Origin of the sequence: Pseudoalteromonas sp. KG3 (assembly GCF_030436385.1) — a bacterium.
GTDB lineage: Bacteria > Pseudomonadota > Gammaproteobacteria > Enterobacterales > Alteromonadaceae > Pseudoalteromonas > Pseudoalteromonas prydzensis.
On the sequence record NZ_CP098523.1, the window covers coordinates 57,672 to 112,694 of the forward strand.

Genomic DNA, 55,023 nt, shown 5'->3' on the forward strand with positions numbered 1-55,023 from the left:
CAGCCGACCTATCTTGGACTAGTGGTAATAACTGTACGCCTATAGCCGCAGGGTCTAGCGCCGAGTTAATACTCGATATGATCGGGTGTGATGAAAAACAGATCAAAGAGGTAAAAAAGGATCTAAATAGTGGTAAGAGGATCGCGAGAAACGGCCAAATTTACCAAATTAAAAACGGCCAACTTCACGTTTTAGACGAAACCGCGCAAATAAAACACAACAAACACCTTGCTATTGAATACCGAGCAAAATCACTCGCCCAAAAATCGGCAAGCTGGCACGTAACAGATGAACACTGGCAACAAGCGCGTGAACTTGTGGACCTTGCTTATCAATACGCCCAGCTTGACGGGCGCGAAACCCTTAATGCAACGCGCAATGAACTCGGCGAGTTCCATTACGGCGAGAATAAAAAAGGCCTGATCACCATTGGCGATTGGGACTTAGCAATTTTAGTAAACAACGGCAGCGCATCAGCAATCAGCGATAACGATTGGTGGGCACTGGATTTAATGGCGTAGGAGATAACTATGGAAGACCTAGAAATTAGATTGGCAATGCTAAACCCAGCACTTAGAGCGCGAATGAAGAGTTTAGAGATCAGTAGTGGCGATGAGGATATTTTGTTTTGTATTGATATGGGTGAAAACACTAGTAGCAAAATAGCCAATAGCTTAGCAACAAGCGTTCAATCAATAAGCTTAAGGCTCAAAAAACTAAGAGATAAAGGTTATTTAACGCGAACAGAAGTAAAAGCCGAAAGTGGTGGTTATGAGTTCGAATATAAATGCATTTATAAAATATAAGGACTAAGAAAATGGCTATTCAAATATCAAAAGTACTCATGCCAAAGGCATGTATTAGTTGCCAAGCGTTTTGCCCAAAGGGTTATGCCGAGGATCAGCACAGCCCGTTTACTAGTACATTTGGTTTGCCAAAGCCAAGAACCCAATACGGCCAATGCGGTAAAACCAATAACAGCGTATTTGCTACCGAAATTTGTAACGGCTACCAGCAAGAACCTAACGCCGATGTATTTGCAGTAACAAACAGACCACAACCAAAACAACAGGAGACCAGCCATGGCCACAGGTAAAGTAAAAGCGGGTGACGTTTTCAACAACTGGACAGTATTAAACGAAGACCGCCGCAACCGAGGTGTGCAGCATTTTATGTGTAAATGCATTTGCGGAACCACTCGCGTAGTACGTAAAGATAACTTAGGACTTGTTCAGGGCTGTGGTTGCGAGCGAAAAGAATATAAATTTCGCACCGGGCAAATAAAAACAACAGCAAAGCCAAGTACTAAAAAAGCGCGAATTGTTTCACCAAAAACAGTAAGTGCACCGGCTAAAATGCCGCACCACGAAAACCAAGAGCCGCGCCCGCAATACCAGCAGCGCAGCAAGTCAACCCGCGAACTGCTAGAAGAGCGCTTAGCGCAAAAGCAGTTAGAAAAAGAATTAAGCGAATTATGGTGAACCATGAAATCAACAGTTAAACGTCGCAACTGGGTGTACCACTCAGTTGTAAAGCACAAATCATTAAATAAAACATTAACCAAAAAGGAAACGCACCATGCACCAACAAAATAAACCACTCGACAAAGGGCGTGTAGCCTGTATTGCTGAAAAATACCAGCAAGGCAACACTACCAAAAACCGCTACGCCACATTAGGCCGTGCCACTAAATGGCCGAGCAACAATCAAGGCGGCAGCGAAAGCGTAGAGATAGAGCTCGACACCATGCCAATAAACCACCAAGGCCCGTTAAAGCTGTATATTTTTTGGGATAGCGAAAACCAACAAAATCAAGACCAAAGCCAAGGCTATGCACCGCAGCAATACCAGCAAGCGCAAGCGCCGCAGTATGATCAGCAGCAGCAACAACATGCGCCACAACAACAGCAATACGGGAGACAACGCCAGTAACACCCTATTGACAGTGCGCCTTGTGCGGGGCTATAGTAAAAAGGCACTGGCAAAATCCAGTTGCCGAGATTGGTCTCTCGAAATTACACAAGGTGCATTGTCACCAGCTTTTTAGCTGGTTTTTTAATGCGCACGCTTTAGCACATCCTTATTATGGTGGGCTGGGCGAGGGCTCTTCGGAGCGCCGTTTTCCTTGTGTACGGTAGACCAACCTTGTTCAGCTCACCACCCTTTGATTGGTCTCAATGTGTGGTGACTTATTTAAAATACACAAGAGGTCATTACCATGACAAACCAACTTATTATTTCAAATACCCTAATCCCTGTTGATCATTACAACCGTGTAAACTTAAACGCACTGCATAAAGCCAGTGGTTTAGATGATCATAAAAAGCCTAGCCAATGGGTAAGAAGACGAGAGTCGAAAGAGCTTATTAATGAGCTAAGGGTAAATTTACCCTTAGACCTAGAACCAATGCATTCGGTTCGTGGTGGAAAGTCACCGGGCACATTCGCCCACGAACTATTAGCCATATCTTACGCAGGGTGGATCAGCCCAAAATTTCAATTAGAAGTAAACCGCGTATTTTTACACAGCAAACGCAACGAACCCGAGCTTGCCACTTTGCCAACCCTAAGCGAATTACCCATATTAGACTTTCCTGAAATGCGCTTAAGTATGTTCATCCCGTTTAGAGACATGTTTGATTGCGGCTGGCGCTTACGTATGAACCAGCTATTTACCATATTGCGCCAGTGCCAACGCAGCAACACACCCATTAGTGTTAAAGACGTAACAGGCCTAGAGCAAGAGTTGCGATCACTGCTTCACATAGTCGAAACCCAAGGGCAAAAACTAAGCAGCATTCAACAATTTGTGAACCATTAATAAGTGGGCAGTAAAAAGGGCGCTTACTGCGCCCTTAGTTTAACGTGCTGAAATACCTTGTATTTCATGCTGTGCCGCTAACTGTAAAAAGTTTGAACGGCTTTTATAGTGAGGATGGGCTTTTACTAAATCATCAATTTGTTTAGTAAGCAGGTTAGGCAAGGTAACGTTAATTTTACCTGCTTTGCCTAAGTAGGGTTCAAGGTCAATATCAATCAACGCCCATACCCAGCCTGAAAACTCAGGGTTATTTACGTGATCGTTTATATTACTTGATTGCGGCGGTAAAATACCGTCTTCGGCTAATAACTCTAAATGGGTTTCTAGTGCGTCTTTAGCGTTTAATAGTGCTTGCTCGAATGAGTCACCTGCACTATAACAGCCTTGCACATCAGGAAACACCACGCCAAATGCTTCAGTTTCTGTGCCTTTTTCAATTGCGATTGGATATAACATCGCTATTCTCCTAATGAGTGTTTACAACAGTGATAGTGTTAAGGAAATAGGGGCTTAAAGCCCCGCATCTTTCAGTATTTTTGCTACCAATCCTTTGCCTAAATCTTTCTTAGGGTGGGGAACGGTAATGAGGTTGGTATGGTTTGGATGCCTAAAGTGATGATGACTGCCTTTCACTCTAACTTCTTGCCAACCCGCCTCTTCTAGCTGTTTGATTAAATCCTTGCTATTCACTGTACCTCGCTTTATTTCTCAACGTGGGGTTACTATAACCCCGCAGATAAAAAGAGTCAACTATTTATAACCCCGATAACCCTACATTATTTAAAAATGTGAATGTTAAACGCCCAGCAATGACAGCTGTTGTTCTTTGGAAAGGTTTTTTAAAAGAGATGCGGCAAGCTGTTGCGTGTTTTGAATGGGCGGATTTAAGAAGTGATCAAACGATTGGGTAATACGGAACGTAGCCCCGCACTCTTTAGTATTTGTACACGAACAATATAAATTAACCACATGGGCGCTTTGTTTTTCGCGTGATGTGATCGTCGCTTTAGCTTCACAATTTGGACAAGTAACCCGCGCCATAATTTCACCAACCGTTAAAAATACACACTGTCATTATATACAGTGGTTGTGTGTATGCCAAACAACCATTTAACAATTAGCTGAGAACCAAAGAGCTCCAAAATTCACTCCTCCTCGCCTTCCGCTTTCGTGCAAAAAATGCGTTAAATTGACACCCCCAGTGACAGGCCATTTTTAGCTAGCCCTTATAACCAAAGGATCTGAATGACAGTTGAAAAGGATCGTAATGACAAAAATGTGACAATGTTTGACACAAAGTGACAGCATAAAGATCAAATAGGTGGGCATTTGTTGAATATTGAAATATAATAAATTAATTATCACTTAAGCGATAAATAAATTATGAAGTATTTATATAAAGGCTCACAAAGCCAAGAGCGGTTAGATGTGCTTTTATCGTTTGGTAAAAGCACCAGTGAAGATATAAAATCGGCGCTTAGCGATCACCTAGTTCGTGGAATTGGCAAAGCAAATGCAGCAACACTTAATGGCGTGCCTGGGCCCAATTTGACAAGGGCACTTAAGCGGCTTGAAGTTACAGCGGGGAAGGTTGAAAAAATAAAAGAGTATGATTGGCAAGTGCGCTAGTTAATTACTAGCGCTTGTTTTTTCTAGCTTGCTGTCAGCCGCGTTTTTGGCCGCTTGCAGTTGTGAATTGCACTGCGTTAACGCGCTGCTATATTCAATTGCTAATCTGCTCAGGCTTTTCCATTTTGCGCCCTGCAAAGTTGGGTGCGCTACTGGGGCAACAATCCAATCATCAAGCAGTAAATACTTATACCTCGTTTGAATAACAACCCGCTCTTTAGGCTCAGGGGTTAGCGTGCAACCCAATAACCCCAGCAGGCATATCAGCATTAATGCAATCTGTTTCATTTTTATTACTCGCTATATCGTTAAGTTGTTTGGTTTTGCTTTTGCTTATTTGCTCAAGCATCGATGTTTTTTGCATAAAACTGTTTAGCCTGGCCTGAGAATTTGCAATCTCAGCTTCAAGCCGCTCGCGTTGCAACTGCTCATTGTTTAACGTCGCTAACAGCTGGTCGCTGTTTTGCTCTAGCAAATCAACCTCGCTTAGTAGCGATGCATTTGCTAACGCGGCATCGTTAACGCTAACTTTTAAATGCAACGTTTGAATATAAAAAACACCCGCCACAAACAAAGCCGCCGCAATTAAAACAAAGCTAAAATTATTTTTAAGCAATTTAAACAAAGTAAGCCATCCCATTATTTGCCGCCCCTAATTAATTTAATAAAGCCCTTTGGGTCTTTGCTAAACGTTTCAATAAATTTATTGATCCCCTCCAAAATGTGCGGGGCCGCATAAGCCGTTACACCAATAACGCCCGTTTTTAAACTTTCATCAAATTGCCGCCACTCGCAAAACATAGCTGCCAAGTACGCCGCAAAAACAGCAATTAACACACTCATAAAATAATGAAAAAACGTAAACACCTTACGGCTTAAATACATTTGTATAGCCGCCGCTAAAAAGCTCAACATAAGTAATTGCCCCCACTGTTTAATAAATTCAATTATATCTATCCAGCTCATGCGTCATCCTTGGGTGTTGGGTTAAGGTCTGAATATTCAGGCTCTTTAAATTCAATATGCTGCGCGGCAGGTAAATAATTATTTATACCTAATACATCTTGCTGCAGTGGCACCACTTCATTGTTGTAATACGCGCGGGTGATTTTGTCTAAATCACCAAAACCCGCGCTGTCGCCAGACGATTGACCGCTTAGCGCTTCTTGCGCGCGGTGCATACTGAGCATGTCGTTAAGGGTAATTTTTTTAATACGCTCAAATTCGTCTTTGGTTGATATGTCACCAACGGGCGTTATCTTTATCGACTTTTCAGCATCAGCCTTATTACTGCGGAAATTAAAAAACAAACTTCTAAAATTACCCACGCCTTTGCTATCGCGTATTGCATCTTTTAATGCCGTTTCATCTTCAACGCTTAAATTAGGATCAGCCATTGAAAATATAAAACCCATGTGCGCACCGTTTTTGTAATACCGGCGGCGGAACAAAGTCGCATCTTCATTTAATAATGCCGACTGAATGCCGCCATAATATTGCGGTATACCGTAAATACCTTGCCCCGGGTCGTACTCTTTTACATGTATAATTTCGCCCGCATTAAAATAAATAGGCTCATGGCTGCGGTTACTTAATTGCGCATACACACCGCGCGTACTCGTATAGCGCATAGTCAATGCAGGCAGGTGCCGCAGTTTAATAATTTGCCCAAACGAATTTTTAATAATTTGCAAATAAGCGTTGCCGCTCCACAACAAATCAAAGCCAAATTTACTTAATGCTTGATGGCTTAAAAGCGCGTTCGGCTTATACCATTTTAAAATCATGTTGCGCTTAAAATACAAAATGGGCCCGTGCTGGGCATTAACGCGCAGCAGTTTAATTAAGCCCTGCAAACTAATGGGCGGCGCATAAATGCCGTTGCTGTCACTAAATACACCAACATAATCAGTTAGCCGGTTGTCTAAACATGGCTCAGGGTCGCCAAAGCTAAACGCATCAGTTACCGCAGTTCGTTGGTTGTAATTAGGCGCTTGGCCGTTGCTTACTTGTAATCGTGGTTTAAGTTTCATTAAGCTGCAATTCCTACAGATGTTTGGCGGCTGTGGGCATTACCGTCCAGTGGTTCAAATAACAAGGCGTGCATAATTGCCCACGCAATATCGGCATGGCCCGTAGTAGCTGTGCGGTTTGTGGCATAGGTTATTTGATCGCCAACAACTTTGCGGCGAATATTAATAAACGAGCTAGCAATGTTTACCGCGTCCTGGTCAAACTCAAGGCGTCGGTTTTGAATAACGTTAATTGCTTTAATAACCATGCGGTTTTTAATAATAGGGTTGTAATGTATCGGCTCAGCGTTAGAGTAAAACTTAGTAATAAGCTCCCACACGCCGTAACCAATACCGGTGGTATCAACGCCAATGTGCACAACGTTGTATTTTTCGGTAAGTAGTTTTATTTCGCTGGCCATAGCTTCAAAATCATTACCGCTTAAATCAATTGCTTCAAGCAGCAAAAACTTTTCACCAGGCTTCATCGGCGCACTTAAAATAGCAACGCTGGCTTTGTCGCCAAAACGCGCAGGGTCAAAACCAATAACCACCGGCCGTAAGCCAAATGGGCGTTCATAACTTAAATCAAAACCTTCCCACTTGGTAGAGTCGCCAACGCAGTTCATAAGCTGCTTGAGGTTAAACGCACTGTGCGCATCATCAATAAACTTGCACATAAACAAGTTATTAAACTCATCTACACTGTACTCGTTTTCAAGCACGCCAATGTCAATGCGGTCAAACCCACTGGTAACCACATCGTACACAGTAAGCATTTGTCGCCAAATGCCATCCTCGCAAAGCCTGCCATTTTTTAAGCTTTTATGGCTAACATCAATCGCAAATTCAGGGTCGTTACACGCCTTAGTTTTGCGATACCACTTACCGTTCCAGTGGTCATACGCTTCATGGCTCGTAACGCTCGGCGTACTAAAATAGGTTATTCGTAAATGCTTATGCGTTGCCATAGCCTGCGCCAAGCCGCGCAAGCTTTTATATTTAGGAATCCAAAAAACTTCATCTATATATAAGTCGCCGCTTTCCGATTGTGCAGTACGCGCATTAGTGCTTTTAAAAATAAGCTTAACTGTTTTGCCGCCAGCCAAATTAAGCACCATTGGCGAGCCGGTCAGCTCAACATTAAAATGCTCACGCACCAGCGCTACAATGTTGGCTTTAAATACCTCAGCCTGATCACGACTCGCCGATATAAATATTTTATTGCGGCCATTAATAACCGCATCGTAAAAGGCTTCAAACGCAAAGTAAAAAGTAGCCCCAATTTGGCGGGGCTTTAAAATAAAGCGGGTGCGGTGATCTTGGTTTTCAAACCAATGTTTTTGGTGCGGGTAAAGTAGCTTGTCTTTAAGCTCGCCAAGCATTTCAAGCGTAATACCAGCGCAATCATTTTTCTTTTTCTTCTTCGACTTTTTGCCACTGCCGCCACTATTGCCAGCACCAGCATCGTCATTGTTAGCGCGTTGCTTAGGGGCAGGCGCAAGCTTGCTTTTATTTAGTGCACACAATTGGCGCGTGCAAAAATCTAGCTCTTTATATTCAGCATCGGTTTTATTGTCTTTATCGGCTAACAAATTAATGCGGCGACTAAACGCCATTTCGGCATTATACGTTGGGCACATGTCAGCCCAGTTCTCAGACTCAGACCAACGCCTAACACTTCGCGCACTTGGCATGCCTGCTAAATCAGCTATTTCCTCGTAGGTATAGCCCTCAACAACATACAAATCCTGTGCTTTTTTGCGTACGTCTGGTCCGTAGTTAGCCTTCATATTGCGCCACATTAATTAATCCATGGCGGCAGTGTATTAGTAATAAAGCGCGTAATCTGTCTGTTAAAAACCTGTCCATTCCTAAAAGTTAAATATAGGAATTTCAAAAAGTTAAACAGTTGGAAAGGTGCAAAAGGAGGGTGCAAACTGCAGTTACTTTAAAGCATAACGCTTAATTAAAAAACATTTAAAAGGTTTGTTTATATGCCAGGTCAACTACGCACAAAACCACTTTCTATTGCCGCTGTTGGCATGACCGTCGACGGCCGCGAAATCACCGAGCAAGACGTAGCCGACATAGTAGAAACCTACAACCCCCGCAAGTATGGCGCACGCATAAACCTCGATCACGAATTTAACTGGTCAGGCTGGGCCGCTAAAAACCTACACAACGTTGATATACCCGGCATGCTCGGCGACGTAGTAAGCGTAGAAGCATACGAAAACGAAGAAGGCGTAGTGTGCCTATACGCCGTGCTCGCACCCAACCAAGGGTTTGTAGCATTAAACAAAGCCGACCAAGCTGTATATTTTAGCATCGAAATTAGCCGCGACTTCATGGGCACTGGCAAAACCTACCTAACCGGCCTAGCAGTTACCGACTACCCAGCAAGCTGCTACACCGACCGCATTCATTTCAGTAGTAAGAGCAAAGCAGACGACACGGAAGTCTCTTTATTAACCGTTGACTTAGGGTCATGTGAGCCTATCGACACACCTAAAAAACCCTTTTTCAAACGACTATTCACTAAGGAAGATCCCGACATGAACGAAACACAATTAACCAATGCATTAAAAGATGCACTCGGCGCACCGCTTGAAGAGTTTGGCAAAAAGCTCGACGGCCTAACCACAAAGCTTGATGCGTTTTCAACAACAAAAGTTGACGACGAAGAAGAAACCGCCCCGCCAGCCGAAGAGTCAGCCGAGCTAACAAAACTTAAAGAAGAGCTATCAAGCACAAAAACAGCACTAGAAGAGCTTAACGAAAAGTTTGCCAAAGCATTAAAAACACCTGCGGGTGACACAACCAACGCCGACGAAGAACACGAAGGCGACGAAGGCAAATACAGCAACTGCTTGTAATTGCCGCACCCTAACTTAACTTAGCAAAACGCAGGAACGAAAATGAAAACCAGAACAAAACAATTATTTATCGCAGTACTTGCAGGCATGGCCAGCAACTACGGCGTAGCATCAATGAACGAGCAGTTCAACGTAGAGCCAACAACTGAGCAGCGCTTATACGACGCAACGTACGACTCAGTAGAGTTTCTACAATTAATCAACACCGCACTAGTAGACGACATCGTAGGCCAATCAGTAATGATGAGCGTAGACGGTGGCGTAACAGGCCGTGCCGGTGTAGAAAGCGACGACACCAAAGAGCGTCAAACGCGCGACGTTGCAGGCTTAGCAAAACGTGAATACCGTTGCTACCCGGTAGAATGCGACATTCATTTATCATGGGCAAAAATGGATCAGTGGTCAAAGTTCCCCGACTTCCATCAGCGCTATCGCAATCACGTGCGCCAAGCAATCGCGCTCGACATTATTAAAATCGGCTTTCATGGCACATCAGCTGCCGACACCACAAACCTAGCAACCAACACAATGCTGCAAGACGTAAACATTGGCTGGCTGCAACTCATTCGCCGCGACGCACCAGAGCGCGCAGTAAGCGAAGGCGCAACCGTTGACGAAATTCGCATTGGTGCCGGTGGTGATTACGAAAACCTAGACCAAGCCGTGTTCGATGCACTGCAAGCAATCCCAGAGCACAAGCGCGTAAACATGGTTGCCATAATTGGCGACGAACTACTAGCAAACGACCAAAACAAGTTGTATGCAAAGCAGTCGCACACGCCAAGCGAAAAAACCAAAATCGAACTTGAGCAAATCATTAAAACATATGGCGGCCTAGCCAGTTATAAAATTCCGTTCTTCCCATCGCGCGGCATTTTAGTAACAAGTTTCGACAACCTAAGCCACTACGTGCAAGCAGGCTCAACCCGCACCCACGTAGAAGACAACCCTAAAAAGAAACGTGTAGAAGACTACCTATCGCGTAACGACTGTTACTACATCGAAGACCTCGAAAAAGTAGCCTACTTCGAATCAGCCAGCGTAAAACTGCCAAACAAAGCAGGCACCGGCTGGGAATAGTTTTTTAGCAGCAGCAAGCCGCCTCTTTCTCCCTAGTTTCGGGGCGGCTTTTTTTAACAATTAGCGAGTATTTTTAAATGAGCCTTTTCAAAAAATCATTAGCCAAAGCTAAAGCAGTACCAACAAGCACTGAAAATAAAGCGCCAACGGCAGCGGCTAACGCCACTCAAGCCAACGCGCCAGCAACCGTAAACAAGCAAACCGAGTACCAGCTTTATGCAGCAGCTATAGAATCCGACTTGGCTCAATTAAAAACATTTGCCGACATTAGCGACAAAGCAACATACAAATCAGAAGTGCTAGAGCGCCAAGACTACCTAGGCTACATAAACCAATACCGCCTAAACGGCCAAAACCACCACAACAAAGTGTTGGCGTGGGTGTTTATTTGGCTAGTTGATTTAAAGCGCTGGGATGCAGTAATGGACTTATTGCCATTAATGATCGAGCAAAAGCAACCACTGCCAACCGTGTTTAATACCAAGCACTGGGCAGCGTTCGTTATCGACCAGCTCTACGACGACGCAAATTACTACCTTGCCGAATCACACCAACAAGGTCTGTACGACATTGGCTTTACACTGCGCCGCTTAATTTTTGTGGTTAAAAACCAAGACTGGGCAGGGTTAGAAGTAGTGGGCGGCAAGCTTTACGCAATAGCTGCAAAAGTAAATAAAGCACAGCTCAACTTAGGTAGCGCACTTTACTTTGCAAAAATAGCCCAATCAATTAACGACAAAGCAGGCGTTAAAACCCTGCTAAAAGAATTGCAAAAAATGATTAAACCAGCGGAGCCAGAACAGCAAACCGCTAACTAGCTCCAACGCCAGCGGGCAACTTAGCACAACGTTAGCATTACTTGCTTAACGCGCGTGACTAAGTGGCGCCCGCACCCAATTTAATGTGTGTATTTTTACAGGTGCAATATGAATTTAAGTGGTATGCCACAAGCAGATTTACAAAGCGTCAATGTGATCATTGAAGCCAGCGGCTATTACCCAGCGCTAAGCACCGCCCATTTTATTGAGCACTACGCAATAGCCCAAGAGTACGCCAGTAAAAGCGACGTACTGCTAGAAAAGATACTTTACGCGCAGGCCGAAATTAACCAAGAGCTAGCAAATACACAGCTTACCAATGGCCAAGCGTTAAGCGCCGCGCAAGCCCTGTTTTATAAGCGCGCAGTTTACAGCAAAGCAAAAGCCAGTTTGTTGGTATCAAAGCTAGGCAGCACGCACCGCGACAACGCAACAGCACAAAGCCAAGCGGCAATAGACAACCACGAACATTGGTTAAGAGAAAGCATAAACGCCATGCGCCAGCTGCAAGGCCTAAGCCCAAATTTAACGGTAGAGCTACTATGAGCCAAAGCAAAATAGCAAAGCTTAAGCAGCATTTAGCAACCGCAGAATACCAAGGCCGCAACCTAGCGCTAAGCACCCAGTTCGACAGCTGGATAGAAGGCGGCCGCATAGAGCCAAGCAGCAAAACCATTAACGGCAACGGCCTATTGGCAGCAAGGTTTTATTACTCAGGAGCGATCAGCATAAACCCATGCGCAGCACCCGCAGCACTTATTTGTGCCTTTGCATCGTTTTGGTTGCAAAACAGCGGCGGGCGATACGACAGCACCGACATTGAATTTAGCGCCGACGTTAACGACGACAACAGCAACGAAGTAGAGCTAACAATAAATCAGCTTTGCGAAGACATAGAGCTAATACAAGCGCCCAACGGCCCGTTTGAATTTAACGGCAACCGTTACGACTTTGGCGAGCAAAGCCTATGGATAGCCGAAGCGTTCATACTTGAAGACCAAGTGAGCCGTGCTTAATCTCAAGTTTGATGAAGGCCGCAGCAAAGAGCAGCTAGCGTTTTTACAGCTCAAGCCACAAAAGCGCCGCAACATATTGCGCAGTGCAATACGTGCGGCAAACAAAAGCAGTAAAGAGCGGATCACCAGGCAAAGTGATTTAGCGGGTAAAAGGTGGCAAGGCCGCGCCAACGGCAAAAAAAAGAAAATGCTAACAAAGCTAAAGCGCAACATGAAAGTGCGCTACGGCGCAAATAGCGCAAGCGTATATTTTAAAGGTGGCAACAGCGGAAAAATAGCCCGCGCACACCAAGAAGGTATAAGCCTAGATGCAGGCAAGCCAAAAAGCAGTGCCGCACAAAATAAAGAAGGCCCAGCCACGCGCAACTTGGCCCGCGCATTAATAAGCGAGGGTTACAAAATACCGCGTGGCAAAGGCAAGGGCAGCAAGCGCCCCAGCATTAAATGGATAACAAACAATTTAAGTAAAAACCAAGCAGGGTTTTTACTGCGCGAATTAAAGGGCAGCTCAGGTAAGAGCGCATGGAAAATTGATTTACCGGCCCGCTCCTTTTTAGGGCAAACAATGGCCGAACAAAAAGAGCAAATGAATTTTATTTTAAACAAAGCTATGCAAGTGGCGTAGCGCAAGCAAAAAAGGAACGACCATGGCACAAGGTAAAGTATCCGTTGCCGCCATTCAAACAGGCAGTGGCGCTACAAAACAGGTAGAACGCAGCGTATTGTTTTTAGGCCAAGCGCCCGAAAACAATGGCAGCATTTTACCAATCAATGCACAAAGTGATTTTGATGATCTGTTTGGCGCCGCCGACTCACCATTAAAAACTCAAGTAAAAGCATGGCAACGCAACGGCGATGACTTAGTCAGTGGCTACGCTATCCCGCATGGCGTGGGTGACGACGTAATGGCGCTTATTGATCAGGCAATGGACCAAGACGTTAGCCCAGAAATCATCGTTATTTGTACACCAGTAACAGGCAAGGCCGAAATTGAAAGCTATCAAGCCAAAGCGCTTGAGATTTTATCAAGCCTTGCTCGCCGAGTGCGCTTTTTAATAGCAGCGCCAGGGCTAACCGAACTACAAAATTGGTCTGATTTAGTAACGGCATTACAGCCTATAACCGACGGCGTAGTAGCACCGCAAACAGCTGTTGTTCCTTTGTGTACGCCCGACATGGGCATTGACTTATGAGGTGAAAGTCCTCTGTAGGAAGATCACCGTTTAAATAACATACTGTTATTAAACGATAACTACTAGCGAATGGCAAGGGCTAAATCGCGAGAGATAGTCTGAAGGAAGCCGCTAGCAAATCTGTGAGCTGATGAACAAAAACATCATATGAGGCGTAGGCTGGAGACGAGCTAGCACAAGATAGCGAAGTCATGTGATCTAACGGCCACCGTAAATGATGCAGTTGTGCAGAGAAAGTCGATGCATCTTATTCGGGGAGATCTGATAAACACGCATCCGCGCTAACGCTTGGAGATTACCAGTTAGGGACTGGTTGTTCAACCCTTGGCGCTTTGGTTGCTGCGACCTACAGCGAGCGAAATAGCAGTAAACAAGCGTTAGTTTTAGACGCGCTTTATCGAGTAATCGCTAGAGTGATTTATCAGAAGTCAGCAGACGGCATAGTAGCCAAACGCCCATCGTAATGGAGGGGACACGGTGAAGGCCTGAACATCTTAACCAGAGGAGACACTACAAATGAACTTGAATTCACATAGATCACCGTGTTGTGATAGTGATGAACAGCGTTCGACTGTGAATAATACCTCGAATGAATATAACCAAATAGATCATGACCTTATGGCAAAGGTACTAAGCAACCACAATATTAGCGCAGCATGGCAACATGTTAAGCGCAATAAAGGGGCTGCGGGTATTGATAATATGAGTATTGAGGAATTTAATGACTTCGCTAAGTTACATTGGCTGGGTATTAAACAACAATTACTTAACGGCACTTATCAACCCTTGCCAGTCAAACGCGTGATGATACCCAAACCTGATGGCGGTGAGCGAATGCTTGGGATCCCTGCTGTTATCGACAGAGTGATCCAACAAGCCATTGCTCAAGTGATCAGCCCTTACTTTGAGCCTCAATTTTCACCACATAGTTATGGTTATCGCCCTCATAAAAGAGCCAGTCAAGCAGTGAACCATGTTCAGTCTTGTGTTAAACAAGGTTATAAAACAGCGGTTGATATCGACTTGTCTAAGTTCTTTGATGAAGTAGATCATGACATGCTGATGAATCGTGTTAGCCGTAAAATCAAAGACAAAGCACTCATGCGCCTACTCGGTAAATACTTACGAGCGGGGATCGCAGAGCGCGAAACAGGTCTGTGGTTTGAGTCAACCAAAGGAGTCCCTCAAGGTGGGCCATTATCCCCTTTGCTTTCCAACATCTTACTCGATGAATTAGATAAGAAGCTAACCTACAAACACCTTAAGTTTGCACGTTACGCTGATGACATAATCATTTTAGTAAAAACGAAAAGCGAAGGATTAATAATCCAGCGGGAAATTACTGCGTTCATCACTAAGCGATTAAAGCTCAAAGTGAACGAATCGAAAAGTCGAGTGGGTCCAGTATCAGGCTCAAAATTTCTCGGGTTCACATTCCGTTACGGTCAAGTGCAGATCCACGAACAGGCGCTAAAGAAATTCAAAGCAAATGTCAGGGAACTCACTAACCGCAACTGGGGGATCTCAATGACCCTACAAATTCATAAACTCACGCAGTATTTGCGCGGCTGGGGACACTACTACCTGATAGCCAACGCTTATCAGCTAACGGTGGATTTAGATCATTGGATCCGACGTAGGATAAGAATGTGCTACTGGCGGCAATGGCGTAAACCTCGCACCAAAGTACGCAGTTTAATGAAATTGGGTGTTAGCGAACGACTCGCCATAGCCTGTGGTATCACCAGTAAAGGCCCTTGTAGAAGCTCAAAAACAAAAGGTATTAACATTGCGCTAGGCAATAACTACTTAGCTTCACAAGGTTTAGTGTCATTGAGGGATATTTGGATCAACATTCATTACGGGAGATGAACCGCCCATTGCGGACCCGCATGATGGGTGGTGTGGGGGCTGGAGGTTAGAGACCTCCGGCTACCCGATTATTTGGCGACGAGCTAGGCGCAGTAACTGGGCGTTTATGTAAAAGCGCAGTCACTATTGCAGATAGCCCAATGCGCGTGCTAACGGGGGCAATGTCACTAATGCCGCATCCAGAAGATGCCGAAGGCAAACCGCTAACCAACTCAACCACCGCCGCACTAGACGCACTGCGCTTTAGTTGTACACAGTTTTACCCAGACTTCGACGGCACATATTTTGGCGACGTAAACATGCTAGATGCTGAAGGCGGCGACTTTCAGCAAATCGAAACAGGCCGCATTGTCGACAAGGCCGCACGCGACGTGCGCATTATTGCCATTCAAAACATTAAAAACCGCCTAAACAACAGTGCCAGTGGCATTGAATTTGGCAAGCGCATCATGGGCAAACTGCTACGCGAAATGGCGCGCTCAATTAACATTGGTGCCGATAAGTTCCCGGGCTTAATCGACACGCCAAAAGATGACAGCATCAGCCTAACGTTTATGAACGCAACTACATTGCAAGTCGTTCTCAAAGTTAAGCCAATCGATTCACCCAACACCATCATAGTTGGCATCATGTTAGATAACGCAGAGTAGGAGCGAACATGCAAAAAGTACTAGGCGGTAAAGACTTCGATATTTTCATTGGTAACTCAATGGTGCACGTAATCGAAGCAACCGTAAAAATCACCGACGGCCGCACAGTTAAAAAAGTGCGTGGCGTACCAAAAGGCTTTATCGACGGCGACGTGGAGGGCGAAGTAACCCTAAAGCTCGACCACGAAAACTGGCTAATTGTGCAAGCGCAAGCGGCAAAGGCAGGTAGCTGGAAAGGCATTGAGCCGTTCGACGTAGCATTTAACGCCGAAGTAGCAGCAGGCAAAAAGAACATTGAAGCGTTTGGCTGTCTACCGCAACTAGACGAAATTTTAAACATCAAAGCCGACGGCGGCGAAGAAGACACAACATCAATTAAGTGTCCGATCACCAGTCCCGACTTTGTAAAAATCAACGGCGTGCCGTACCTAACATCAGATGAAGTGAGAGACTTGTAATGACCAAAGCCATTCGCAAACTAACTGCCGCAACATTGCTTAGCACTTTAAAGGCCTGCGGCTACCGTGTGTTCGAGGGAGAATTAAACCTAAATATCATAGGTATTCGCCACAACAACACGCGCGCCAATACCTTTAACGATGTTATTTGCGTGCTGTATCAGCAAGGCAGCGAATGGCAATTAAAGCAGTACAAAGCAACCACCGACGCCGGTATTTACTGGCGTCAAAATCCAATGAACGTAAGCGGCACAGCGGTCCTAATTGCAGGGCAGCATAAAAGCCTATGGAAGTTGGGTTATCACCAGGGAAAATACCGCGCCCTAGTGCAGCACAAACCTGTTGTTGTTCTACGCGACAACGACAAAAACACCGAGTTAGACACGGAAGTCACACCACAAGCCGAGCTACAGCAAGGTTACTTTGGGATTAATTGCCACCGCGCAAGCGCGACCACCACATCAACCCAAGTTGATAAATGGTCTGCCGGTTGTCAGGTGTTTGCAAACCCAAATGACTTTGATGAATTTATTGCTTTGTGTGAGCAATCAGCAGCCAAGTATGGCCCGTATTTTACATACACATTACTAAATCAATCCGACATTAAAGCGAGTAAATAATCATGGCGTTCGAGAAAAAAATCACATTAGAAACACCGGTAGGCGAAATTACATTTAACGTAAACGCAGCAGACTACAACAAATACATCAACTCTACGCAGCCAAACAACAAAGTGCAGCCGGCAACTAACTTTGTATTAAACACCGTAGTGCAAGAAGACGCTAAAAAATTAAAAGAGCTAGTGCAACAGCCAGGCGCCGCATTATTTTTAGTGGGTGCAATTGTTGAAGAATACCAACCGGAGTTTAATTTCACCGTAAAAAAATCGAAGACCGAGCCAAGCAAATAGGCAAGTCTCGGTTAGATCAGCTACAGGCATACCACGCCAAGTATTTTGGCGCGGTTACCGCAACCCAAGAGAGCCTAGCGCAAGCGCTATACCTCGAAACGCAGCAGCAAGAAAACTTTGTAGTTGCTGTAAATAACGGCATATGCCAAGCACTAAGCGAGTAATGTAATGGCCACGCTCAGCAAGTTAGACAAGCTTAATTATTCAATCGGCATCATCGACAAGGTGACGGGTCCGGTTAATAAAGTCATGGCTAAAATTAATCAGCTGAGCCAGCAAACAGCCGCCGCGCAAGATCAAATGATGCGCGGCGCAGCCACAGCCGTTGGCGGCGCTTATGCACTGGCTAAATCACTAGCCCCCGCAATTGATCAGGTAGCGGCTTTGGGCGAAGTGCAATCAGTAGGTGCTCTTGGTGGTGCGCTGGATGAGTTAAATAATAAAGGGCTGCAATTCATTTCTGAGTTTGGAGGTAAAGCACCAGACTTTGTGAGAAGTGCATATAAAATTCAGCAAGCAGTAAAGCCAATAGGCGGAGAGTTAGCAGAGATAACGCGCCTATCAAATTTAACCGCAGTTGCATTAAGAACCGACGCAAACACAGTGTCAGATACCTTTGGGAAAATATATAACAGTAACAAGCAGTATGCCGACAAAATAGGTAAGGTTAATTTTTTCGACGAACTGGCTGGTAAAATGGCCCACATGCAAGGCGCCTTTAGTATGGAGGGTGGTGATTTAAACTCAGCATTAGGTAAGCTGGGCAGCAAAGCAACGGCCAAAGGTGTTGATCTAAATGAGCAACTAGCTGTTATTGGTGTTTTGAAAGACTATGCAAAATCAGGTAGTGCGGCCGCCGGAATTTATGGGGGCTTCATTGATAAGATAGGTAATGCGGGTAAAGCTTTAAATATAGATTTTTATGAAAACGGAAAGCTGATTGAAACAGACAAAATAATAGAAAAAATAAACGCTAAATTAGAGGGCGCGACTAAAAGCCAGAGAGAAAATATTTTAGATAAAGTTTTAGGAGCAAGTGGGCGCGGCTTGGTTGATCACTTAACAACGCAGATTGGCAGAGTGACGAATGAAACTGAAAAATTAAAGCAGATAAAAGATCATGGTGAGGCTGAAAAGTTGGCAAACATCATTGCAAGCCCGTGGGATAGGTTAGGCGGTTCATTTAATGCCGCAGCCACAGCAATGGGTAACCGCTTGCTACCCGTAGTAGAGCCATTTGTAGAAGTGCTTGCATCAATGTTTGCGGGCATTGTTTCGCTAACCGAAGAGTTCCCATTTTTATCAAGCGTGATCGCAACCGCAGTAGTGGGCTTAGTTGCGCTAATGACCGCCTTCGGTATAGCCACCTTTGCCATGGGGCTATATAACTTTGCAACAGGTTTAGGTATCACGCTTGCTAACGCCCAAATTATTGCAAACAAGCTTTGGCTTGCATCACTTTGGGCATTGCGTGTACTAGGCTTTTTATCGCTCATTGCCACAGTAAGTGCAGCCGCTATTGCCTTTGGTGTATTCAAAACAGCCATGCTAGTAGGTCAGGCAGCGGTATGGCTATTTAACGCAGCGCTTTGGGCAAATCCATTAACGTGGATTGTTATAGCAGCTGTTGCATTAATCGCCGCTGTCGCCGCACTTATCTATTATTTTGACGACATAACCGCCGCATTTAATGAGTGGGCGGAAAGTTCAACCGTGTTTAAATACCTTAAAGTTGCGTTCGACCTGCTAACGCTGCCACTGCAATTGGTGTGGCGGCTAATAAAAACAATAGCCGTAGGAGTGTACGATTTTTTTGCACCCGCATTTTCGGCAATTAGCAGCGTAGTTATGGGCATGGTTAACGCCATAGGCTCAGCATTTTCGTATGTGGGTAATTTACTGTCTAGCTTTGGCGGCGCCATCACCGGGTTTTTCTCAGGCATGGGGAGTTCTGTATCGGGTTTTTTCACCGGAATTTGGCAAAGCGCAGTCGACATAATTGAATCGCTAATAAATTATTTAACCGAAACGTTCGGCTTTTTGGGCGACTTTTTCGGCGGCATAGCCAGCGGCATCAGTGGAATATTTGACGGCGTAAGTAGCTTTATTTCAGCCATCGCCGACAACGGCGTATTAAACTCGGTTATCTCGTTTTTCTCAGACGACGAGCCAGCAAAAGTATCAAACAAAGTTGAGCAGGTAACCCAAGCAGTTCAGCCGCAAACAATGGTTATGCAAAGTGCCGACCAAGCATACAGCCGCGACTACGGGCAAAGCATTATCAGTAAAGCAAGCGCGCCAGCTCAGCAAGCAAGCTCGCAGTATGTAGCACCAAGCAGCCCTGTAAATTATGCAGCTCCTAAAGCAACAACAATTATTGAAACTGAAGGAATGCGCAAGCAGGCATTGGCAGAGCAAGCAGCAAACGACCCTGCTTATTCAGCCCAACCAAAAGTAATGACCGAGCGTGAAGCAGCGCAAGCCGCCTTTAAATTTACTAGCCAGCGCTTACCAGCAGTGCCAACCGACACCACAGCACCGTTAAATTTACAGTCACAAGCCCGCAGCCAAGCATTAATAAATAACGCGTTCTCAAGCGAGCAAAACAACGCAGTAACTAACAGCGCAGTGAGCGCCGCTCAAAACAACGCAGTAACTAACAGCGCAGTGAGCGCCACGCAAAACAATGCGGCAACGGTAACTAACAGCGCAACTAGCACGAAGGCCATAGCTGCACAACCCAAAATAATGACCGAGCGAGAAGCCGCAAACGATGCATTTAAATTTACTAGCCAGCGCTTGCCAGCAGTACCAACCGACAACACAGCACCGTTAAATTTACAGTCGCAAGCGCGCAGCCAAGCATTAATAAACAGCGCGTTCCCTACAGCAAACAACGTAGAGCAGTTAAAAGCAGAGCAAAGCGAGGCAGCGTACAAACCAAAAGTACAAAAGTCGGCTTACCTGCAAAGCCTAACTAACAACAGCAACAGCACAAATAACAACAGTAAAAGCGATCATAGCAAGCGCGTGTATATCGACAACTTAACAGTTAAATCAGACGACCCAATAAACAGCGTAGAACAAATGATGGAGCTTGCAGGCTAATGGCAACTATAAATATCGACCTAAACATAATCGAGCAAGATATAGCGCTCGACAACTTTGCAGTACCCAGCCAATTAACCAACAGCGACGTAATAGCGCAAGACATAAAGCACCGCATTATCGAAAGCGGCAAACTAACTGAGCTAATTGGCCTGCGTAATAAAAATATAGTTGCCAAAATATTAACCGAAATAGAGCTAATCGTAGAGCAAGACGACCGCCTAACGCCAGGCACCATAAAAGTGATTAAACAGCTAACCGGCGAAATAAACGTAACAGCACAAACCAGCGAGGATGCCGCGTGACCGACTACACAAATATATTTAAGCAAGAGCTACAAAGCGCAGGCATACCCGTTACTAACGAAGAACTACAAGCACTTTGGCAAAAGCACCTAGATCAAGGCGAGTTTACAGTAAGTAACACCAGCACGTTTAGCCCGTTTTTTCGTTTGCAAAAATCAATTATGGTTGAGCCAGCCGAGCAACTAATACAAAGCTTAATAACCCAAGTTATGCCTAACTCATTTGTAATGCTTGCAGGTGGCGAATGGCTAAAGCAACACGGTGAATCACGTAAAACGCCAAAACTGCCAGCCGTTAAAGCACAAGGGATTATTCAATTTACCAGAGCCGACACCGACACCCAACTAGCACTAAGCGCAGGCACAATAGTAGAAAGCCTGCCAATTAACGGCCAAGTGTATCGCGTGTTCACCCTGTACGACCAAACCTTTGCAGTGGGCCAATCAACCCACAACGTACATGTACAAGCAGAGCAAACAGGCCAAAATTACAACCTAGCCGCAGGCTATTACGTGCGTGTAATTTCAGACATTGAAAACCTAACAGCAACTAACAATGCCGACTGGCTAACAACGGCAGGGCAAAATATCGAAACCGACGATAACTACCGCCTGCGTATACGCGATGCGTTTTCATCATTAGGCAGCTATCACGTTGATGCCGTGTACCGCTCTATTATTTCAGCGTTCACGGGTATATCGGTAGATAACATTGTATTTGAAAAAAACGCGCCACGGGGTCCAGGCAGTGCCAACGCCTATGTATTTTTAAACGTAGGTGAAATAAGCCCCGCGTTACTCAATCAAATAAACAATCACATAGCTGCGGGAAATCATGGCAGTGGTGACGATTTGCAAGTATTTGCAATTAACACACAGCCACAAAATATTGTGGCTAACTATCAACAGCACCCCAACACCCAAAACCGCAGCGCCGATATAGAACAATTTATACGCGCCGCTTTTCGCCAAAATGCAGCATACAACAACGTAACTAAATGCAAACCAAACGAACTATTTAGCTTTAGCCAACTAGCCACAGAGTTACACACACAATTTAGCGAGCTTAAAACCATTCGCTTTGATAACGCCGACATTAACTGCGAACTATGGCTACCCACAGTCAACAGCGTGGCGCTCACTAATGAATAACGAGTTAGAACCCCAATTACCAATTTGGCTAAAAGGCCAAAACGCCAACGCCTTAGCAAAAGTCGCCCAAAGCTACTGGCAAGAGGTTGAAAGTTATTTGTTTTGGTGGTTAGAGCAACAGCACAGCGAAAACGCCCAAACCGCTATTTTAGATCTACTAGCATGGGAGCGTGGCATAAATCGACTGCCTAATGAAAGCTTAGAACTTTATGGGCTACGCGTAAAACATGCGTTTGCCAATGCTCAGGATGCAGGGTCAACAATAGGAATGAAGCGGATTTTTAACCGCCTTGGCCTTGGCTCACTTGAAATAAATGAACGCATAGAGGGGTTTGATTGGGACGAAGTAGAGGTAATTGTTTTTGCTGAAATATATCGTAATAACAGAGCGTTAATAAGCGAAATAATAAAGCAGTACGGACTTACATGCAGGCGATATCGCTTAAAATTATTTTTAAAATCGACAATCAACATAAAAACAGCAACGGCACAGGTAAGTCGTTTAGAGACAACGGTTTTACCGTTTTATGCGGGTCAAATCGATTCAGCAATGAGCATGTTAGTACGTAGTACAACAACCAGTTTTCATGAAACTAAAGTTTTCCCAAGAGGTATATAAATATGACACAACCATTGTACTGGACAATGTTAACAGCAGCGGGGCGGGCAAAAGTTGCTAACGCCATTGGCACAGGATTAAAAATTAACATTATTAAATTTGCTGTCGGTGATGGAGATATTTTGCCTGACGCTAATGATTTAGTAAATCCACGCTTTACAGGGCTAATTAATAGCTCTCAAGCGGTGACTGACAATGCGAGTCGCGTTGAAATGATAGGCATTGTGCCGTCAACTGAGGGCGGCTTTTATGTCAAAGAAGCTGCTTTCTACACAGAAGACAACGTAGCATTTGCCATTGTTAAATATCCGGCCACATACAAGCCCAATATTGACGACAACGCAGCAGCAGAGCTGGGCATAAAAGCAATTATAGATGTAACCCAGGCTGATGTTGTCAATTTAAAAATAGATCCAAGCATGGTTTACGCTACGCAAAATTGGGTAACAAACGAACTAACTAAAATAACTGGTATGTTAACACTAGACGGCGGTAATTTTACCGACTCATACCCTAACGCAACCCCAATTGACGGTGGAGGAATTTAATAATGTCTAATCAAATACAGTTTAGGCGCGGTGTTGAATCAAATCGCGGCAGCATCACGCCCAGCGCCGGTGAACCTGTTTGGATCACTGACGATAAAAAGCTTTATATCGGTGACGGGTTAACGCCTGGCGGCGTTGATATCTTTAAAACACTTGGCTCAGCAATCACAAAAAACGCGGGTGTAAATGCCAACGAAGTATTGGTACTTGATGCAAAAGGTAAAGTACCAGAGTCAGTATTGCCAAGTTTAGCAATAAGTGAAATATCAGAAGTTGCGAGCCAATCAGCCATGTTAGCACTGGCGGCACAAACCGGTGATATTGCTGTTCGATCTGACTTAAACAAAACGTATATTTTAAAAGCATCACCGGCGACCGTTCCTGCAAACTGGGTATTATTGCGAACACCAACCGATTCAGTTTTATCAGTAAACGGTAAAACAGGCGCATTAAGGCTAACTAAAGCCGATGTTGGGCTAAGTAACGTAACCAACGAGTCTAAATCAAGCATGTTTAGTTCGCCAGAGTTTACCGGTAACCCAACAGTGCCTACTCAACCTGTTAGCACGAACAACACACGGGCAGCTAATACGTCATGGGTACGTACTTACGTTAGTTCATTAGGTCTTGCCGTAGAGGGTGGAGCAATTGATGGGGGAACATTTTAATGACTAGAAAAATACAATTTAGACGCGGCACCGAAAACGACAGAAAACAAACTGTTTTAGCAAATGGTGAACCAGGTTGGTCGCCTTCAGAAAGTCAATTTTTTATCGGTAATGGTACAGCACCAGGTGGAATACCAGCGCAAATGGCGCATTACAAATTTATTGCAACGCCAACAATGGCAACTTTAGGTGGTCGTCATGTGTTTACAGCAGTAACAACGTTACAACTAATTGACGATGTACCCGAAGGCACAAGTTTAACTGTAATGCTTGATGTTGCTGCAGGTGCAACCAAAGCAATGCCTGCGAAGGTTTTAGCCCCTGCAACAAAGACAATACAAAAACATACAGAGGCAGGCACTGAATATCAAATGTCAACGCCTGGCATAGAACGAACATTTATTTTTAAAAATGGAGGGTGGACAGTATGAGTGTAATAACAGACCAAGACAGTAAAACCACATTTGATACGTTACTGCCGTTTGCTACTCAGTCAATAATCAATGTATTTAAACGCCACAATATTATTAATAGTAACGAGTACACAGCGCCATTAGTTGGCCTTGATAATACCGAGCTGCAAAATGGCGATTGGTTTTCAGTACGAGCAAGTAACGGTGAGCCAGTTATAAAACAGGCTAACGCTAATGAAACAACAGCTAAATTTAAGCGCTTAGCAGATGGCGCAATTGATATCCAAGTAACCATTGTTGCTGATGATAAAAACGAGCGTGTATTTGTGTATAACAAAGAATTAAACGTGTGGGAGTTTTAAATGGATAGTGTTATTAAAAAAAGTGGATTGCTTGGCTGGCCCAACTCAACTTACCCACTCGGTAATGAGTTTATATTTGAGACGAGCATGGCTAGCTATGCTAAAGCGCCAAACGAATACAATGCTGGCGAGTCTATAAAAATAAATGGTTATACAGCAACTTATTATAACACTGATGGTTCAATTAAATGGACTACAAGCACAGTTGATTTTGGCCGCTACACACTTGCATTTAAAAGCGGCATGCCAATAGTGTTTTTTACAGAAACACATGTTTACGCATTAATACGCCACGCATCGAATGATCCTAGTGTTTGGTTTGTTAGATTTGCAGTATCTGACGGTATAGCTGAGCTATCAACAACGCGAACATTGGTAAGTAATAACTTGGTTTTTACTGAGCATAATAATGACATTATTTTGATTGGTGAAGCTGAAGGGGGCACACAGCACGCGGCAAAAGCTTACAGGCTTAACACAGGTACATTTAGCTTTGTTGAAGAGCCATTAAACACATTCTCAATCAAAGAATTTTCACAAACATATAGCTATAGAGGTGGCGCAGCAGCACTATTTAATGGTGCGGTTGTAATAAAGCGCTCTGGATTAGATAGTGGAACTTACAACAGCCATGATGCGTTATCAGTAGTGTTTGGTTTAAATGATAATTTATTGTTATCTGATATATCAGCTAAAGAGCGCGTAGAAACATCGCATGATCTTTCCATCGATGCATTTAACGGAGATGTACAGCAAATTAGTAAAAACTTATTTTATTGTGGGGCATTTACAATAGCTGGTAGATACCAAATTGCTCCAGTATTTCGGCCTAAGTTTTACACGCGAGCAGAGCTAGAAAGGTGGGCTTCGGACTGCATTTATAAAACAACGGGCTTTAAAATTCCACTGAGTGAGGGCGTGTAAAATGAAGTTATTACTAAAAATTAATTCGGGGTTAATTGAACCGCAATTACCTGATAGTTCATCTTTGTTTGAGCAGCAAGATGTTGTAGAAATTAACGAGGAAATGTATTTATTTGCTGACTATACAGGCTCTAAATCGCTTGTTAGCGATTACAGCGTTGATGATTATTTAGCGAGTATTGCGCCCGTTGAAACGCCATTGATCCCCGTTATTATCGACAATGTAGCAGGCCAGCTTGAGGGCTATGTAAACGTTGAAAACGAGTACACAGTACCGCAAGCAAGCGACGCGGTTATTGCTACGGGGCAATTAGCAATTCCTGATCGTAAATTTAAAGTGCCGTTCAAACGCATAGATACTGGCCGTGTGCAGCTAATGCCTGCTGAAGTGGTAAGCGGTGCGTTCACGCTGCCTTTAAAATTTGAAACTAACGGCGTATGGATTGTTAACCAAGAGCTTATTAACTCTGATTACGAGCAAGACGTTTTTGCACTAACAGAGCGCCGGTTCTCTGTAATTTAGGTGCAGCCATGCAAATTAAACTAAACTTTATAAGCGCGGGTAAAGCCCAGTTGCTAGAGCCACTAAAAACCCAGTTTGGTGAAGTGCACCGCTTTTTTGTAACCGATGGATTTACACTGCCGTGGTACGTTCGTTGGTTTCATAACCCATTTGGCAAGGGGTTACTTGCTGCAATATGGCATGACTACGCGTTAAAAACAGGGCGTAAAAAAGCACATTATGAGTTTTTTACGTTACTTAAAACCAACGGCGTACCGATTTGGAAAGCCTACATTATGTGGTTTTGTGTGTGGGCCTACAGTCAGCTTAATAAATTGCTATCGTTTTTAAGGTAATGCTATGCAAATACCATTGTCATTTAATACCCAAAGTAGAGCGGATTTAAACGCCGCCTCTACGCAGATAAATATTATTGCGCTTAATAGCTACCAAACGCCAAGCCTAATAACAGCCGCGGCGGGTAGCGAATTACTGGCAACAGCTATAAAAGACGCCACTCGCCAACAACGGCCAAGCGCATTTAATGCAGTCATACTCAGTTGCAGCGCCAGCAATCCCGCACAGCTTGCAAGCTTATTAAGTGAGTTTAACCAGCATTGTCCATTAGCGGTGTTTACCCATGCAGCTGATCATGCATTAAGTTTATCAACGCTCGATACTGACAAAATGCGCCTGCCCACAACTGAGCAATCAATAGAGTGGCAGCACGTTAACAATTGCTGTGCAGTGCCAGCACTCGCAAACGCGTTTAACGATAAAAGCCTAGCACTGGTAAGTGACGAAGGCATAAACCTGATCACAGATATTAATACGGCCCTAAACGAAACAGCGCAATTAAAAACACAACGGGATCAGCGTTTAACCAACTCGTTATTTGTCACCGCTGGCGGTTTAACAATTACCAATAGCAGTGCCCAAAGTGCCCGCGCATTAGCGCAGCAAATACAAACCCTTGGTAATAACAATAAGCACTGGGCGTACTGCGCATTCGTAGGCAGCACCGAAAACATAAACACAATTAAAGAGCTATTCGCATGATCACACTTAACGGCTGGCAAGTACCCGGCTACGAAACCCGTATAAATTGTGGTATTAAATTGCCCAGCGAAGACCTAAGCGGCATTGGCTCGTTCGCACTATCAAACGACAACGGCATAAAGCCAGGCGTGGTATCAGTAACCACAAAAATACCCTTTGTTGATGCCGCCGATTTAGCCGAGCTAATCACTCGTGCAAAACAGCTCGACGCCAACGGCGCACGCGCGGTACTTACAATAAACAGCCAAATAACCGAAGCCTATAAAATCCGCAAAGTAAAATTCGATGGCGACATAAACGCCAGCGAAGAAGAGGGCAAAAAAGGCTGGCAAGTTACATTTAAATTACTCGAAGTACTTTCAACAGCAGAGCGAACGCAACAAAAAATAGACGGCAAAGCCGCTGAAAACAGCCAAACCCAAACAATAGACGGGCACGCAACAGTGCAAACCGCCTTTGATAAAAGCGAAGGGCCATGAGCAGCAGCCGGTTAATTAAAACCCTTACAATTGGTGGCGAACCCGTCACCAATTTAGTAAGCGATAATACACAACTAGACCTATTCAGCACAGGCCGCGCCAGCTTTGTTGTGGTAACAGAGCAAGAACCACAAGGCCTTGTTGAACTACACTTAGGCTATGCCATCGACAGCATGCAGCCATACTTTTTAGGCGTAATCGAATCAAAACACCAAAGCAATGGCCGCTGGTTTTTAACCTGCCGCGAGCTTATAGGTGCATTATCGTTTGCACATAACCTGGCAATACGCCATGCAACACTCGCCAACGTATGCGATCAGCTAAGCACCATTGGCATTGAGTTTATTTACCCCGATGCCGACTACACAAGCACACCAGCGCCCGCGTTTTATCACCAAGGCACTGGCATTGAAGCACTGCGCCAATGTGCGCATGTGTTTAGCATTCCCGACTTTATATTTCAACAACGCCCCGACGGCAAAGTATACGTAGGCAGCTGGCACGACTCGCGCTGGCCACAAGCCGAAATAACCAACTTTGAAGAACACCCAATAAAAGCAACCGGTGCAAATGCTGGCTCAATAATGGCAACGCCAAAGCTGCGGCCAGGCATTAAAATAAACGGCCGTTACATAACCGAGGTAACACTCAGCGGCAACAAACAGGTGATCCGATGGTCAAAAACGCTATAAAGCGCTTAGTGCTTCGCTACTTTCCAGAGCTTGGGCAACGCAAACACTTACCCCAGCTCGCGCGTATCGAACGTATTTACGACATACCCGCAACCGCAACAATCAGCACCGCATTTAGGCCGCTAAAAGCAGCCGACGTGCAGCTATTAAACCCGCTAACAGGCGAGCCATTGGCCGTGCCCGTATTTCAACAGGTAACACTCGGTACAGGCCAAGCATCCGACCACGGATTATTAAACGAACCAACGCCAGGCATGCATTGTTTAATACAGTATATTGATGGCCTAAACAGCCATGCCGTGATCACCAATTTACTGCCATGGCAAAGCCTAGTGCCCGAGCACAAACGTACCGACGTAACACTACAGCAAAACAGCCGCAGCAAACTACAAGGCCGCGACGGTAACTGGCACACCACAACCGACGGCGACATAACCCAATCAAGCGATAGCAGTAAAATAAAAACGCGCAACCGCGAAGAAATTTACCATCAACGCACCTGCAGCATAGATGCACACGACACGCTAAAAATTGACGGCAACCAAATAACCGAAGTCATGGGCGCCCTAAAAACAGTAGTCGGTGAAAAAGCCTTAATAGTCGCACTTGAAGGGTTAATGCTAGGAAGTAAAAAACAGGTAGACATTGAAGCCACCGAAAACATGAACCTAACCACACTAAAAACCCTGCACGCCAAAGCCACCGAACTGGCAAAGGTAGAAGGCAAAACCGTGTGGCTCGGCAATAACTCAGTAAACGTGGCTCAAGTGCTGCTAGATTTAATCGCACTGGTAAAAGACATAAACCAAAGCCTAGAAACCCACGGCCACAAAGACCAGGGCGCGGGACCGCCAATTACCAAAGGCGAATTTACCAGCCATAAATCAACAGCCAGCAGCTTAAAAAGCACACTAGAGCCAATAGTAGAGTAGTTAGCCCTTGCCTATAGCCCAATCGTGCTTAACAATAGCGCCATTAAAGCCGTAAAATAAATGAAATTGCAGCAAGAAAAAACCAAAGTGAAACAAAAACTGTGACCATTAAATCAGATTTAAACGCATGCTTTGGTTAACTTGTTGAATTAAAAGAGGTGTTTTTGTTATGTGTGAACTTCTTGGCATGTCGGCGAATGTGCCTACGGATATTTGTTTTAGTTTTTCAGGGCTGTTAGAGCGCGGTGGTAACACAGGTCCGCATAAAGATGGCTGGGGCATTACTTTTTATGAAGGTAAAGGGTGCCGTACTTTTAAAGATCCTGAGCCGAGCTGCCAATCTGAGATAGCCAAGTTAGTAAAGGCATATCCGATTAAAAGTGTATCGGTGATAAGCCATATCCGCCAAGGCAATCGAGGCCGAGTGTGCCTTGAAAATACTCATCCATTTACCCGTGAGTTGTGGGGGCGCGAAATCACGTATGCGCATAATGGCCAATTATCTAATTACCATGATTTAAAACCTGAATACTATCGTCCTGTGGGTAACACTGACAGTGAGTTGGCGTTTTGTTGGTTACTCGATAAAATTCGTGAAAAATACCCAAAGCGCCCAGCTAATATGGCGTCGGTATTTCGCTATGCAGCCAAACTTTCCCATACGCTGCGAGAAAAAGGCGTGTTTAATATGCTACTGACTGATGGCGTGTATGTATTGGCGTATTGTACAAATAACTTACATTGGATCACCCGTCGAGCGCCGTTTGGTAAAGCTACCTTGATTGATGCGGATATGGTGGTGGATTTTCAACAAGAAACCACGCCAAATGATGTGGTCACTGTGATAGCAACTCGGCCGCTGACCAATGATGAGCGCTGGCAAAAAATGGAGCCTGGTGAATTTGCGCTGTTTAAAATGGGTGAGTTAATTTAGCCGTCAGATGTCAGTTTGAATTAGTTATAAGTCATAAGGTGAAAAGCTCAAGTTATGATTGCCATGCTTGAGCCTTTCGTCTTGAATCTTGCAACTAATTTACTCTGGGGCTATTTCGCTTTTTACAGCTTCTGGAACAGCAACAGGGCTGGTTACTGTGAATGATTTAAGTTGCACTTCAAACTGCTCCATGCCTTTTTCGCCTTTCCACATTCTCACTAACATGTAGTCCATTTCAGGGGCGAACCACGCAAGCGCTTGACGCTTGTCGTTATCGTAAAGACGTTTTACTTTGATTGCCTCAATATTGCCGATAGGCAGTGAAATTACCTCTGTACCTACCACTTCAAAATTGTAGTCACGGCAGTTACCTTTCTTATCAACCAGTGGATAGGAAAAGCTGGTTTTACCCATCTTTAGCTCTTCACGTACTTGTACTTGGTATGAAATTGAATCTTGAAATTGATCACTCCACTGACATTCAATTGGGTATTTACTCTCGCTACTACTAATTTGCCTTTTAGTGCCATCAAATTGCAGTGTATATTCTTTATCAGGGCCAGTGCCTGTGCGGATCATACTGTAGCTGACAGGCGTTACTTTTTCGTCAGTGTAGGTAAAGTTTGATGTTTCTTTGCGTGAGTCTGAGAAGATCATCCACTCAATATCACTGTGATAGCTAACTTGATAGCTGTTATCAGCTAGTTTTTTTAATGTGCGTACACCTTGACCATGATTTTCGCCTTTGCGCAAAATATCATAGTTGGCTTCAAATTGAGTGAGTTCACCAGCCATTAAACCAGTAGGAAGTAATAAAGTGCCTGCACAAAATAGCAAGGCACTTTGTTTTTTATTCTGGGTAGTGCGCACCGTGTGCAGGAAGTTGTTTTTTGTCAAGAACTGCATAATCTGCTTCCATAGTAAGTCGTTGTTCACTGAACCACTTGACCACCAAAGGATAGATTATATGCTCTTGCGCGTGCACGCGTTGTGCAAGTGTATCGGCAGTATCATCTGCCAGCACAGGAACTTTGGCTTGAAGAATTACCGGACCACCGTCTAATTCTTCAGTAACAAAGTGCACACTTACGCCATGAACGTCGTCTTTTGCATCAATTGCTCTTTGGTGGGTATTCAGCCCCTGGTACTTAGGCAACAAAGAAGGATGAATGTTCAACATTTTTCCTTTAAATTTTTGCACTAAGCTAGGAGTAAGAATACGCATAAACCCAGCTAATACAACTAGATTTGGTGCAAAAGAATCAATAACGTTCATTAACTCTGCATCGTAGGCTTCGCGCGAGTCAAAATCTTTATGGCTAAGCACTGCTGTTGTAATGCCCGCTTGTTTTGCTCGCTCAAGGCCATAAGCGTCTGCTTTATTACTAATAACAGCCGCTATGTTTGCGTTGATCTCGCCATTATTACAGGCATCAATGATGGCTTGTAAATTTGAGCCACTACCTGAAATTAAGACTACTAGACGAGCAGGGGCCATTAATCACGGCCGCCTAGGATTTCTACTTGCTCTTCGCCTGCTTTAGCATCATGAATTTCACCAAGGTGCCATGCGTTTTCGCCAAGCTCTTTTAAGATGCTTAAGCTTTGCTCAAGTTTGTCAGCAGGGACTACTAATACCATACCCACACCACAGTTAAATGTGCGGTACATTTCGTGGGTGGTGATGTTACCGTTTTCTTGTAACCAGTTGAAAATACCAGGCCACTGCCAGCTATCACCTTTTACAACTGCTTTTGCAGATTCAGGTAATACGCGTGGGATATTTTCCCAGAAACCACCGCCGGTGATATGCGAAAGGGCATGTACGTCCACTTGCTTGAATAACTCAAGTAATGGCTTAACGTAAATACGTGTTGGCTCAAGTAGGGTATCGCCTAATGTTTTGCCTTCAAATTCAGCGCTTGTATCAGCATTTGATACTTCAAGTACTTTACGAATTAAAGAGAAACCATTTGAATGAGGGCCACTAGATGCAAGCGCAATTAATTGGTCGCCAGCAGCTACTTTAGTGCCGTCGATGATATTTGCTTTTTCAACTACGCCGGTACAAAAACCAGCCATGTCGTAATCTTCGCCTTCATACATACCCGGCATTTCAGCAGTTTCACCACCGATTAACGCACAGCCTGATATCTCACAACCTTTACCAATGCCTGTTACTACGTCCGCCGCAGTATCAACATCAAGTTTGCCCGTTGCATAGTAATCTAAGAAAAATAATGGCTCAGCACCTTGAACGATAAGGTCATTCACACACATTGCAACTAAATCGATACCCACTGTATCGTGCTTTTTAAGGTCGATAGCTAAACGTAATTTAGTACCAACACCGTCAGTGCCTGCAACTAATACTGGTTGCTTGTAACCAGCAGGGATTTCGCAAAGTGCGCCAAAGCCACCAATTCCGCCCATAACTTCAGGACGACGGGTTTTTTTAACTACGCCTTTAATACGCTCAACTAGTGCGTTACCGGCATCGATATCTACGCCCGCGTCTTTATAACTTAGAGACTGTTTTTGTTCGCTCACAGGATTTCCTCAAAAAAGTTGCATGGTTTTGCATGTGTATGCTTAGAAACGCGCGTATTTTACAACAATTGCAAGGTCGCGGCTAGTTCAAATATAACTTTAACGGTATTGACAAGGACACTTGTCCGCATCAGGAGTAATAGGCTTAGGTAATAAGTGCTAGGTAGTTCCTAGTACCTAAAACCTAGCGCCTTTTTATTAGGCCTTTGCTGTTAATATAGCACGCAACGGCGCTGGGTATCCTTCAATCGTTTTACTGGTATCGTCTGGATCTAAAAAGTCGATCAGGGACTCGTTTTCCATCCAGTCTGATTTTCGCTGCTCTTCAAGTGTGGTGATTGCACAGTCCTTTACTTGTACATCTTTAAAGCCCACGCGTTCCATCCAAAGCTTAAGTGCGGCTGTGCTTGGAATAAACCATACGTTACGCATTTTGGCATAACGATCCGTGGGCACGAGTACGGTGTTTTCGTCGCCTTCAATGACTAAGGTTTCAAGCACTAACTCACCCCCTGGGCGAAGTTGCGCTTTTAATTGCGCCAAAAAGTCGATAGGGGAGCGACGGTGATAAAGTACCCCCATAGAAAACACTGTATCAAATGCTTTTAGCTCTGGCAGGGCTTCAACGCCTAGCGGTAACAAGTGTACGTTTTCGTCTGGGTTAAAATGTTTAATGGCCTGAAATTGACATAAAAATAAATCAGACGGATCAATACCAACCACAAACTCAGCGCCTTCACCGCGCATCCGCCATAAGTGATAACCAGAGCCACAACCAATATCTAACACTGTGCGGCCTTTTAACGGTTCAATATGTGGTAACAGGCGATCCCATTTCCAATCGCTGCGCCACTCGGTATCAATTTCAATACCGTGCACACTAAATGGGCCTTTACGCCATGGCATCATGCGCTTTAATAGATGGATGGTTTGCTTTTGCTCCCCTTTAGTCATTTCGCCAGGGGCGCCAATTTCAACTTTGTCGATAATATTGACGTGTTTGGTCGCCACTTCAGGCAAGTTTTTTAGCACTTTCTGCCATTTCGGTAAATCGCCGTGGCTGGCCTCATTTTGCCAGTGTTTTAATTGGCTAGGCAGTGTTTCCAGCCAGTGGCTCAGTGGGCTTTGTGCGATAGCGGCGTAAAATTGGTTAAACCATAAAGACATTGCATATTTCCTAAATTACTTAATTGCTACCAACGAGCAAAAGTTAAAACACTGATACCACACTTGGGTTTGACTAAAGCCAATATCAGTAAGGCGAGTAAGGTGAGTGTTTAACGTATCTGGGCGCATAACGTTTTCAATGGCGGTGCGTTTTTGGCTAATTTCTAATTCTGAATAGCCATTGTGGCGTTTAAAATCATGGTGTAAATCAATCAGCAAATTGTCGCATTGCTCGTTTTCACCTTTGATTTTTTCACTTAATAGCAGTACACCGCCAGGTTTTAAATTGGCGTATATTTTTTCAAGTACCGCGAGACGCTGTGCAGGAGGTATAAACTGTAACGTAAAGTTCATCGCTACCACTGAGGCATTTTCAATATTAAGCTCGTTAATATCCCCAAGGGTCACAGTAACAGGTACTTCTGAGCGAAAACCTTGTAAATGTAATTTACAGCGCTCAACCATGGCTTCGGAGTTATCAACCGCGATAATATGACAATTATCAGTGCGAATATTACGACGCATACTTAATGTTACTGCGCCAAGCGAGCAGCCTAAATCATAGAGGTTAGAGTTACTTTGCGCGTATTCACCCGCTAATTTACCCATGGTACTTACGATGGTGGCGTAACCCGGCACTGAGCGCTGGATCATATCGGGGAAAACTTCTACTACATGTTGGTCAAAGCTAAAGTCTTTAACCGTTTGCTCTGTGGCATATATGCTGTCTTTTACCGTCACACAAACAGTCTCTTTAAAAAATAATAGGGCTATTTTAGCATTTTATGCTGGATAGTCAGTGATAATTTCAGTAGCTTGGCTAGAATAATGAATAACAAGTATAAAAAGAGACGTTTAATGACTAAAAGTAAAGTAATTAGTACTGATGATATATTGGCAACCCTGTGTCATTCTGTAACGGGGGTTTTGTCGTCGGCTAGTGGTAATGATATTAGCTATTCAGCCATGGTACAAAAGATCACCCGTACCTGCATGCGACCAGATATTGGCTGCTTTGTTTTGTTTGATGGTGGTTTTACTGGATTAGTAATTACTAACTTTACTTCGCAAGCTGCCATGGAAATTTATCACGATTATATGCGCAGCATGGGTATGCCTGAAGAAGAGCTTGCGCATAGTCACCTGTCGGACGACGTGTCAAATGTACTGGGTGAATTGATGAATCAAATCGTCGGTGATTTCACCTCAAAAGTGCGCGAGCAGCTACACACCTCAATTACTCAAAATCAGCCAAAAATGATGGCGATTAATAAGCAAGTGCAAATATCGGTTGATACCACGATGGATAGACCACAAGCACGCCGCGTGACTTTTACCACCAGTAAACAAAACATCTTTTATTTAGAATTAGCGATGGATAAAACTGAGTTCATCAAGCTGCACGACTTTGATATTGTTGAAGCGGTAGACCCTGATGACATTATCGAAAACGAAGCGAAGCATAAAGCTGAAAAACAAAAAGCTGCGGACGATGCAAAAGCCAGTGATGCAGATGATGATTTTATGGCCGAGCTAGGTTTGTAAATAACTCTCAGCGACAACAGTTGGAAAAAATGAAAATGGCGATGGGTTTCGCGATGAAACCCAACTAACCATGTTAAATGTAAGCTGCATATTCAGTGCAGCTTACAATCTAGCGAATAATCATTTGCTCGCGCTCAGGGCCTACAGATACCATACTCACAGGTATGCCCATCAGTGCTTCGATGCGTTCAACATAGTGCTGAGCAGCCGCAGGTAGACTGTCAAAGGTACGACAACCGGTAATATCTTCATCCCACGCTGGCATACTTTCATATATTGGCGTTAAAGCGGCTGTTTGTGGCCAAATAGGGTTTTCGCTGTGATCGCCTGCATAGCCAACACAGATTTTTAAATCTTTCATGCCAGATAAGCAATCAATTTTGGTTAATGCAATTTCAGTGGCTGCTTGTAATTCAACGCCATTACGGGTGGCAACCGCATCAAAATACCCCATATCACGAGGGCGACCTGTCACAGCACCGTACTCGTTGGCGCTTTCGCGAAAATTATCTTGCTCTGCCATTGCGGTAACCAGTGTGCCAGTGCCAACAGATGAACTAAACGATTTTGCCACAGCGATAACACGCTCAGGGCGCAGCGCAGGTAAACCGCTGCCAATTCCTGCATAGGCGGCAGTCACGTTTGATGATGTAGTATACGGGTATTCGCCATACACTAAATCGCGGCCAGCGCCTAGTTGCGCTTCAAATAATAAGTTGGCATCTTGCTTTTGCAGCGCTTTTAAAGGCTCTGTAACATTACAGATAAATGCACGCCACGGAGCAGTGACGTCTAATAGCCACTGAGTTATTTGTTCTGCTGTTTGTGAATAATCACAGCTTGGGTAAAGGGCTTTTAGCTGTGGCATTTTCCAATCAAGCATAAATTGAATGCGCTCTAATAAAACCTCAGGTTGATTTAACCAACCAACTAAAATGCCTTTTTTCATTACGCGATCGCCGTATGCTGGGGCAATACCTTGGCGGGTTGAGCCGTAAGCGGCGTCACCTAAACGTACTTCTTCAAGTGTGTCTTCAAGTGCGTGTAACGGCAAGCACAGGGTTGCACGATCAGAAATACATAATTTTACCTCAACGCCAGCTGCTTTAACTTCAGCGATTTCTTCGCTTAATGCGCCAGGACTTATCACCATACCTGGGCCTAATACGGCAATACAATCTGGATTAAAAATGCCGCTTGGTAATTGGTGTAGTTTGAACGTACCAAACTCATTCACAACGGTATGACCGGCGTTGTTACCACCTTGAAAACGAATGCTTGCAGATGCGTTCTCTGCTAAAAAATCGACGATGCGGCCTTTGCCTTCATCACCCCAGTTTGCACCTACAACAACAATTGACGGCATAATTTACTCTCCAAATTGATTGAATGAATATGGTATGCCCTCTATCTAAATAAGAGAAATTAATTATAATTATTATCCTGATAAGAATTTCATATCGATTTTAGATAATTAAGGTCATCAAGGTGTTAGATATTCATTGGCTAAAAACCTTTGTCACATTAGCGGAACTAAAACATTTTGGTAAAACTGCCAATGCGCTACATATGACACAGCCCAATGTTAGTTTGCATATTAAGCAACTAGAAAAAATGACACGGGTAAAACTGATCGAGCGTAATCCGTTTAGTTTGACGCAAGCAGGTTTACGGCTATTGCAGTCTGGGCAAAAAACCTTATGGGAATTAAAGGTTTGCCAATCTGATTTAAATGCGATTAATGATCTACGTCAAGGCACTCTAACGATTGCCGCCAGTGATATTATTTCTCGGTTGTTGTTGATTGAACCGTTTCAGCTATTTAAACGCCAGTTTCCTGGCATTGATTTTACCTTGCTCAATACCACCTCCTCACAAGCATCGGCGTTGGTGAAAAGTGCGGAGGCTGATCTTGGTTTTGTTATTGCGCAAAAAGAAAGTGAACCACTGCATTTTACGCAATTGCAGCAAATAAAGTGGTGTGCGCTGGGTAATCATTTACAGCTATGGCAGCAAGCTAAAAATAATAGCACTGTAACGCTTACTGAGCCGCCAACATTAATTTTACTCGGCCATGATACGCGAACGCGAGAGCTACTCGATAGCGCATTACCATCTTTAAACTTACCGAATTATCGAGTGATGGAAGTGGGCAGTGTGGATGCACAAATTGATTGGGCCGAAGCGGGCTTTGGTGTTGCTATCGTGCCGGAGTTTTCCCTGCGCAGTAAAGCAAATTTAGCCACCACAGTCACCGCCTTACCAAAATTTCCAACCACTAGTTTAGGTTACATTGTGCGGCAAAATCAGGTGCTTTCAAAAGCAATAAAACAATTGTTGCATTGGGTGAGCGAAGAGATCTCGCGTAGTTATCGCTAACCAGCGGTATTTGTTTATTAGTTAATTTTCACAACAAAAAGTGTAAAGCTTTCATGCATATATTAAGATACAGGGCTGGTGGCTTTAACACTGCAATTATACAGACTTATGCGGATCTTCTACTGAATGAGCTATTTTAAGAATTTAATCACAAAATTTATAATTATGATGCAGCAGCGGCCAGGTTTATTGGCGGTTTTTGCGTTTTGTAGCGGTGTAGCAAGTTATGTGTTGGTTGAGCGTAAAGAATCATTTTCACAAATTATTGCCATACTGCTGTTAGTTAGTTGGCTATGGTTGATTGTTGATAACTGGTTGCGCGATAAAGTAGAGCAGCGCTTTGGTGTGACTGTTTCTCCCAATTTTATGCGTTTTGCCCTGCAAATGGTGCAACAAGAAAGCCTATTTTTTGCATTGCCATTTTTTCTCGCGGTGACTTCTTGGAATCATCCGCAAGCTATTTTTACATCCTTAATTATTCTCTGTGCGTTTATATCGGTTGTTGATCCGCTGTATTATAAAAAATTAGCTAAACACAGTATTCTCTTTACGGTATTTCATAACTTTGCATTGTTTGTGGTTATTTTAGTCACTTTGCCAATTTTACTTAACCTCACGACTAGCCAAAGCTTAGAGATAGCCTTGATCACCGCCATTATTTTTACCATTCCTAGCTTAGGTAACTTAATGCCTAACGCCAAATGGTGGCGTTTCCCTCTATTGGTTTTATTGCTGGGTGTTTTAAGTGCCGGTTTATGGCAGCTACGTAGTTGGGTGCCACCTGCAGCACTGCGTTTAACCGACATTACTTTATCGCATCAGGTTGATGTAGAGCAGCGTAAGCCTGTTGGCAGTATTAAGCATGTAGATGCTAATTCATTGCATCAGCAAGGTTTGTATACTTGGACTGCGGTTAAAGCGCCAAGAGGGTTAAATGAAAAAGTATTTCATGTTTGGCTACTTAACAATAAAGAGGTTGATCGTATTGCATTAAATATTAGTGGTGGGCGAGAGCAAGGTTATAGAGCATGGACACATAAAATAAACTTTCCAGCAAATCCTGTCGGTAAGTGGCAAGTACACGTTGTTACCGAATCTGGGCAGCTGATCGGTTTAACTAAGTTTACAGTGACTGAATAGGATTAATCATTAGTCTCTATCAAAGCAGCTGTCATTTTCTGTTGTCAGGTAATTACAGTTACTTTAAATATGGGTTTTTCCCTTGCGTGACTAACACACAAAATATCCGTAAATCTAATTCGAGCTGATGATACTGCGGCTCCATGTGGCAACATAACTGATAAAAGCTTTTGTTGTGGTCTTTTTCTTTAAAGTGGGCGAGTTCGTGAACCACGAGGGCTTTTAATAATTCCTCGGGGGCGCACAGCAAATCACTGTTAATAGCTAGGTCATGTTTGCGGGTTTTGCCTTGCATACGGTAGGTGTGCGTGCCGAGTGCATTAGTGACCATGTCACCTTGCTTTTTAAACGCGGCGCGGCCAAATGGCGGGGCATTTTTTAAATAGCGTTTTTTAAGCTCAGTGGCGTATGCGTATAACGACTTGTCACTGCTGATAGTGTGGGCATGTGGGTATTTTTTAATTAAATATGCGCCGTGTTTATCATTATCAATAAGCTGTATTACTTGGCTTATAATTTGCTCTGGGTAGCCAGTAAAATAACGTTTAAAATCACTCATTCAATTACTTCTTGTTGTTAATTATATTTTAGCGGAATTCAAAATAAACTTGCTTGGCTGGCTTCTTTCTCACCAGTAAAAGGGTTAAGTACTGGATGATCGTAACCTAAATCTTCACAAAATGCCCGCGCTAACAAAGGGGCTTGGCGGTTGTCTGCGGTATGAAAAAATACATACGGGTGCTTACCTTCATCAAGCCATTGTTTTACTTTTTTAAGCCAAGGTTGGTAATAACTTTTATAATCGTGCTCTAAATCGGCAATTACAAAGCGAGCCATAGGTTGACCGCCTGTTGCAATTGCATGTACGGGTAGGTGAGGCTTTTTCTGCTGTGCATCGATAAGTGCCGCAGTGTTAGGTTTTACTGCAAACAGAGCGCGGGTATCCATGGCTATTCGGTTGATGTTGTTTGCAATTAGTAGCTGGTTTAACGCAATTTCCGCCGCGCCTTTTTTGAAAAACTCAGGATGGCGCACTTCAACGCCACTTGAATTCAAGTATTAAGTGCAATCATTATGCAGCCACCAGAACTTCTGATTGCCCCGTAAATAATTCATGAGGGGTTTTATACCCTCTTGTTTTTCTTGGCCGATGGTTGAGCTTATCAACTGCCGCCTGTATCTCTGCTTCACTTAGCGCCATAAAGTCAGTTCCCTTGGGGAAGAAGCGTCTAAGTAAGCCGTTGGTATTCTCATTTATGCCCCGCTCCCATGATGAATAGGGATGAGCGAAATACACATCAGCTTCTAATTTTTGTGCAACATGCTCATGGTGAGCAAACTCTTTTCCATTATCTAACGTCACGGTAATAACCTTACCTTTATATGGTGTCATACACGTGATCAGCGCATCGGCTGTTATTTTCGCATGCTTGCTTTCAATTCTGTGAACGACTGTATATAACGTTTTACGTTCAACCATTGTGACAAGCGCATTTTTACGCCCTTTACCTATCACTGTATCGCCCTCCCAATCACCAATCCTAGACTTTGAATCCACAATACTTGGGCGTTCATCAATGCTGACTCGATTAACTATCTGTCCACGTTTATCATAGCTTCCATAGCGTTTTTTATACTTTTTACATGCACGAGTGAGTGTCTTATGTAGCTTGCCACCACGAGCCTTGTCTCTGTAAATATATTGATAAATTGTTTCATGATGTAAAACGACCTGTTTCTCTAAAGCTAAGCGGCCTGCCACTTGCTCAGGGGAAAGTCCGTCATGCAACAATTTATTAATCCAGTGAGTGACGTCCTCTGTTAACTTACTTGCTTTGAAAGATGACTTACGTCTTTGTTCAGCAAAGTTATTGGCTTGGTTAGGCCGATAGCCTTTAAGTCCTTTATTGCGTTTTAGCTCTCTAGAAATAGATGACGGTGAACGAGTTAGTTCTTCAGCTATCTGCTTTTGGTTATTTCCTGCTTTTATTAACGCGTAAATCTGGTATCTTTCTTCTTGTGTCAGCTGTTTATATTTCATTAAAGCAATTTCCTTTGGCGAGAAAATGGCCGAATTATAACAGCTGGCCATCTAATCTGAGAAATTGCACTTATTATCCGAATTTAGGCCATAATTTAAACCTGTAGGCAGTTTTGCAATAAATTGCGCCAGCAAAGGTAATTGCTGTGGGCTAAAGCTGCTAGGCAGCTGCAACATAATTTGCCCAACGCTTGGCAGTATTGGTTCAAACAAGTTAAACCACGCTGTTAACTCATCATCAATATTAGTTAGTTGTAATTCATGGCTAAAACGGCGATTAAATTTAAAGGTAAATTTAAAGTCATCGGCTACGGCATCACGCCAGCGATTTAATGATTCAACACTGGGATCGGCATAAAAGCTGGTATTGCCTTCAACGGAGTTAAACACCTGTGCGTATTCGTGCAGCATATCGGCATTTTTGCAGTGACTTGATAATAAATTGCCTTTCCACGCGGTACTTGACCACTGCGGACACCCTAAATACAACATAAAATGACTAACTGATTGTGTGTTTTGGCAAGTGTAACAAATATCTAGAACGACTGAAAATTGAATGCTCACAGGGCGCTGCGGTGCTCGCATTTTCAAGTAACTTGGGTATAATGCTCCCCCTAAAATGATTTATAAATAGTGGCTTTATCTCCCCAAAAACGTCAAATTCTTAGGGAAAGCGGCTATTAGTCTTTACACTGACAGGAATACTATGCGCTCTATATACTGCGGACAGCTAAATAAAACTCACGTAGATCAAGAAGTTGAATTATGTGGTTGGATCAATAAACGACGTGACCTTGGTGGACTAATTTTTGTCGATTTACGCGATAGAGAAGGTTTAGTACAAGTTGTATTCGATCCTGAAGTTGAAGGCTTAATGGATACAGCTAATAAATTACGCCAAGAGTTCTGTGTACAGCTTAAAGGTGTTGTACGTGCTCGCCCAGATAGCCAAGTAAATAAAGACATGGCCACCGGTGAAGTTGAGATTTTAGGCACTAGCTTAACTATCATCAACCGTTCAGAGCCACTACCACTTGATTTTAACCAAGTAAACTCTGAAGAGCGTCGTTTAAAATACCGTTACCTAGACCTTCGTCGTTTAGAAATGAGTGACCGTATTAAATTACGTGCAAAAGCGAGCAGCTTTGTGCGTCGCTTTTTAGATGAAAATGGTTTCTTAGATATCGAAACGCCAGTACTCACTAAAGCAACACCTGAAGGGGCACGTGATTACTTAGTGCCGAGTCGTGTTCATAAAGGTAGCTTTTACGCGTTACCACAGTCTCCACAGTTGTTTAAACAATTGTTGATGATGTCGGGCTTTGACCGTTATTACCAAATCGTTAAATGTTTCCGTGATGAAGATTTACGTGCAGACCGTCAACCTGAATTTACCCAAATCGATTTAGAGACCTCATTCATGAGCTCTGATCAAGTACGTGGTATCACTGAAAAGATGATCACGGATATGTGGAAATCATTACTCAATGTTGATTTAGGTGATTTCCCAATCATGCCATACGCAGAGGCGATGAGTCGTTTTGGTTCAGACAAGCCTGATTTACGTAACCCTATGGAACTGATTGACGTTGCTGATTTAGTTAAAGACGTAGAGTTTAAAGTATTCTCAGGTCCTGCAAATGACGAAAAAGGCCGTGTTGCGGTATTAACTGTACCAGGTGGCGCATCACTTTCTCGTAAGCAACTAGATGACTACACTAAATTCATCGGCATTTATGGTGCGAAAGGCCTGGCATGGATGAAAGTAAATGACCGTGCAGCTGGTGTTGAAGGTGTACAATCACCCATCGCTAAATTCTTAAATGAAGAAGTGATCAATGAGCTACTAGCGCGAACTAACGCACAAACTGGTGACATCATTTTATTCGGTGCTGATAAACGTAACACAGTAAACGAAGCGATGGGCGCACTTCGCCTTAAGATTGGTGTTGATTTAGAGATCACTAACCTTAATAGCTGGGCACCGCTTTGGGTTGTTGATTTCCCAATGTTCGAAGAAGATGACGAAGGCACATTACACGCTGTGCATCACCCATTCACTGCACCAAAAGATATTGATGCAGCAGCCCTTGAAGCTAACCCTGCAGCGGTTATTTCAGATGCCTACGACATGGTATTAAACGGCTACGAAGTTGGCGGTGGTTCGGTCCGTATTCATAATGCTGATATGCAAGAAGCGGCCTTTAGAATATTAGGCATTGATGCGCAAGAGCAACAAGATAAGTTTGGTTTCTTACTTGATGCACTTAAGTACGGCACACCACCACATGCAGGACTCGCATTTGGTTTAGACCGCTTAGTAATGTTACTTTGCGGCACAGATAACATCCGTGACGTTATTGCCTTCCCTAAAACAACGCAAGCGTCATGTTTATTAACCAACGCGCCAAGTAAAGCCAATGTAGACTCATTGTCAGAGCTTGCTATTAGCGTTGTTGAAAAAGCTGAAAAAGCAGCAGAATAAATGATTAATTAGCACTTAATTTTGCAATTGATTTAAAAACCCTTAGGTGTATGTCTAAGGGTTTTTTTGTGCTTTAATTTATCGGTTAAATAAAATAATAAAGGAACAATATGTCAATTAATGCGACCCTTTTGGGAACAATCGTTTTAGTTTTGGTCCCTGTATTTGCGCTTGTTAGTTATTTTTTAGGTAAGCGTAAAACCACTACACCCGTTATTGTTGCCGTTATAGGTGGATTTTTAGGCTTAGTACCTGTGCTAGGGCTTATTTTTATCGCTGTTTTGGCACTTAAGAGTGATTTACCTAAAGAAGCGATTTGATGTTTTCACAAAACGATTATTACGATCAGCAATTTGCAAACTGTACGGCTACATCGCAGCGCTTTAGCGATATAGAGTTTGAACAATGCCAGTTTATAGAATGCGACTTGAGTCAAAGCCAATTTAGCAGCTGCCGCTTTATTGATTGTGAGTTTATTAACTGTAATTTGAGCGACTTAAGCTGGCATTACAGCTCGTTAGAAGAAGTTAGCTTTAAAGGTTGCAAGTTAAATAGCATTGTTTGGGGGCAAGTTAATTGGCCGCAACTGGCGTTAACCGCACCAGTGAATTTTAAAGACTGCCAACTTAGCCATAGCTCGTTTTATGAATTGCCATTAAAAGCATTGAGTATGACAGACTGTTTTGCCAAAGATGTTGATTTTAGACACGCTAATTTAGCCGCGAGTGACTTTAGCGGTACTGATTTTAGGGATAGTTTGTTTCATCAGACTAACTTGAGTCGCGCTAATTTTGTAGGGGCGACACAGTTTAATATTGATATAAAAAATAACGATGTGACTCGTGCCAAGTTTGAGCGATTTGAAGCGCTAAACTTATTAACCGGGCTTGATATAGAGCTGGTGGATTAGCCGCAAATAAAGACGGCTAATCACTTATAATAATAAACGACTAGCAGGCAGGGCCGTTTTTATTACGTGCGCTGGCAAGTACGCGGGCAATTTCAAGCAGCGCAGGAGAAATATCACTCGCGCCATCTTTAATTAGTTTTGATACATCACCCGATGAATAGAGGCTATCGCGTGGTGATTTAATGCCTAATTCACGCACAAAATCTTTAGTCTTGCCGGTGCTGCCTGTTTCAATAAATTTAAAAATAATACGCTCGTTATTATTTTTAGGCTCTGTTTCTAGCGTTTCGATTTCATCTTGGTAAGCTGCAATTCTGCTTTGTAAAATATCGATACGTTCTTCGATGCTGTTGTATGATTTCATGGATAGGTACTTTTCTAAATAGAGTGAAGATAATACCGCCATTATCGCACAGATTTAAAATAATTATTTCGTTCTTTAAACCTCATTCGCTTTTTAGTATCTGTTAGATTGTAATTAATATCGTTAGCTTTAAAATGACTGCAATTAAAATAAAAATAAGTTTTGTAAGCCATGCTGACACGTTCTAAGTATTTGGTGATCCTCTTTTCCTTTTTGGTTAGCGTAAATAGCTATGCAAGCGGTGATGTTATTTTTGATGAGGCTCGCGGCCGTAGCATCCCAACCCATATTACACTCCCTGCACACAGCACTCACTGCAGCCAACAAACAAAATGCCCGGTGGCGTTTGTTAATGCTGGATATGGGATTGCGCATACTGACTATCAGTTTGCGGTAGATGTATTTACAGCTAAGGGTTATTTAACCATTGCTGTAGCCCATGAACTAAAAAACGATCCTGCGCTTAATTCTAATCCGCCCTATATGGCAACACGAATAGAAAATTGGCATCGTGGGGTCGTGACCCTCAAATTCTTAGTTGAGCAATTATCCGCTAAATATCCGGCATACGATTTTAGCCAACTTACTTTATTTGGTCATTCAAATGGTGGTGATATATCTGCACTCTACGCGGCGATTTACCCAAAGCAAGTGAGCCAAATTATCACGCTTGATCATCGTCGTATGCTACTACCACGCAATGACGCCATTCGCGTGCTAACACTGCGTGGCAGTGATTATCCTGCTGATCATCAGGTATTACTGAATAAAGATGAACTGGTGCAGTATCCTGTTACGCAAATTATGATAGAAAAATCCCGTCATAACGATATGTATGATGGCGGGCCAAAGTGGTTAGTTGCAAGGATGGCTAAAGAAATCGATGCATTTTTAAATAATAAAATATAACGCGTAAACAATGTTACGCGTTTGATAGTTATTATTTTACCAATTCACTGACGATTAATAGATCATTATGCAGGGTTCTATGCACGGGGCATTTGTCGGCAATTTCTAATAGGCGCTGGCGCTGAGCGTCACTCAAATCGCCTAATAAGGTGATTTTACGAGTGATGGCTTCAAGTTTGTCGCTTTGCTCGTAGTTATCGCAATCGTTATGATAGTCGCGGGTGTGATCTAGCTCTACCTTTACGTGTTCAAGTGGTAAGTTTTTACGACTCGCATACATGCGCAGCGTCATCGCGGTACATGCACCAAGTCCTGCTAATAAATGATGATATGGATCGGGGCCTAAATTATTGCCGCCCACTGTTACGGGTTCATCGGCAAGCCAAGTATGATCTTTGGTGCTGACATGCTGAGTAAATACATGGTCTTTTTCTTCAACTAATACGTTGCCGTTGGTCAGTTTGGCACTGTAGTGGTTTTTATCAAAATCCACATAACGTTTTGCCCACGACGCTATAACGTCTGCTGCGTAATCGGCATCGTCTTTGTTAGTGAGTAGATGGTCGGCGTTATCTAAACTAATAAAGCTTTTTGGGTGTTTAGCGCTTGCGTAAATCTTTTCAGCTTCGTTAATACTTACCGTGGTATCAATAGGAGAGTGCATTACTAACAAAGCACGCTTTAATTTACTGATATGGCTGCGGTTGTATTGGGCTATATCATCGACAAACTGTTTTTTTATTGTGAACTCACGCCCAGCTAAATTGACTTTTGCTTCGCCCTTGCTATTAATTTCATCTAGATGCGCGGCAAAGTTATGGGTTACATGTTGTGCGTCAGAGGGCGCGCCAATAGTAGTAATGGCTTGCACTTCAGCAATGTGTTCGGCAGCTGCTAATACCGCTGCGCCCCCTAAACTATGGCCGATTAATAATTGTGGCGCTGTAAAGTGTTCACGCAAGTGATCTGCAGCGGCAATTAAATCTTGGATATTTGATGAGAAATTACTGTTGGCAAAATCCCCATCGCTATTCCCAAGGCCAGTGAAATCAAAGCGCAATACTGCAATACCTTGTTGAGTGAGTGCTCGGCTAATTCGACTTGCTGCAGCAATATCTTTACCACAGGTAAAACAATGGGCAAACAAGGCATAAAATTTAATATCACTGGCTGGCGTTTCTAATTGCCCGGCAAGGCTTAGTTCACCACTTTTAAATGTTACTTTTTGTCGCATGTAAATTGCCTTAGTTATTGTGAATAGGGACGCATTAAAGGGTAGACCACATTACGCTGTTTTTACTTTCATTGTTATTAATTAGCTGTTGATCTGTGTCAAAGTCAATGCTGTTACTATTTTAGTGCGGACATAAGTCCTTATATTTTTTAGGCTGGTTTACTATGCTCGCGAAGCGCTATATTGATGCACCTGCTATGCTAAGTAAGTGCTTCTAATAACTTATTCATTGGAAACGAACATGCAATTACCTACCGTTGATTATAAAGCGAGCGATGCGGCCGCTCAGTTTGTTGAGTCTCTTAGAAATACGGGCTTTGGTGTATTAAAAAACCACCCAATTCCACAGTCTCTAGTTGAATCAATTTATAAAAATTGGCAGGATTTTTTTAATTCTGAGCAAAAGCATGAGTTTTTATTCTCTAAAGAAACCCAAGACGGCTACTTTCCGCCATCGGTATCGGAAGTTGCAAAAGGCTTTACGGTAAAAGACATTAAAGAATATTTCCATGTTTATCCTAATGGCCGCGTGCCTGCAGAGCTTGAAGCAGATATTCGCGAATATTATCGCTTAGCCAATGAGTTTGCTGCCACGCTGTTAAGCTGGGTGCAAGCAGAGGCACCAGCGAATGTACGTGCTAAGTTTTCAATCGATTTAAAAGACATGATCGCGAACTCTGAGCAAACATTATTACGTATATTACATTACCCGCCAATGACAGGTGATGAAGAGCCAGGGGCAATTCGCGCCGCTGCGCACGGTGATATTAATTTATTAACGGTACTACCAGCGTCAAACGAGCCTGGTTTACAAGTGCAAAAAACCGACGGCGGCTGGTTAGATGTGCCATGCGATTTTGGTAGTTTAATTATTAATATTGGTGACATGCTGCAAGAAGCGTCAGGTGGTTATTTTCCATCGACTATTCACCGCGTTATTAACCCTACGGGGAAAGCGTCAACTAAGTCACGTATTTCGTTGCCATTATTTTTGCATCCGCGTCCTGATGTGGTGCTTTCCGAGCGTTATACCGCAGATAGCTACTTACAAGAGCGTCTACGCGAGTTAGGTGTTAAGTAACTAGAACATCGGATAATAAATCTTATTTTTATAAAAAACGGCCATTGTGCCGTTTTTTGTTTTTAGGTTTGCCATGCGCTAGTTTTTAACGTTTAAGCCCACGAGAAGGGCTGCAAAGGTTAATATTCAATGCATTATTGGTCACGATCGGTATAATGCGCGCAACTGGCCACTTTGGCCTTATTTAAAAGAGAGTTTATATGAGTTTTGATGGGTTAGGTTTATCACAGTCTTTAGTTAATGCAGTTTTAGAAAAGGGCTATGAAACGCCAACACCAATTCAGGCTCAAGCTATACCCGCGATCATTGAAGGTCGTGATGTGATGGCTGCAGCGCAAACAGGTACGGGTAAAACAGCTGGTTTTACATTACCGCTGATTGAATCTTTATCTAAAGGGCAAAAAGCCAAGAGTAATCAAGTACGGGCGTTAATTTTAACGCCAACACGTGAGCTTGCATTACAAGTGAGCGAAAATGTTGAAGAGTACGCTAAGCACTCTAATATCAGTTCTTTTGTTGTTTACGGCGGCGTTAAAATTAATCCGCAAATGCAGCGCCTTCGTAAGGGGGTGGATATTTTAGTGGCCACGCCTGGGCGTTTGATTGATTTACACAATCAAAATGCATTGAAGTTCGATAACCTTGAAGTGTTGGTGCTTGATGAAGCCGACCGTATGCTTGATATGGGCTTTATTCACGATATTAAACGTATTATCAGTAAATTACCGGCTAAACGTCAAAACTTGATGTTCTCAGCGACGTTCTCTGACGATATTAGAGCGCTTGCAAAAGGACTTATTAACGATCCGGTAGAAATTTCAGTTGCGGCTAAAAACACCACCGCTAAAAGCGTTACCCAATGTGTTTATGCTGTTGATAAAGCGCGTAAAACGGCTTTATTAAGTCACTTAATTCGCAGTAATGATTGGCAACAAGTATTAGTATTTAGCCGTACAAAACATGGCGCAAACCGCTTAGTTAAGCAACTTGAGCGCGATGATATTGTTGGTGCTGCTATTCATGGTAATAAATCACAAGGTGCGCGTGTTAAAGCGCTTGATGGCTTTAAAAGCGGCGAAGTACGTGTACTTGTGGCAACCGATATCGTTGCCCGTGGTCTGGATATTGTAGAGCTGCCGCATGTAGTTAACTATGATTTACCGAATGTGTATGAAGATTATGTGCACCGTATTGGTCGTACCGGCCGTGCTGGTGCTTCGGGTGATGCTATTTCGTTTGTAACGATTGATGATGCAGATGACTTATATGGTATCGAGCGCTTTATTGGTGAATTGATCCCACGCGCTCAAGAGCCCGGCTTTGAACCAAGTAATCCAGTGCCAGAAAGAGAGCTTGATGCACGACCAACAAAACCGAAAAAGCCGAAAAAAGCCAAACAGCCGTTTTCTAAGCCTAAGTCGGATAGCAAAAAGCCTAATAGCAATGGCAGTGGTACAGGCCCACGCCGTGGTGGTTCAGGTAAAAAGCCAGATGCTAATAAAGCGGGTGGTGAGCAAACACAAAACCCATGGGCTAAGCGTCAATCTGTCGGTGGCAATTCTCAGCGACGTCGCCGTCCAAATAATGATGGCTCAAGCAACGCATAATTAATCTGTTGATTGATAAAAAACGCGCCTACCTTGGCGCGTTTTTTATGGGCTTGTAAAGTTACAGTGCTTTGAGATAATTAACCGCCAAGCCAATAAATAAAGTCACACTGACACTGAGTAAGGTACCGAGCATCACGTATTCAGTCAGTTTTTTATCTTTACTGGCACTTAAATCACCAAATCGAAACACTGATTTTGCTGCGAGCAAAAAGCCGACTCCGGCAAATTGGTCTAGCAAAATAAATGTTAACATTAATACTCGCTCAAGCATGCCGATGCTTTGTCCTGCGGCGGGTAAACTTCCGGTAGTACTAAAGCCGCTAGTGAGCCGCTCTAACATCATGCGAATGAACACCGCACTTGGCGTTAATACCAATAAATACCCACACACTACCCATAATATTGGCGGTTGTATTAGCCATTGCCAAGCGTGTGCAAAAAACTCGCTGCTGTCAGTTACCCAGATGGCTAATAACAGCAAAACGACTAAATGAGCGAGTTGATCGACAACAAAAGGGATCACGCCTTTACTGGAATACGATTTGGCTAAGTCAATAAAGTAATGGGTTACAACCACAACGCTGGTGGCGATACAGATAGGGGCGATGGTTTGCCAACCAAACGTAAACTCCCACCAAGTGACAATAGTAGCCGTGGTCACGCCATGTACTAGCACGTGCAAATACAGTTTTTTAGCGCGAAAATGGCGAGTGTTACGGTTATTGACCCAGCTCATTGGCTGCCAGTAAAAATCAGCTAAAATATGGCCGATAATTAACACGACTAATAACAACATAAAACTCATTCTATAGCTCCTGATAGGGTGTCTGCGATGGTTTTTTCTGCGTAGTGTAAAAACCGTTCGACTAATTGATAATGACCCAAATTGAGTAATTTAGTGACATTTTCTCGGCTTGTTTGCAATTGTTTGGCAAGCTCACTGTGCTGGTTATTCTTACTGGTTAAATAGACATACAGCGCGTTTGCTTGTTTTTGGGTCATTTTAGTCAGCAGTACATCAATAAAAGCCAGACTTAGGGTTAACCCTTCATTTGTTGGCTCGATAACACTGCTAAATATAAAGCGTTGATTGTGTATTTCATCAAGGCTGCGACCTGACAGGGTAAATGCTGAGCCCGTGGCTGTTTTTATATCCGCTCTGGCATTATCTATTTCACCAATTGCTAGACTTTGGCGAACCTCATAACCGCTTGCTTTTAAATGTAAATACAATAACACCGCGACATTGCAGACCTGCGCAGGTTGATTTATTTGCAGTTGAAATGCATCGCCTCGGTAAATAATACCTTGATTATGTTTATCTTCAGTAATCGCTCGTATACTTTGGTCAAGTTGATAGAGCATTGCATCGTAGTCGTGCTTTGGAATATGTTGTGATTTGATCACATCGCCGCTGATCACTGCAATCATAAATGTCCTAACTCAGTTACATATTAAAATGTAACCAATATTGGTTACATAAATCCATGTAACTAATTTAGGTTACTTATGAGATAAATGCAAGAGCCTGAAATGGCAGCGGGTATGTTACAGTAGGGTGATAAGGGTCTGTTTATCTTTCGAGGTTAATTTTGCAGCAGTGTGTTTGGTTTTTAGGCAAGGCAGAGACTATGTAGTGTGGTTGTTCCCCATAAATAGGCGATAACGACGCATAAATGCCAAACACGCGCTGCCCTTCGGGTTCTGCCTAGGTTGAACAAATTTTAATCCTGAAAGGTCAACAGACCCTCATAAAAAGGATATCGCATGAATCAAGAAACACACAGCACAACAAGTACGAAACCTAAGGTTGGAATTTTTGTTGATGTACAAAATATTTATTACACCTGTCGAGAGAGTTACCGAAAAAACTTTGACTACAATGCTTTTTGGGCAAAAATCAGTCAAGACTATGATATTGAATGTGAAATAGCGTACGCTATTTATCGTGGTGACGAAAAGCAATCTCAGTTTCAAAATATTCTCCGTGCGATTGGTTTTGAGGTGAAACTGAAGCCATTTATTCAGCGCAAAGATGGCAGTGCGAAAGGTGATTGGGATGTTGGTATCACCATTGATATGCTCGAGCAAGGTAAGCACCTTGATAAAGTTATATTACTCTCTGGTGATGGTGACTTTGCGCTCTTGTTGGGTCATCTACAGCATCAGTATAATGTACCATGTGATGTTTATGGCGCTGATAAACTAACAGCGGAAGCACTGAAACAAAGTGCTGAACATTTTTATTGCATTGACGACGCCTTGCTACTGTAACGTGAGTATAAAATACTTAACCTGGTGTTAATTATTTTTGACATTGTGGTGGTGTAGAACTATAGTTTTTAATGTTAATTATTTTTAACATTGAGTTAGTTGTACTTTACATTGCCGGAGGGGATATGAGTTACACACAAAAATCACGATTACTTGAGGTGGTTATAACATTAGTCGTGTTGTTTAATTATCTGCAAGCTGTGTTGTTTATGACACCTGAAGCACAAATGGATCCAACACTTGCCAGTGGGTTGCTGATCAAACTTGTAATACAAACCGTTGTGATGGTTGTTGTGTTACATAGTATCTTAGCTGCGTTTAATAGTAAGTATGCCAATCAGCCGAAAGATGAGCGAGAGCAAGCTATTGCGTTAAAGGCCAAAAGCGTGAGCTTATTCATTTTGCAATTAGGCGTAGTCAATGCGGTATTTGCATTGTTAATTAACACAGTATACCCAATACCAATGAGTCCTGTGCATCAGTTGGTGATCGCCGCATTACTGAGTGAAGTCATCGGTGGGGTCGTGGAAATATGGCTATTGCAAAGAGGTTAAAATGGCGAAGTTAGCAATTAGCAATTCAATCCGTACATTACGATTTCAACATGATGAAATGACGCAGCAACAATTAGCGGATGCTGTAGGGGTAACACGTCAAACAATTGCAGCTATTGAAGCCGCCAGATATTCACCGTCGTTGGAAGTTGCTTTTAAAATAGCGATTGTTTTTAATCAACCACTAGAAAAAATATTCCAATATAAGTGGTGATTCTTTACTAAATTATTTATTTAGGTAAACTGGTCTAACGTTACTACAATTAATTTACCTTAGTGGCCATAATGCATTGATAAAATAGCATGTAAAATCACTATTTTAGGTGTTTTTTAGGTAATAATGTTATTTTTAAGCCTGATTGTGACGTTGAATAATAGTCGACACTAATTTAATTAATATTAATTATTTATTTAATTCAATTAATTAGAGATAAATATGGAATATGTGTGAATTTTTATGAAAAATATAATGACAACGCTGTCATTTGTTGTGTAACATTAATTCAACATGGGTTGAGGGTGAATCGCATTAAGATAATAAAAAAAGATGCGGTTAATACAAATATTAAACGAAGGTTAGAGGTCGTTAAATGATGGCTAAGAGTGCGAATGAGGACCAATTGTTTATTGGTATCGATGGTGGCGGAACTAAGTGCCGTGCAACTATATACTCTACACAACATGGAGTATTAGGAACTGGTCTAGGTGGCCCCGCGAATCCATTACATGGGTTAGAGCGCACATTAGAGTCAATAATGGTGTCTACACAGCTGGCTATGCGTGATGCGGGTTTGCAGCTAGAAACTATTCACCAAGTTTATGCTGGCTTAGGGTTGGCGGGCGTTAATCTACCAAGCTTGTATGAAAAAATAATTGAATGGGAACATCCATTTAAACAGATGTTCCTTACTACAGACTTACACACGGCATGTATTGGCGCTCATGAGGGCGGCGATGGCGCGGTGATTATTACAGGCACAGGTTCATGTGGTTTTTCACATGTAAAAGGGCAATCAGTGAACTTCGGTGGCCATGGTTTTGCACTCGGTGATAAAGGCAGCGGCGCATGGATGGGGCTTGAGGCTATCAAAGCTGTGTTAGTTGAGCTTGATGGCTTAGGCCCTCATACGGCATTAACCCACGTAATAAAAAGTCATTTTAATGCAACAAATGCAATGGGTATAGCCGAGCAAATGGCTGGACAACCGTCAAGCAGCTATGCCAAGCTTGCTCGCTATGTTTTTGATGCAGCGAATCAAGGTGACGTTATTGCGTTGGCTATCGTTAAAGACGGCGCAGCCTATGTAAGTCAGTTAGCACATCGTTTATTAGAAAATAATCCACCGCGTTTATCTATGATTGGTGGCCTTGCTGAACCATTAAATAAATGGCTTGACCCAGAAATTGCAAAACGTGTTGAAATACCAAAACAACCACCAGAAATGGGCGCTATTTACTTCGCTCAACAATCGGTACTAGAACAAGATCAAAAGGTAGCCTTGTAATGAAAACCTTCTATCGCGCTGCGCGCTTATTTACCGCCGAAACCTTTATTGATAACGCATTATTTAGTGTTGAAAATGGTGTATTTAAGCTTGAAGACTCAACCACAGAATCAGTTATAGAGTTAGACGGTCTCGTTGCACCTGGTTTTATTGACGTCCAAGTCAATGGCGGTGGCGGTGCATTTTTTAATGCTCAGCAAAGCACAGAGTGTTTAGACCGTATTGCAAAAGCACATGGTCAATTCGGCACTACTGCACTCATGCCAACACTCATTACTGATAAAGTTGCAGTAATGCAAGCTGCGGCTGATGCAACGGCAAAAGCTATAAGCGAAGGCGTACCGGGTGTATTAGGTATCCATTTTGAAGGCCCACATTTATCTTTTCCAAAAAAAGGCACTCACAGTGAGCAGTTTATTCGCCCGATCAGCGAGCAAGAGTTTGCCATTTATGCTCGTCAAGATTTAGGGATCAAGATGGTAACCTTAGCGCCTGAAAATGTCAGCATTGCGGATGTTGAGCGCTTAGTTGCTTGTGGTGTGAAAGTATCCATTGGCCATACCAATGCAGATTATCAAACAACCATGGCGGCACTGAATGCGGGGGCCGATGGTTTTACCCATTTATACAATGCGATGTCACCATTTACATCCCGTGAACCGGGTGTGGTTGGTGCTGCACTTTGGCATGATACTAGCTGGTGTGGATTAATAGTCGATGGTCACCATGTTCATCCACTGTCTGCAAAATTAGCTATTCGTAGTAAGCAACGTGGCAAAATTATGTTGGTCACTGATGCGATGCCACCAGTGGGTACCGATGATATGGAATTTGACTTCTTCGATGGTCGCAAGGTTATTCGCACTGGCGATAGACTAAATTCAAGCACTGGCGAGCTAGCTGGCAGTGTTTTGGATATGGCAAGTGCTGTGCGCAACACCGTTAATACTCTAGATGTTAGCCTAAGTGAAAGCTTACGAATGGCTGCATTATACCCGGCGCAATATTTAAACCTCAAGAACAAGGGACGTTTACTTGATGGCTTTGACGCTGACTTTGTGGTGCTCGATGGGCAGCAGTATGTCAAAGCAACTTATATTGCAGGCATTGCAATCTAACGTTTCCCTGGAAAAATCCCCGCCGTTGTACCGCGGGGCTTTTTTGTTTTATGAGTAAAGAATATGACAACAACAAGCACAGTTGAAAAACCGAATAAAAAACGGCTTGCGTCACTTGATGCA

The 55,023-nt window shown here is 43.3% G+C and carries 67 protein-coding genes and 4 pseudogenes (2 of these 71 running past the window's edge); 50 read left to right on the forward strand and 21 right to left on the reverse strand.

What is annotated here, in order from left to right; translation table 11 throughout:
* The 6 genes from NDQ71_RS00325 to NDQ71_RS00350 form a co-directional block, all read left to right on the forward strand.
* Window positions 1–521, forward strand: partial view of a replication endonuclease gene (locus NDQ71_RS00325; protein WP_301562019.1) — the 3' end only. It extends 2,074 nt beyond the left edge of the window; only the last 521 of its 2,595 coding nucleotides appear in the window; its start codon lies beyond the left edge, outside the window; the stop codon is at window positions 519–521.
* A 9-nt stretch (window positions 522–530) separates the two neighbouring features.
* Window positions 531–806, forward strand: coding sequence for a hypothetical protein (locus tag NDQ71_RS00330; RefSeq protein ID WP_301562020.1), 276 nt, complete (start codon window positions 531–533; stop codon window positions 804–806).
* An 11-nt stretch (window positions 807–817) separates the two neighbouring features.
* Entirely contained in the window at window positions 818–1,096 is a 279-nt protein-coding gene (locus NDQ71_RS00335) for a hypothetical protein (protein WP_301562021.1), read from the forward strand.
* Complete coding sequence (locus tag NDQ71_RS00340; protein ID WP_301562022.1) at window positions 1,083–1,481, forward strand: hypothetical protein; 399 nt, start codon at window positions 1,083–1,085, stop codon at window positions 1,479–1,481. The genes NDQ71_RS00335 and NDQ71_RS00340 overlap by 14 nt, the downstream gene beginning before the upstream one ends.
* Window positions 1,482–1,578: 97 nt before the next feature.
* Entirely contained in the window at window positions 1,579–1,932 is a 354-nt protein-coding gene (locus NDQ71_RS00345; RefSeq protein WP_301562023.1) for a hypothetical protein, read from the forward strand.
* A gap of 286 nt (window positions 1,933–2,218) precedes the next feature.
* Complete coding sequence (locus tag NDQ71_RS00350) at window positions 2,219–2,821, forward strand: KilA-N domain-containing protein (protein WP_301562024.1); 603 nt, start codon at window positions 2,219–2,221, stop codon at window positions 2,819–2,821.
* Window positions 2,822–2,860: 39 nt separating this feature from the next.
* On the opposite strand, the gene NDQ71_RS00355 is transcribed toward NDQ71_RS00350, so the two are convergent.
* The 3 genes from NDQ71_RS00355 to NDQ71_RS00365 all read right to left on the reverse strand — a co-directional run bounded on the left by NDQ71_RS00355 (window position 2,861) and on the right by NDQ71_RS00365 (window position 3,862).
* Window positions 2,861–3,277: a type II toxin-antitoxin system HicB family antitoxin gene (locus tag NDQ71_RS00355; RefSeq protein WP_039037847.1), complete on the reverse strand. Its 417-nt coding sequence runs from the start codon at window positions 3,275–3,277 to the stop codon at window positions 2,861–2,863.
* A 54-nt stretch (window positions 3,278–3,331) separates the two neighbouring features.
* Window positions 3,332–3,511 carry a type II toxin-antitoxin system HicA family toxin gene (locus NDQ71_RS00360; RefSeq protein WP_007378159.1) on the reverse strand — a complete coding sequence of 60 codons (180 nt, stop codon included), beginning with the start codon at window positions 3,509–3,511 and terminating at the stop codon, window positions 3,332–3,334.
* A 105-nt stretch (window positions 3,512–3,616) separates the two neighbouring features.
* Window positions 3,617–3,862: an ogr/Delta-like zinc finger family protein gene (locus NDQ71_RS00365; protein ID WP_301562025.1), complete on the reverse strand. Its 246-nt coding sequence runs from the start codon at window positions 3,860–3,862 to the stop codon at window positions 3,617–3,619.
* A 342-nt stretch (window positions 3,863–4,204) separates the two neighbouring features.
* Between NDQ71_RS00365 and NDQ71_RS00370 the strand changes: the two genes are divergently transcribed.
* On the forward strand, window positions 4,205–4,450 hold the full coding sequence (locus tag NDQ71_RS00370; protein ID WP_301562026.1) for a hypothetical protein: 246 nt from the start codon (window positions 4,205–4,207) through the stop codon (window positions 4,448–4,450).
* A 223-nt stretch (window positions 4,451–4,673) separates the two neighbouring features.
* Here NDQ71_RS00370 and NDQ71_RS00375 read toward each other — a convergent pair whose 3' ends face one another.
* The 4 genes from NDQ71_RS00375 to NDQ71_RS00390 are packed head-to-tail and all read right to left on the reverse strand — an operon-like array spanning window position 4,674 to window position 8,267.
* Window positions 4,674–5,090 carry a hypothetical protein gene (locus NDQ71_RS00375; RefSeq protein WP_301562027.1) on the reverse strand — a complete coding sequence of 139 codons (417 nt, stop codon included), beginning with the start codon at window positions 5,088–5,090 and terminating at the stop codon, window positions 4,674–4,676.
* Window positions 5,090–5,416 carry a phage holin family protein gene (locus NDQ71_RS00380; protein WP_288985718.1) on the reverse strand — a complete coding sequence of 109 codons (327 nt, stop codon included), beginning with the start codon at window positions 5,414–5,416 and terminating at the stop codon, window positions 5,090–5,092. Before NDQ71_RS00380 ends, NDQ71_RS00375 begins: the two co-directional genes overlap by 1 nt.
* Complete coding sequence (locus tag NDQ71_RS00385) at window positions 5,413–6,483, reverse strand: phage portal protein (protein ID WP_301562028.1); 1,071 nt, start codon at window positions 6,481–6,483, stop codon at window positions 5,413–5,415. The genes NDQ71_RS00380 and NDQ71_RS00385 overlap by 4 nt, the downstream gene beginning before the upstream one ends.
* Entirely contained in the window at window positions 6,483–8,267 is a 1,785-nt protein-coding gene (locus NDQ71_RS00390; RefSeq protein ID WP_301562029.1) for a terminase family protein, read from the reverse strand. Before NDQ71_RS00390 ends, NDQ71_RS00385 begins: the two co-directional genes overlap by 1 nt.
* Window positions 8,268–8,459: 192 nt before the next feature.
* On the opposite strand from NDQ71_RS00390, the gene NDQ71_RS00395 reads away from it, so the two are divergent.
* From NDQ71_RS00395 to NDQ71_RS00530, 28 genes and pseudogenes are all read left to right on the forward strand, one after another.
* Complete coding sequence (locus NDQ71_RS00395; RefSeq protein WP_301562030.1) at window positions 8,460–9,341, forward strand: GPO family capsid scaffolding protein; 882 nt, start codon at window positions 8,460–8,462, stop codon at window positions 9,339–9,341.
* 42 nt (window positions 9,342–9,383) lie between these two features.
* Window positions 9,384–10,421, forward strand: coding sequence for a phage major capsid protein, P2 family (locus NDQ71_RS00400; protein WP_301562031.1), 1,038 nt, complete (start codon window positions 9,384–9,386; stop codon window positions 10,419–10,421).
* 77 nt (window positions 10,422–10,498) lie between these two features.
* Window positions 10,499–11,239 carry a phage terminase small subunit gene (gene gpM / locus NDQ71_RS00405; protein ID WP_301562032.1) on the forward strand — a complete coding sequence of 247 codons (741 nt, stop codon included), beginning with the start codon at window positions 10,499–10,501 and terminating at the stop codon, window positions 11,237–11,239.
* Between the two features lie 108 nt (window positions 11,240–11,347).
* Window positions 11,348–11,785, forward strand: coding sequence for a head completion/stabilization protein (locus NDQ71_RS00410; protein ID WP_301562033.1), 438 nt, complete (start codon window positions 11,348–11,350; stop codon window positions 11,783–11,785).
* A complete protein-coding gene (locus NDQ71_RS00415; RefSeq protein ID WP_301562034.1) occupies window positions 11,782–12,255 on the forward strand; it encodes a phage tail protein in 474 nt (157 codons plus the stop codon). Before NDQ71_RS00410 ends, NDQ71_RS00415 begins: the two co-directional genes overlap by 4 nt.
* Entirely contained in the window at window positions 12,248–12,880 is a 633-nt protein-coding gene (locus NDQ71_RS00420; protein WP_301562035.1) for a phage virion morphogenesis protein, read from the forward strand. Before NDQ71_RS00415 ends, NDQ71_RS00420 begins: the two co-directional genes overlap by 8 nt.
* Before the next feature lie 22 nt (window positions 12,881–12,902).
* Window positions 12,903–13,418 (forward strand): annotated as a pseudogene (locus tag NDQ71_RS00425) (DUF2586 family protein); the annotation flags it as partial.
* 546 nt (window positions 13,419–13,964) lie between these two features.
* Window positions 13,965–15,320 (forward strand): group II intron reverse transcriptase/maturase, encoded by a 1,356-nt coding sequence (gene ltrA, locus NDQ71_RS00430; protein ID WP_301561782.1) that lies wholly within the window; start codon window positions 13,965–13,967, stop codon window positions 15,318–15,320.
* Window positions 15,321–15,388: 68 nt separating this feature from the next.
* Window positions 15,389–15,970, forward strand: a pseudogene (locus NDQ71_RS00435) (DUF2586 family protein); the annotation flags it as partial.
* A gap of 8 nt (window positions 15,971–15,978) precedes the next feature.
* A complete protein-coding gene (locus tag NDQ71_RS00440; protein WP_002960021.1) occupies window positions 15,979–16,428 on the forward strand; it encodes a phage protein in 450 nt (149 codons plus the stop codon).
* Window positions 16,428–17,048 (forward strand): hypothetical protein, encoded by a 621-nt coding sequence (locus tag NDQ71_RS00445; RefSeq protein ID WP_301562037.1) that lies wholly within the window; start codon window positions 16,428–16,430, stop codon window positions 17,046–17,048. Before NDQ71_RS00440 ends, NDQ71_RS00445 begins: the two co-directional genes overlap by 1 nt.
* Window positions 17,049–17,050: 2 nt before the next feature.
* Window positions 17,051–17,338, forward strand: a complete 288-nt coding sequence (locus NDQ71_RS00450; protein WP_010553474.1) for a putative phage tail assembly chaperone — start codon at window positions 17,051–17,053, stop codon at window positions 17,336–17,338.
* Window positions 17,339–17,506: 168 nt separating this feature from the next.
* Window positions 17,507–20,446 (forward strand): phage tail tape measure protein, encoded by a 2,940-nt coding sequence (locus NDQ71_RS00455; RefSeq protein WP_301562038.1) that lies wholly within the window; start codon window positions 17,507–17,509, stop codon window positions 20,444–20,446.
* Window positions 20,446–20,751: a DUF2590 family protein gene (locus NDQ71_RS00460; RefSeq protein ID WP_301562039.1), complete on the forward strand. Its 306-nt coding sequence runs from the start codon at window positions 20,446–20,448 to the stop codon at window positions 20,749–20,751. The genes NDQ71_RS00455 and NDQ71_RS00460 overlap by 1 nt, the downstream gene beginning before the upstream one ends.
* Complete coding sequence (locus NDQ71_RS00465) at window positions 20,748–21,902, forward strand: baseplate J/gp47 family protein (protein WP_301562040.1); 1,155 nt, start codon at window positions 20,748–20,750, stop codon at window positions 21,900–21,902. Before NDQ71_RS00460 ends, NDQ71_RS00465 begins: the two co-directional genes overlap by 4 nt.
* On the forward strand, window positions 21,895–22,521 hold the full coding sequence (locus tag NDQ71_RS00470) for a phage tail protein (RefSeq protein WP_301562041.1): 627 nt from the start codon (window positions 21,895–21,897) through the stop codon (window positions 22,519–22,521). The genes NDQ71_RS00465 and NDQ71_RS00470 overlap by 8 nt, the downstream gene beginning before the upstream one ends.
* A gap of 2 nt (window positions 22,522–22,523) precedes the next feature.
* A complete protein-coding gene (locus tag NDQ71_RS00475; protein ID WP_301562042.1) occupies window positions 22,524–23,069 on the forward strand; it encodes a phage tail protein in 546 nt (181 codons plus the stop codon).
* Between the two features lie 2 nt (window positions 23,070–23,071).
* Complete coding sequence (locus tag NDQ71_RS00480; RefSeq protein WP_301562043.1) at window positions 23,072–23,737, forward strand: hypothetical protein; 666 nt, start codon at window positions 23,072–23,074, stop codon at window positions 23,735–23,737.
* Window positions 23,737–24,168, forward strand: coding sequence for a hypothetical protein (locus tag NDQ71_RS00485; protein ID WP_301562044.1), 432 nt, complete (start codon window positions 23,737–23,739; stop codon window positions 24,166–24,168). Before NDQ71_RS00480 ends, NDQ71_RS00485 begins: the two co-directional genes overlap by 1 nt.
* The gene (locus tag NDQ71_RS00490) at window positions 24,165–24,512 is read left to right on the forward strand and encodes a hypothetical protein (protein ID WP_301562045.1); all 348 of its coding nucleotides are present in this window, start codon (window positions 24,165–24,167) and stop codon (window positions 24,510–24,512) included. The genes NDQ71_RS00485 and NDQ71_RS00490 overlap by 4 nt, the downstream gene beginning before the upstream one ends.
* On the forward strand, window positions 24,513–25,436 hold the full coding sequence (locus NDQ71_RS00495; protein WP_301562046.1) for a hypothetical protein: 924 nt from the start codon (window positions 24,513–24,515) through the stop codon (window positions 25,434–25,436).
* Between the two features lies 1 nt (window position 25,437).
* Window positions 25,438–25,959 carry a hypothetical protein gene (locus NDQ71_RS00500; RefSeq protein WP_301562047.1) on the forward strand — a complete coding sequence of 174 codons (522 nt, stop codon included), beginning with the start codon at window positions 25,438–25,440 and terminating at the stop codon, window positions 25,957–25,959.
* Between the two features lie 8 nt (window positions 25,960–25,967).
* A complete protein-coding gene (locus NDQ71_RS00505) occupies window positions 25,968–26,294 on the forward strand; it encodes a DUF1353 domain-containing protein (protein WP_301562048.1) in 327 nt (108 codons plus the stop codon).
* Window positions 26,295–26,298: 4 nt separating this feature from the next.
* Window positions 26,299–26,997: a hypothetical protein gene (locus NDQ71_RS00510; RefSeq protein ID WP_301562049.1), complete on the forward strand. Its 699-nt coding sequence runs from the start codon at window positions 26,299–26,301 to the stop codon at window positions 26,995–26,997.
* Window positions 26,994–27,476, forward strand: coding sequence for a hypothetical protein (locus NDQ71_RS00515; RefSeq protein WP_301562050.1), 483 nt, complete (start codon window positions 26,994–26,996; stop codon window positions 27,474–27,476). Before NDQ71_RS00510 ends, NDQ71_RS00515 begins: the two co-directional genes overlap by 4 nt.
* Entirely contained in the window at window positions 27,473–28,168 is a 696-nt protein-coding gene (locus NDQ71_RS00520) for a hypothetical protein (RefSeq protein WP_301562051.1), read from the forward strand. Before NDQ71_RS00515 ends, NDQ71_RS00520 begins: the two co-directional genes overlap by 4 nt.
* On the forward strand, window positions 28,150–29,100 hold the full coding sequence (locus NDQ71_RS00525; protein ID WP_301562052.1) for a hypothetical protein: 951 nt from the start codon (window positions 28,150–28,152) through the stop codon (window positions 29,098–29,100). The genes NDQ71_RS00520 and NDQ71_RS00525 overlap by 19 nt, the downstream gene beginning before the upstream one ends.
* A 169-nt stretch (window positions 29,101–29,269) precedes the next feature.
* Window positions 29,270–30,034 carry a class II glutamine amidotransferase gene (locus NDQ71_RS00530; protein ID WP_064668335.1) on the forward strand — a complete coding sequence of 255 codons (765 nt, stop codon included), beginning with the start codon at window positions 29,270–29,272 and terminating at the stop codon, window positions 30,032–30,034.
* 99 nt (window positions 30,035–30,133) lie between these two features.
* Here NDQ71_RS00530 and NDQ71_RS00535 read toward each other — a convergent pair whose 3' ends face one another.
* The 5 genes from NDQ71_RS00535 to cmoA form a co-directional block, all read right to left on the reverse strand.
* A complete protein-coding gene (locus tag NDQ71_RS00535; protein WP_283711211.1) occupies window positions 30,134–30,829 on the reverse strand; it encodes a DUF3108 domain-containing protein in 696 nt (231 codons plus the stop codon).
* Window positions 30,830–30,884: 55 nt separating this feature from the next.
* The gene (purN, locus tag NDQ71_RS00540; protein WP_301562053.1) at window positions 30,885–31,532 is read right to left on the reverse strand and encodes a phosphoribosylglycinamide formyltransferase; all 648 of its coding nucleotides are present in this window, start codon (window positions 31,530–31,532) and stop codon (window positions 30,885–30,887) included.
* Window positions 31,532–32,584, reverse strand: a complete 1,053-nt coding sequence (gene purM, locus NDQ71_RS00545; protein ID WP_064668333.1) for a phosphoribosylformylglycinamidine cyclo-ligase — start codon at window positions 32,582–32,584, stop codon at window positions 31,532–31,534. Before purM ends, purN begins: the two co-directional genes overlap by 1 nt.
* Window positions 32,585–32,782: 198 nt before the next feature.
* Complete coding sequence (cmoB, locus tag NDQ71_RS00550) at window positions 32,783–33,751, reverse strand: tRNA 5-methoxyuridine(34)/uridine 5-oxyacetic acid(34) synthase CmoB (protein ID WP_192541952.1); 969 nt, start codon at window positions 33,749–33,751, stop codon at window positions 32,783–32,785.
* Between the two features lie 15 nt (window positions 33,752–33,766).
* Complete coding sequence (cmoA, locus tag NDQ71_RS00555; protein ID WP_301562054.1) at window positions 33,767–34,492, reverse strand: carboxy-S-adenosyl-L-methionine synthase CmoA; 726 nt, start codon at window positions 34,490–34,492, stop codon at window positions 33,767–33,769.
* Between the two features lie 117 nt (window positions 34,493–34,609).
* On the opposite strand from cmoA, the gene NDQ71_RS00560 reads away from it, so the two are divergent.
* Entirely contained in the window at window positions 34,610–35,296 is a 687-nt protein-coding gene (locus NDQ71_RS00560) for a DUF3334 family protein (RefSeq protein WP_192541953.1), read from the forward strand.
* A 109-nt stretch (window positions 35,297–35,405) separates the two neighbouring features.
* Here NDQ71_RS00560 and NDQ71_RS00565 read toward each other — a convergent pair whose 3' ends face one another.
* A complete protein-coding gene (locus NDQ71_RS00565) occupies window positions 35,406–36,662 on the reverse strand; it encodes an adenylosuccinate synthase (protein WP_192541954.1) in 1,257 nt (418 codons plus the stop codon).
* 122 nt (window positions 36,663–36,784) lie between these two features.
* Here NDQ71_RS00565 and NDQ71_RS00570 point away from each other — a divergent pair, with 122 nt between their 5' ends.
* Window positions 36,785–37,675: a LysR family transcriptional regulator gene (locus tag NDQ71_RS00570; protein ID WP_192541955.1), complete on the forward strand. Its 891-nt coding sequence runs from the start codon at window positions 36,785–36,787 to the stop codon at window positions 37,673–37,675.
* A gap of 126 nt (window positions 37,676–37,801) precedes the next feature.
* Complete coding sequence (locus NDQ71_RS00575; protein WP_301562055.1) at window positions 37,802–38,815, forward strand: DUF5924 family protein; 1,014 nt, start codon at window positions 37,802–37,804, stop codon at window positions 38,813–38,815.
* Between the two features lie 58 nt (window positions 38,816–38,873).
* On the opposite strand, the gene NDQ71_RS00580 is transcribed toward NDQ71_RS00575, so the two are convergent.
* The 4 genes and pseudogenes from NDQ71_RS00580 to NDQ71_RS00595 all read right to left on the reverse strand — a co-directional run.
* Window positions 38,874–39,374 (reverse strand): M48 family metallopeptidase, encoded by a 501-nt coding sequence (locus NDQ71_RS00580; RefSeq protein WP_192541957.1) that lies wholly within the window; start codon window positions 39,372–39,374, stop codon window positions 38,874–38,876.
* 38 nt (window positions 39,375–39,412) lie between these two features.
* Window positions 39,413–39,859 (reverse strand): annotated as a pseudogene (locus NDQ71_RS00585) (DUF72 domain-containing protein); the annotation flags it as partial.
* Window positions 39,860–39,887: 28 nt separating this feature from the next.
* Window positions 39,888–40,856, reverse strand: a complete 969-nt coding sequence (locus tag NDQ71_RS00590; protein ID WP_086959932.1) for an IS30 family transposase — start codon at window positions 40,854–40,856, stop codon at window positions 39,888–39,890.
* Between the two features lie 84 nt (window positions 40,857–40,940).
* Window positions 40,941–41,348 (reverse strand): annotated as a pseudogene (locus NDQ71_RS00595) (DUF72 domain-containing protein); the annotation flags it as partial.
* A 214-nt stretch (window positions 41,349–41,562) separates the two neighbouring features.
* Here NDQ71_RS00595 and aspS point away from each other — a divergent pair.
* The 3 genes from aspS (at window position 41,563) to NDQ71_RS00610 (ending at window position 44,251) form a co-directional block, all read left to right on the forward strand.
* On the forward strand, window positions 41,563–43,341 hold the full coding sequence (gene aspS / locus NDQ71_RS00600; protein ID WP_283710894.1) for an aspartate--tRNA ligase: 1,779 nt from the start codon (window positions 41,563–41,565) through the stop codon (window positions 43,339–43,341).
* Window positions 43,342–43,451: 110 nt separating this feature from the next.
* Window positions 43,452–43,661 (forward strand): hypothetical protein, encoded by a 210-nt coding sequence (locus NDQ71_RS00605; protein ID WP_192541959.1) that lies wholly within the window; start codon window positions 43,452–43,454, stop codon window positions 43,659–43,661.
* Window positions 43,661–44,251 carry a pentapeptide repeat-containing protein gene (locus NDQ71_RS00610; protein WP_301562056.1) on the forward strand — a complete coding sequence of 197 codons (591 nt, stop codon included), beginning with the start codon at window positions 43,661–43,663 and terminating at the stop codon, window positions 44,249–44,251. The genes NDQ71_RS00605 and NDQ71_RS00610 overlap by 1 nt, the downstream gene beginning before the upstream one ends.
* Before the next feature lie 40 nt (window positions 44,252–44,291).
* Here the strand turns inward: NDQ71_RS00610 and NDQ71_RS00615 are convergent, their stop codons facing one another.
* Entirely contained in the window at window positions 44,292–44,615 is a 324-nt protein-coding gene (locus NDQ71_RS00615) for a hypothetical protein (RefSeq protein WP_301562057.1), read from the reverse strand.
* Between the two features lie 171 nt (window positions 44,616–44,786).
* Here NDQ71_RS00615 and NDQ71_RS00620 point away from each other — a divergent pair, with 171 nt between their 5' ends.
* Entirely contained in the window at window positions 44,787–45,524 is a 738-nt protein-coding gene (locus NDQ71_RS00620; RefSeq protein ID WP_301562058.1) for an alpha/beta hydrolase, read from the forward strand.
* Between the two features lie 31 nt (window positions 45,525–45,555).
* Here the strand turns inward: NDQ71_RS00620 and NDQ71_RS00625 are convergent, their stop codons facing one another.
* Window positions 45,556–46,758 carry a bifunctional alpha/beta hydrolase/OsmC family protein gene (locus tag NDQ71_RS00625; RefSeq protein WP_301562059.1) on the reverse strand — a complete coding sequence of 401 codons (1,203 nt, stop codon included), beginning with the start codon at window positions 46,756–46,758 and terminating at the stop codon, window positions 45,556–45,558.
* A gap of 241 nt (window positions 46,759–46,999) precedes the next feature.
* Here NDQ71_RS00625 and NDQ71_RS00630 point away from each other — a divergent pair, with 241 nt between their 5' ends.
* On the forward strand, window positions 47,000–47,839 hold the full coding sequence (locus NDQ71_RS00630) for an isopenicillin N synthase family oxygenase (protein ID WP_301562060.1): 840 nt from the start codon (window positions 47,000–47,002) through the stop codon (window positions 47,837–47,839).
* Window positions 47,840–48,039: 200 nt separating this feature from the next.
* Window positions 48,040–49,446 (forward strand): DEAD/DEAH box helicase, encoded by a 1,407-nt coding sequence (locus NDQ71_RS00635; RefSeq protein ID WP_301562061.1) that lies wholly within the window; start codon window positions 48,040–48,042, stop codon window positions 49,444–49,446.
* A gap of 61 nt (window positions 49,447–49,507) precedes the next feature.
* On the opposite strand, the gene NDQ71_RS00640 is transcribed toward NDQ71_RS00635, so the two are convergent.
* Window positions 49,508–50,254, reverse strand: a complete 747-nt coding sequence (locus NDQ71_RS00640) for a DUF3307 domain-containing protein (protein WP_064668318.1) — start codon at window positions 50,252–50,254, stop codon at window positions 49,508–49,510.
* On the reverse strand, window positions 50,251–50,880 hold the full coding sequence (locus NDQ71_RS00645) for a hypothetical protein (RefSeq protein ID WP_064668317.1): 630 nt from the start codon (window positions 50,878–50,880) through the stop codon (window positions 50,251–50,253). The genes NDQ71_RS00640 and NDQ71_RS00645 overlap by 4 nt, the downstream gene beginning before the upstream one ends.
* A gap of 336 nt (window positions 50,881–51,216) precedes the next feature.
* Here NDQ71_RS00645 and NDQ71_RS00650 point away from each other — a divergent pair, with 336 nt between their 5' ends.
* The 6 genes from NDQ71_RS00650 to nagX form a co-directional block, all read left to right on the forward strand.
* On the forward strand, window positions 51,217–51,723 hold the full coding sequence (locus NDQ71_RS00650; RefSeq protein ID WP_301562062.1) for an NYN domain-containing protein: 507 nt from the start codon (window positions 51,217–51,219) through the stop codon (window positions 51,721–51,723).
* Between the two features lie 125 nt (window positions 51,724–51,848).
* Window positions 51,849–52,277, forward strand: coding sequence for a hypothetical protein (locus NDQ71_RS00655; RefSeq protein ID WP_283710890.1), 429 nt, complete (start codon window positions 51,849–51,851; stop codon window positions 52,275–52,277).
* A gap of 1 nt (window position 52,278) precedes the next feature.
* On the forward strand, window positions 52,279–52,491 hold the full coding sequence (locus tag NDQ71_RS00660) for a helix-turn-helix transcriptional regulator (protein WP_192541970.1): 213 nt from the start codon (window positions 52,279–52,281) through the stop codon (window positions 52,489–52,491).
* 376 nt (window positions 52,492–52,867) lie between these two features.
* On the forward strand, window positions 52,868–53,782 hold the full coding sequence (gene nagK / locus NDQ71_RS00665; protein WP_064668313.1) for an N-acetylglucosamine kinase: 915 nt from the start codon (window positions 52,868–52,870) through the stop codon (window positions 53,780–53,782).
* Window positions 53,782–54,900, forward strand: coding sequence for an N-acetylglucosamine-6-phosphate deacetylase (gene nagA, locus NDQ71_RS00670; protein WP_301562063.1), 1,119 nt, complete (start codon window positions 53,782–53,784; stop codon window positions 54,898–54,900). Before nagK ends, nagA begins: the two co-directional genes overlap by 1 nt.
* 63 nt (window positions 54,901–54,963) lie before the next feature.
* On the forward strand, window positions 54,964–55,023 hold the 5' portion of the coding sequence (nagX, locus tag NDQ71_RS00675; RefSeq protein WP_301562064.1) for a transmembrane glucosamine N-acetyltransferase NagX. It continues 1,083 nt past the right edge of the window; the window shows 60 of its 1,143 coding nt (coding positions 1–60); its start codon is at window positions 54,964–54,966; the stop codon falls past the right edge of the window.

Excerpts from the sequence above, each read along its gene's own strand:
- NDQ71_RS00330 (WP_301562020.1), top strand. The coding sequence starts at position 531 with ATGGAAGACCTAGAAATTAGATTGGCAATGCTAAACCCAGCACTTAGA.
- NDQ71_RS00335 (WP_301562021.1), top strand. The coding sequence starts at position 818 with ATGGCTATTCAAATATCAAAAGTACTCATGCCAAAGGCATGTATTAGT.
- NDQ71_RS00340 (WP_301562022.1), top strand. The coding sequence starts at position 1,083 with ATGGCCACAGGTAAAGTAAAAGCGGGTGACGTTTTCAACAACTGGACA.
- NDQ71_RS00345 (WP_301562023.1), top strand. The coding sequence starts at position 1,579 with ATGCACCAACAAAATAAACCACTCGACAAAGGGCGTGTAGCCTGTATT.
- NDQ71_RS00350 (WP_301562024.1), top strand. The coding sequence starts at position 2,219 with ATGACAAACCAACTTATTATTTCAAATACCCTAATCCCTGTTGATCAT.
- NDQ71_RS00355 (WP_039037847.1), bottom strand. The coding sequence starts at position 3,277 with ATGTTATATCCAATCGCAATTGAAAAAGGCACAGAAACTGAAGCATTT.
- NDQ71_RS00365 (WP_301562025.1), bottom strand. The coding sequence starts at position 3,862 with ATGGCGCGGGTTACTTGTCCAAATTGTGAAGCTAAAGCGACGATCACA.
- NDQ71_RS00370 (WP_301562026.1), top strand. The coding sequence starts at position 4,205 with ATGAAGTATTTATATAAAGGCTCACAAAGCCAAGAGCGGTTAGATGTG.
- NDQ71_RS00375 (WP_301562027.1), bottom strand. The coding sequence starts at position 5,090 with ATGGGATGGCTTACTTTGTTTAAATTGCTTAAAAATAATTTTAGCTTT.
- NDQ71_RS00380 (WP_288985718.1), bottom strand. The coding sequence starts at position 5,416 with ATGAGCTGGATAGATATAATTGAATTTATTAAACAGTGGGGGCAATTA.
- NDQ71_RS00385 (WP_301562028.1), bottom strand. The coding sequence starts at position 6,483 with ATGAAACTTAAACCACGATTACAAGTAAGCAACGGCCAAGCGCCTAAT.
- NDQ71_RS00390 (WP_301562029.1), bottom strand. The coding sequence starts at position 8,267 with ATGTGGCGCAATATGAAGGCTAACTACGGACCAGACGTACGCAAAAAA.
- NDQ71_RS00395 (WP_301562030.1), top strand. The coding sequence starts at position 8,460 with ATGCCAGGTCAACTACGCACAAAACCACTTTCTATTGCCGCTGTTGGC.
- NDQ71_RS00400 (WP_301562031.1), top strand. The coding sequence starts at position 9,384 with ATGAAAACCAGAACAAAACAATTATTTATCGCAGTACTTGCAGGCATG.
- gpM (WP_301562032.1), top strand. The coding sequence starts at position 10,499 with ATGAGCCTTTTCAAAAAATCATTAGCCAAAGCTAAAGCAGTACCAACA.
- NDQ71_RS00410 (WP_301562033.1), top strand. The coding sequence starts at position 11,348 with ATGAATTTAAGTGGTATGCCACAAGCAGATTTACAAAGCGTCAATGTG.
- NDQ71_RS00415 (WP_301562034.1), top strand. The coding sequence starts at position 11,782 with ATGAGCCAAAGCAAAATAGCAAAGCTTAAGCAGCATTTAGCAACCGCA.
- ltrA (WP_301561782.1), top strand. The coding sequence starts at position 13,965 with ATGAACTTGAATTCACATAGATCACCGTGTTGTGATAGTGATGAACAG.
- NDQ71_RS00440 (WP_002960021.1), top strand. The coding sequence starts at position 15,979 with ATGCAAAAAGTACTAGGCGGTAAAGACTTCGATATTTTCATTGGTAAC.
- NDQ71_RS00445 (WP_301562037.1), top strand. The coding sequence starts at position 16,428 with ATGACCAAAGCCATTCGCAAACTAACTGCCGCAACATTGCTTAGCACT.
- NDQ71_RS00450 (WP_010553474.1), top strand. The coding sequence starts at position 17,051 with ATGGCGTTCGAGAAAAAAATCACATTAGAAACACCGGTAGGCGAAATT.
- NDQ71_RS00455 (WP_301562038.1), top strand. The coding sequence starts at position 17,507 with ATGGCCACGCTCAGCAAGTTAGACAAGCTTAATTATTCAATCGGCATC.
- NDQ71_RS00460 (WP_301562039.1), top strand. The coding sequence starts at position 20,446 with ATGGCAACTATAAATATCGACCTAAACATAATCGAGCAAGATATAGCG.
- NDQ71_RS00470 (WP_301562041.1), top strand. The coding sequence starts at position 21,895 with ATGAATAACGAGTTAGAACCCCAATTACCAATTTGGCTAAAAGGCCAA.
- NDQ71_RS00475 (WP_301562042.1), top strand. The coding sequence starts at position 22,524 with ATGACACAACCATTGTACTGGACAATGTTAACAGCAGCGGGGCGGGCA.
- NDQ71_RS00480 (WP_301562043.1), top strand. The coding sequence starts at position 23,072 with ATGTCTAATCAAATACAGTTTAGGCGCGGTGTTGAATCAAATCGCGGC.
- NDQ71_RS00485 (WP_301562044.1), top strand. The coding sequence starts at position 23,737 with ATGACTAGAAAAATACAATTTAGACGCGGCACCGAAAACGACAGAAAA.
- NDQ71_RS00490 (WP_301562045.1), top strand. The coding sequence starts at position 24,165 with ATGAGTGTAATAACAGACCAAGACAGTAAAACCACATTTGATACGTTA.
- NDQ71_RS00495 (WP_301562046.1), top strand. The coding sequence starts at position 24,513 with ATGGATAGTGTTATTAAAAAAAGTGGATTGCTTGGCTGGCCCAACTCA.
- NDQ71_RS00500 (WP_301562047.1), top strand. The coding sequence starts at position 25,438 with ATGAAGTTATTACTAAAAATTAATTCGGGGTTAATTGAACCGCAATTA.
- NDQ71_RS00505 (WP_301562048.1), top strand. The coding sequence starts at position 25,968 with ATGCAAATTAAACTAAACTTTATAAGCGCGGGTAAAGCCCAGTTGCTA.
- NDQ71_RS00510 (WP_301562049.1), top strand. The coding sequence starts at position 26,299 with ATGCAAATACCATTGTCATTTAATACCCAAAGTAGAGCGGATTTAAAC.
- NDQ71_RS00515 (WP_301562050.1), top strand. The coding sequence starts at position 26,994 with ATGATCACACTTAACGGCTGGCAAGTACCCGGCTACGAAACCCGTATA.
- NDQ71_RS00520 (WP_301562051.1), top strand. The coding sequence starts at position 27,473 with ATGAGCAGCAGCCGGTTAATTAAAACCCTTACAATTGGTGGCGAACCC.
- NDQ71_RS00525 (WP_301562052.1), top strand. The coding sequence starts at position 28,150 with ATGGTCAAAAACGCTATAAAGCGCTTAGTGCTTCGCTACTTTCCAGAG.
- NDQ71_RS00530 (WP_064668335.1), top strand. The coding sequence starts at position 29,270 with ATGTGTGAACTTCTTGGCATGTCGGCGAATGTGCCTACGGATATTTGT.
- NDQ71_RS00535 (WP_283711211.1), bottom strand. The coding sequence starts at position 30,829 with ATGGCTGGTGAACTCACTCAATTTGAAGCCAACTATGATATTTTGCGC.
- purN (WP_301562053.1), bottom strand. The coding sequence starts at position 31,532 with ATGGCCCCTGCTCGTCTAGTAGTCTTAATTTCAGGTAGTGGCTCAAAT.
- cmoB (WP_192541952.1), bottom strand. The coding sequence starts at position 33,751 with ATGTCTTTATGGTTTAACCAATTTTACGCCGCTATCGCACAAAGCCCA.
- NDQ71_RS00560 (WP_192541953.1), top strand. The coding sequence starts at position 34,610 with ATGACTAAAAGTAAAGTAATTAGTACTGATGATATATTGGCAACCCTG.
- NDQ71_RS00565 (WP_192541954.1), bottom strand. The coding sequence starts at position 36,662 with ATGCCGTCAATTGTTGTTGTAGGTGCAAACTGGGGTGATGAAGGCAAA.
- NDQ71_RS00575 (WP_301562055.1), top strand. The coding sequence starts at position 37,802 with ATGAGCTATTTTAAGAATTTAATCACAAAATTTATAATTATGATGCAG.
- NDQ71_RS00580 (WP_192541957.1), bottom strand. The coding sequence starts at position 39,374 with ATGAGTGATTTTAAACGTTATTTTACTGGCTACCCAGAGCAAATTATA.
- NDQ71_RS00590 (WP_086959932.1), bottom strand. The coding sequence starts at position 40,856 with ATGAAATATAAACAGCTGACACAAGAAGAAAGATACCAGATTTACGCG.
- aspS (WP_283710894.1), top strand. The coding sequence starts at position 41,563 with ATGCGCTCTATATACTGCGGACAGCTAAATAAAACTCACGTAGATCAA.
- NDQ71_RS00605 (WP_192541959.1), top strand. The coding sequence starts at position 43,452 with ATGTCAATTAATGCGACCCTTTTGGGAACAATCGTTTTAGTTTTGGTC.
- NDQ71_RS00610 (WP_301562056.1), top strand. The coding sequence starts at position 43,661 with ATGTTTTCACAAAACGATTATTACGATCAGCAATTTGCAAACTGTACG.
- NDQ71_RS00615 (WP_301562057.1), bottom strand. The coding sequence starts at position 44,615 with ATGAAATCATACAACAGCATCGAAGAACGTATCGATATTTTACAAAGC.
- NDQ71_RS00620 (WP_301562058.1), top strand. The coding sequence starts at position 44,787 with ATGCTGACACGTTCTAAGTATTTGGTGATCCTCTTTTCCTTTTTGGTT.
- NDQ71_RS00625 (WP_301562059.1), bottom strand. The coding sequence starts at position 46,758 with ATGCGACAAAAAGTAACATTTAAAAGTGGTGAACTAAGCCTTGCCGGG.
- NDQ71_RS00630 (WP_301562060.1), top strand. The coding sequence starts at position 47,000 with ATGCAATTACCTACCGTTGATTATAAAGCGAGCGATGCGGCCGCTCAG.
- NDQ71_RS00635 (WP_301562061.1), top strand. The coding sequence starts at position 48,040 with ATGAGTTTTGATGGGTTAGGTTTATCACAGTCTTTAGTTAATGCAGTT.
- NDQ71_RS00640 (WP_064668318.1), bottom strand. The coding sequence starts at position 50,254 with ATGAGTTTTATGTTGTTATTAGTCGTGTTAATTATCGGCCATATTTTA.
- NDQ71_RS00645 (WP_064668317.1), bottom strand. The coding sequence starts at position 50,880 with ATGATTGCAGTGATCAGCGGCGATGTGATCAAATCACAACATATTCCA.
- NDQ71_RS00650 (WP_301562062.1), top strand. The coding sequence starts at position 51,217 with ATGAATCAAGAAACACACAGCACAACAAGTACGAAACCTAAGGTTGGA.
- NDQ71_RS00655 (WP_283710890.1), top strand. The coding sequence starts at position 51,849 with ATGAGTTACACACAAAAATCACGATTACTTGAGGTGGTTATAACATTA.
- NDQ71_RS00660 (WP_192541970.1), top strand. The coding sequence starts at position 52,279 with ATGGCGAAGTTAGCAATTAGCAATTCAATCCGTACATTACGATTTCAA.
- nagK (WP_064668313.1), top strand. The coding sequence starts at position 52,868 with ATGATGGCTAAGAGTGCGAATGAGGACCAATTGTTTATTGGTATCGAT.
- nagA (WP_301562063.1), top strand. The coding sequence starts at position 53,782 with ATGAAAACCTTCTATCGCGCTGCGCGCTTATTTACCGCCGAAACCTTT.